At 43.8% G+C, this 57,671-nt stretch carries 54 protein-coding genes, 3 pseudogenes and 2 riboswitches (1 of these 59 running past the window's edge); of the genes and pseudogenes, 33 read left to right on the forward strand and 24 right to left on the reverse strand.

Annotated elements, in window-relative coordinates:
* Window positions 1-349 precede the first annotated feature (349 nt).
* From R7O12_RS13000 to R7O12_RS13035, 8 genes are all read left to right on the forward strand, one after another.
* On the forward strand, window positions 350-988 hold the full coding sequence (locus tag R7O12_RS13000; protein WP_017819864.1) for an HD domain-containing protein: 639 nt from the start codon (window positions 350-352) through the stop codon (window positions 986-988).
* Entirely contained in the window at window positions 989-1,747 is a 759-nt protein-coding gene (locus tag R7O12_RS13005) for a helix-turn-helix domain-containing protein (protein ID WP_171344210.1), read from the forward strand.
* Between the two features lie 146 nt (window positions 1,748-1,893).
* Window positions 1,894-3,747, forward strand: a complete 1,854-nt coding sequence (locus tag R7O12_RS13010) for an MFS transporter (RefSeq protein WP_171344211.1) — start codon at window positions 1,894-1,896, stop codon at window positions 3,745-3,747.
* Between the two features lie 117 nt (window positions 3,748-3,864).
* The gene (locus tag R7O12_RS13015) at window positions 3,865-4,482 is read left to right on the forward strand and encodes a hypothetical protein (protein WP_064354868.1); all 618 of its coding nucleotides are present in this window, start codon (window positions 3,865-3,867) and stop codon (window positions 4,480-4,482) included.
* Between the two features lie 104 nt (window positions 4,483-4,586).
* A riboswitch (FMN riboswitch) is annotated at window positions 4,587-4,727 on the forward strand.
* 113 nt (window positions 4,728-4,840) lie between these two features.
* Window positions 4,841-5,497, forward strand: coding sequence for a 3,4-dihydroxy-2-butanone-4-phosphate synthase (gene ribB, locus R7O12_RS13020; protein WP_318125917.1), 657 nt, complete (start codon window positions 4,841-4,843; stop codon window positions 5,495-5,497).
* A gap of 104 nt (window positions 5,498-5,601) precedes the next feature.
* Window positions 5,602-6,147, forward strand: coding sequence for a glutathione peroxidase (locus R7O12_RS13025; RefSeq protein ID WP_054577749.1), 546 nt, complete (start codon window positions 5,602-5,604; stop codon window positions 6,145-6,147).
* Window positions 6,148-6,157: 10 nt separating this feature from the next.
* Complete coding sequence (locus R7O12_RS13030) at window positions 6,158-6,601, forward strand: DUF3429 domain-containing protein (protein ID WP_318125918.1); 444 nt, start codon at window positions 6,158-6,160, stop codon at window positions 6,599-6,601.
* Window positions 6,602-6,753: 152 nt separating this feature from the next.
* Window positions 6,754-6,999, forward strand: coding sequence for a hypothetical protein (locus R7O12_RS13035; protein ID WP_005373664.1), 246 nt, complete (start codon window positions 6,754-6,756; stop codon window positions 6,997-6,999).
* A gap of 70 nt (window positions 7,000-7,069) precedes the next feature.
* Here the strand turns inward: R7O12_RS13035 and R7O12_RS13040 are convergent, their stop codons facing one another.
* Both R7O12_RS13040 and R7O12_RS13045 read right to left on the reverse strand, forming a co-directional pair.
* Window positions 7,070-7,669 carry a thiol:disulfide interchange protein DsbA/DsbL gene (locus tag R7O12_RS13040; protein WP_005373667.1) on the reverse strand — a complete coding sequence of 200 codons (600 nt, stop codon included), beginning with the start codon at window positions 7,667-7,669 and terminating at the stop codon, window positions 7,070-7,072.
* Between the two features lie 83 nt (window positions 7,670-7,752).
* Window positions 7,753-8,133, reverse strand: a complete 381-nt coding sequence (locus R7O12_RS13045; RefSeq protein WP_005373669.1) for a hypothetical protein — start codon at window positions 8,131-8,133, stop codon at window positions 7,753-7,755.
* A 278-nt stretch (window positions 8,134-8,411) separates the two neighbouring features.
* On the opposite strand from R7O12_RS13045, the gene R7O12_RS13050 reads away from it, so the two are divergent.
* From R7O12_RS13050 to R7O12_RS13095, 10 genes are all read left to right on the forward strand, one after another.
* A complete protein-coding gene (locus R7O12_RS13050; protein WP_005373671.1) occupies window positions 8,412-8,708 on the forward strand; it encodes an isoamylase early set domain-containing protein in 297 nt (98 codons plus the stop codon).
* Window positions 8,709-8,921: 213 nt separating this feature from the next.
* On the forward strand, window positions 8,922-9,635 hold the full coding sequence (locus R7O12_RS13055) for a response regulator (protein ID WP_005373673.1): 714 nt from the start codon (window positions 8,922-8,924) through the stop codon (window positions 9,633-9,635).
* Window positions 9,635-10,933 (forward strand): ATP-binding protein, encoded by a 1,299-nt coding sequence (locus R7O12_RS13060; RefSeq protein WP_042522686.1) that lies wholly within the window; start codon window positions 9,635-9,637, stop codon window positions 10,931-10,933. The genes R7O12_RS13055 and R7O12_RS13060 overlap by 1 nt, the downstream gene beginning before the upstream one ends.
* 119 nt (window positions 10,934-11,052) lie before the next feature.
* A complete protein-coding gene (locus tag R7O12_RS13065) occupies window positions 11,053-11,445 on the forward strand; it encodes a glycine zipper family protein (protein WP_318125920.1) in 393 nt (130 codons plus the stop codon).
* 127 nt (window positions 11,446-11,572) lie between these two features.
* Window positions 11,573-11,929: a diacylglycerol kinase gene (locus R7O12_RS13070; protein ID WP_017635149.1), complete on the forward strand. Its 357-nt coding sequence runs from the start codon at window positions 11,573-11,575 to the stop codon at window positions 11,927-11,929.
* 21 nt (window positions 11,930-11,950) lie between these two features.
* On the forward strand, window positions 11,951-13,606 hold the full coding sequence (locus R7O12_RS13075) for a phosphoethanolamine--lipid A transferase (RefSeq protein WP_318125922.1): 1,656 nt from the start codon (window positions 11,951-11,953) through the stop codon (window positions 13,604-13,606).
* A 122-nt stretch (window positions 13,607-13,728) separates the two neighbouring features.
* Window positions 13,729-14,661 carry a Gfo/Idh/MocA family protein gene (locus R7O12_RS13080; RefSeq protein WP_054729308.1) on the forward strand — a complete coding sequence of 311 codons (933 nt, stop codon included), beginning with the start codon at window positions 13,729-13,731 and terminating at the stop codon, window positions 14,659-14,661.
* A 218-nt stretch (window positions 14,662-14,879) separates the two neighbouring features.
* Complete coding sequence (locus tag R7O12_RS13085) at window positions 14,880-15,311, forward strand: YccF domain-containing protein (protein ID WP_005373685.1); 432 nt, start codon at window positions 14,880-14,882, stop codon at window positions 15,309-15,311.
* 692 nt (window positions 15,312-16,003) lie between these two features.
* Window positions 16,004-16,342: a hypothetical protein gene (locus tag R7O12_RS13090; protein WP_017635147.1), complete on the forward strand. Its 339-nt coding sequence runs from the start codon at window positions 16,004-16,006 to the stop codon at window positions 16,340-16,342.
* A gap of 257 nt (window positions 16,343-16,599) precedes the next feature.
* Complete coding sequence (locus R7O12_RS13095; RefSeq protein ID WP_054576131.1) at window positions 16,600-17,448, forward strand: patatin family protein; 849 nt, start codon at window positions 16,600-16,602, stop codon at window positions 17,446-17,448.
* A gap of 142 nt (window positions 17,449-17,590) precedes the next feature.
* Here the strand turns inward: R7O12_RS13095 and R7O12_RS13100 are convergent, their stop codons facing one another.
* Window positions 17,591-18,439, reverse strand: a complete 849-nt coding sequence (locus R7O12_RS13100) for a pirin family protein (RefSeq protein ID WP_132937022.1) — start codon at window positions 18,437-18,439, stop codon at window positions 17,591-17,593.
* 401 nt (window positions 18,440-18,840) lie between these two features.
* Between R7O12_RS13100 and R7O12_RS13105 the strand changes: the two genes are divergently transcribed.
* The 5 genes from R7O12_RS13105 (at window position 18,841) to R7O12_RS13125 (ending at window position 21,734) form a co-directional block, all read left to right on the forward strand.
* The gene (locus R7O12_RS13105) at window positions 18,841-19,050 is read left to right on the forward strand and encodes a cold-shock protein (protein WP_005373691.1); all 210 of its coding nucleotides are present in this window, start codon (window positions 18,841-18,843) and stop codon (window positions 19,048-19,050) included.
* A gap of 240 nt (window positions 19,051-19,290) precedes the next feature.
* A complete protein-coding gene (locus tag R7O12_RS13110) occupies window positions 19,291-19,500 on the forward strand; it encodes a hypothetical protein (RefSeq protein WP_005373692.1) in 210 nt (69 codons plus the stop codon).
* Window positions 19,501-19,550: 50 nt separating this feature from the next.
* A complete protein-coding gene (locus R7O12_RS13115; RefSeq protein ID WP_017633782.1) occupies window positions 19,551-19,691 on the forward strand; it encodes a PA3496 family putative envelope integrity protein in 141 nt (46 codons plus the stop codon).
* A 237-nt stretch (window positions 19,692-19,928) separates the two neighbouring features.
* Window positions 19,929-20,028: riboswitch (purine riboswitch) on the forward strand.
* An 89-nt stretch (window positions 20,029-20,117) separates the two neighbouring features.
* The gene (locus tag R7O12_RS13120) at window positions 20,118-21,134 is read left to right on the forward strand and encodes an adenosine deaminase (RefSeq protein ID WP_017819853.1); all 1,017 of its coding nucleotides are present in this window, start codon (window positions 20,118-20,120) and stop codon (window positions 21,132-21,134) included.
* A gap of 126 nt (window positions 21,135-21,260) precedes the next feature.
* Window positions 21,261-21,734 carry a peroxiredoxin gene (locus R7O12_RS13125; protein ID WP_005373699.1) on the forward strand — a complete coding sequence of 158 codons (474 nt, stop codon included), beginning with the start codon at window positions 21,261-21,263 and terminating at the stop codon, window positions 21,732-21,734.
* A 50-nt stretch (window positions 21,735-21,784) separates the two neighbouring features.
* On the opposite strand, the gene R7O12_RS13130 is transcribed toward R7O12_RS13125, so the two are convergent.
* The 3 genes from R7O12_RS13130 to yghU all read right to left on the reverse strand — a co-directional run bounded on the left by R7O12_RS13130 (window position 21,785) and on the right by yghU (window position 25,615).
* Window positions 21,785-22,192, reverse strand: a complete 408-nt coding sequence (locus R7O12_RS13130) for an SPOR domain-containing protein (protein ID WP_005373701.1) — start codon at window positions 22,190-22,192, stop codon at window positions 21,785-21,787.
* A gap of 212 nt (window positions 22,193-22,404) precedes the next feature.
* Window positions 22,405-23,574: a D-alanyl-D-alanine carboxypeptidase family protein gene (locus tag R7O12_RS13135; RefSeq protein WP_017819852.1), complete on the reverse strand. Its 1,170-nt coding sequence runs from the start codon at window positions 23,572-23,574 to the stop codon at window positions 22,405-22,407.
* 1,183 nt (window positions 23,575-24,757) lie between these two features.
* Window positions 24,758-25,615 (reverse strand): glutathione-dependent disulfide-bond oxidoreductase, encoded by an 858-nt coding sequence (gene yghU, locus R7O12_RS13140; RefSeq protein WP_005373705.1) that lies wholly within the window; start codon window positions 25,613-25,615, stop codon window positions 24,758-24,760.
* 253 nt (window positions 25,616-25,868) lie between these two features.
* Here yghU and R7O12_RS13145 point away from each other — a divergent pair.
* Window positions 25,869-25,988, forward strand: a pseudogene (locus R7O12_RS13145) (dihydrofolate reductase); the annotation flags it as partial.
* A gap of 64 nt (window positions 25,989-26,052) precedes the next feature.
* Here R7O12_RS13145 and R7O12_RS13150 read toward each other — a convergent pair.
* The 3 genes from R7O12_RS13150 to R7O12_RS13160 all read right to left on the reverse strand — a co-directional run bounded on the left by R7O12_RS13150 (window position 26,053) and on the right by R7O12_RS13160 (window position 30,067).
* Window positions 26,053-27,507, reverse strand: coding sequence for a sucrose-6-phosphate hydrolase (locus R7O12_RS13150; RefSeq protein ID WP_132937021.1), 1,455 nt, complete (start codon window positions 27,505-27,507; stop codon window positions 26,053-26,055).
* 31 nt (window positions 27,508-27,538) lie between these two features.
* On the reverse strand, window positions 27,539-28,462 hold the full coding sequence (locus R7O12_RS13155) for an aminoimidazole riboside kinase (protein WP_017819849.1): 924 nt from the start codon (window positions 28,460-28,462) through the stop codon (window positions 27,539-27,541).
* A gap of 165 nt (window positions 28,463-28,627) precedes the next feature.
* Window positions 28,628-30,067, reverse strand: coding sequence for a sucrose-specific PTS transporter subunit IIBC (locus R7O12_RS13160; protein WP_318125924.1), 1,440 nt, complete (start codon window positions 30,065-30,067; stop codon window positions 28,628-28,630).
* A 235-nt stretch (window positions 30,068-30,302) separates the two neighbouring features.
* Here R7O12_RS13160 and R7O12_RS13165 point away from each other — a divergent pair, with 235 nt between their 5' ends.
* Window positions 30,303-31,289, forward strand: coding sequence for a LacI family DNA-binding transcriptional regulator (locus R7O12_RS13165; protein WP_017633789.1), 987 nt, complete (start codon window positions 30,303-30,305; stop codon window positions 31,287-31,289).
* A gap of 63 nt (window positions 31,290-31,352) precedes the next feature.
* Here the strand turns inward: R7O12_RS13165 and R7O12_RS13170 are convergent, their stop codons facing one another.
* The 5 genes and pseudogenes from R7O12_RS13170 to R7O12_RS13190 form a co-directional block, all read right to left on the reverse strand.
* A complete protein-coding gene (locus R7O12_RS13170) occupies window positions 31,353-32,726 on the reverse strand; it encodes a carbohydrate porin (RefSeq protein WP_318125940.1) in 1,374 nt (457 codons plus the stop codon).
* A 740-nt stretch (window positions 32,727-33,466) separates the two neighbouring features.
* The gene (locus R7O12_RS13175; RefSeq protein WP_017819845.1) at window positions 33,467-34,345 is read right to left on the reverse strand and encodes an alpha/beta hydrolase; all 879 of its coding nucleotides are present in this window, start codon (window positions 34,343-34,345) and stop codon (window positions 33,467-33,469) included.
* 32 nt (window positions 34,346-34,377) lie between these two features.
* Window positions 34,378-36,321, reverse strand: a complete 1,944-nt coding sequence (locus R7O12_RS13180) for a TonB-dependent receptor domain-containing protein (RefSeq protein WP_318125926.1) — start codon at window positions 36,319-36,321, stop codon at window positions 34,378-34,380.
* Window positions 36,322-36,472: 151 nt separating this feature from the next.
* Window positions 36,473-37,426, reverse strand: a complete 954-nt coding sequence (locus R7O12_RS13185; protein WP_017819843.1) for a LysR family transcriptional regulator — start codon at window positions 37,424-37,426, stop codon at window positions 36,473-36,475.
* A gap of 196 nt (window positions 37,427-37,622) precedes the next feature.
* Window positions 37,623-37,946, reverse strand: a pseudogene (locus R7O12_RS13190) (IS1-like element transposase); the annotation flags it as partial.
* A 394-nt stretch (window positions 37,947-38,340) separates the two neighbouring features.
* On the opposite strand from R7O12_RS13190, the gene R7O12_RS13195 reads away from it, so the two are divergent.
* A complete protein-coding gene (locus tag R7O12_RS13195; protein WP_318104316.1) occupies window positions 38,341-39,945 on the forward strand; it encodes a S8 family peptidase in 1,605 nt (534 codons plus the stop codon).
* Between the two features lie 257 nt (window positions 39,946-40,202).
* Here R7O12_RS13195 and fabG read toward each other — a convergent pair whose 3' ends face one another.
* The 4 genes from fabG to R7O12_RS13215 all read right to left on the reverse strand — a co-directional run bounded on the left by fabG (window position 40,203) and on the right by R7O12_RS13215 (window position 44,079).
* A complete protein-coding gene (fabG, locus tag R7O12_RS13200) occupies window positions 40,203-40,922 on the reverse strand; it encodes a 3-oxoacyl-ACP reductase FabG (protein WP_206970363.1) in 720 nt (239 codons plus the stop codon).
* A gap of 300 nt (window positions 40,923-41,222) precedes the next feature.
* Window positions 41,223-42,017: a metal ABC transporter permease gene (locus tag R7O12_RS13205; protein WP_206970364.1), complete on the reverse strand. Its 795-nt coding sequence runs from the start codon at window positions 42,015-42,017 to the stop codon at window positions 41,223-41,225.
* Between the two features lie 3 nt (window positions 42,018-42,020).
* Window positions 42,021-42,947 (reverse strand): metal ABC transporter solute-binding protein, Zn/Mn family, encoded by a 927-nt coding sequence (locus R7O12_RS13210; protein WP_206970366.1) that lies wholly within the window; start codon window positions 42,945-42,947, stop codon window positions 42,021-42,023.
* Window positions 42,937-44,079, reverse strand: coding sequence for a hypothetical protein (locus tag R7O12_RS13215; RefSeq protein WP_017633595.1), 1,143 nt, complete (start codon window positions 44,077-44,079; stop codon window positions 42,937-42,939). Before R7O12_RS13215 ends, R7O12_RS13210 begins: the two co-directional genes overlap by 11 nt.
* 208 nt (window positions 44,080-44,287) lie before the next feature.
* Between R7O12_RS13215 and R7O12_RS13220 the strand changes: the two genes are divergently transcribed.
* On the forward strand, window positions 44,288-44,959 hold the full coding sequence (locus R7O12_RS13220; protein ID WP_318125927.1) for a cupin domain-containing protein: 672 nt from the start codon (window positions 44,288-44,290) through the stop codon (window positions 44,957-44,959).
* Between the two features lie 73 nt (window positions 44,960-45,032).
* Here the strand turns inward: R7O12_RS13220 and R7O12_RS13225 are convergent, their stop codons facing one another.
* A complete protein-coding gene (locus R7O12_RS13225) occupies window positions 45,033-45,272 on the reverse strand; it encodes a YdcH family protein (protein ID WP_005373737.1) in 240 nt (79 codons plus the stop codon).
* Window positions 45,273-45,500: 228 nt separating this feature from the next.
* Here R7O12_RS13225 and R7O12_RS13230 point away from each other — a divergent pair, with 228 nt between their 5' ends.
* Window positions 45,501-46,304 (forward strand): SDR family NAD(P)-dependent oxidoreductase, encoded by an 804-nt coding sequence (locus R7O12_RS13230; RefSeq protein WP_318125929.1) that lies wholly within the window; start codon window positions 45,501-45,503, stop codon window positions 46,302-46,304.
* A 77-nt stretch (window positions 46,305-46,381) separates the two neighbouring features.
* Here the strand turns inward: R7O12_RS13230 and R7O12_RS13235 are convergent, their stop codons facing one another.
* Window positions 46,382-47,284 carry a LysR family transcriptional regulator gene (locus R7O12_RS13235; protein WP_017633593.1) on the reverse strand — a complete coding sequence of 301 codons (903 nt, stop codon included), beginning with the start codon at window positions 47,282-47,284 and terminating at the stop codon, window positions 46,382-46,384.
* A gap of 80 nt (window positions 47,285-47,364) precedes the next feature.
* Complete coding sequence (locus R7O12_RS13240) at window positions 47,365-48,234, reverse strand: GyrI-like domain-containing protein (RefSeq protein WP_005387011.1); 870 nt, start codon at window positions 48,232-48,234, stop codon at window positions 47,365-47,367.
* Window positions 48,235-48,381: 147 nt separating this feature from the next.
* Between R7O12_RS13240 and R7O12_RS13245 the strand changes: the two genes are divergently transcribed.
* On the forward strand, window positions 48,382-49,530 hold the full coding sequence (locus tag R7O12_RS13245) for a PLP-dependent aminotransferase family protein (RefSeq protein ID WP_318125931.1): 1,149 nt from the start codon (window positions 48,382-48,384) through the stop codon (window positions 49,528-49,530).
* A 411-nt stretch (window positions 49,531-49,941) separates the two neighbouring features.
* Window positions 49,942-50,970: a hypothetical protein gene (locus R7O12_RS13250; RefSeq protein ID WP_017633592.1), complete on the forward strand. Its 1,029-nt coding sequence runs from the start codon at window positions 49,942-49,944 to the stop codon at window positions 50,968-50,970.
* A 79-nt stretch (window positions 50,971-51,049) separates the two neighbouring features.
* Here the strand turns inward: R7O12_RS13250 and R7O12_RS13255 are convergent, their stop codons facing one another.
* Window positions 51,050-51,376: a DUF4156 domain-containing protein gene (locus R7O12_RS13255; RefSeq protein ID WP_017633591.1), complete on the reverse strand. Its 327-nt coding sequence runs from the start codon at window positions 51,374-51,376 to the stop codon at window positions 51,050-51,052.
* A gap of 224 nt (window positions 51,377-51,600) precedes the next feature.
* Here R7O12_RS13255 and R7O12_RS13260 point away from each other — a divergent pair, with 224 nt between their 5' ends.
* Complete coding sequence (locus R7O12_RS13260; protein ID WP_005373753.1) at window positions 51,601-52,311, forward strand: biotin/lipoate A/B protein ligase family protein; 711 nt, start codon at window positions 51,601-51,603, stop codon at window positions 52,309-52,311.
* 59 nt (window positions 52,312-52,370) lie between these two features.
* Here R7O12_RS13260 and R7O12_RS27295 read toward each other — a convergent pair.
* Window positions 52,371-52,448, reverse strand: a pseudogene (locus R7O12_RS27295) (VOC family protein); the annotation flags it as partial.
* Between the two features lie 148 nt (window positions 52,449-52,596).
* Between R7O12_RS27295 and R7O12_RS13265 the strand changes: the two are divergent.
* Window positions 52,597-54,165 (forward strand): DEAD/DEAH box helicase, encoded by a 1,569-nt coding sequence (locus tag R7O12_RS13265; protein WP_171345902.1) that lies wholly within the window; start codon window positions 52,597-52,599, stop codon window positions 54,163-54,165.
* 91 nt (window positions 54,166-54,256) lie between these two features.
* Here R7O12_RS13265 and R7O12_RS13270 read toward each other — a convergent pair whose 3' ends face one another.
* A complete protein-coding gene (locus R7O12_RS13270) occupies window positions 54,257-57,136 on the reverse strand; it encodes an MGH1-like glycoside hydrolase domain-containing protein (RefSeq protein ID WP_318125933.1) in 2,880 nt (959 codons plus the stop codon).
* A 220-nt stretch (window positions 57,137-57,356) separates the two neighbouring features.
* On the opposite strand from R7O12_RS13270, the gene R7O12_RS13275 reads away from it, so the two are divergent.
* Window positions 57,357-57,671, forward strand: the start of a protein-coding gene (locus R7O12_RS13275; RefSeq protein WP_318125935.1) for a LysR family transcriptional regulator. Its footprint extends 597 nt past the window's final position; only the first 315 of its 912 coding nucleotides appear in the window; the start codon lies at window positions 57,357-57,359; the stop codon falls past the right edge of the window.

The following is a 57,671-nucleotide window of genomic DNA, read 5'->3' on the forward strand; positions in this document are numbered from 1 at the left end:
AGTGAGTTTAAAAGCGAGGGAGTAATCGCGCTGAGTTCTTTTAGTTGTTGATTTCATAACACTCTCCAATTTTGGGGTGGAAAGTGTCAACCTTATTTAGGACGGCACAGCGAAAAGAAAAAGGCCTGACGACATCGTCAGGCCTTTTTTCTACTGGTAAACATCACTGCTCGCTCTGTCTATTCTTGTCTCATAAACCGCTGAACACATTGAAAGGCCATATAAAACGGCTCAGTACCAAACGTTGCACAAGGTTCTGGTGGCTGAATCTCAATTACACCATCGCACTTGGAAATTATTCTAAGCGTTGGGCATACTTCTGACTTCATTTTAGTTGTAGATATGAACCATGACGTCATTAAGCCAGATAGAACCGCAATTTTTGGAATTTATGCAGCAAGAGATGCAAGTGGATGCAGCTCATGATCTTAAACACGTAAAACGCGTGGTCAAAACAGCGAAACAGCTCTGCAAAGAAGAAAATGCAGACATCGCGATTGTATTACCGGCTGCCTATTTGCATGATTGCTTTACTTATCCGAAAGATCACCCAAATCGCAAAGAGAGCTCAATCATCGCAGCCAAAAAAGCGGTCGCATTTTTAGAGAGTATCGATTATCCGCAGCAATATCATGATGCCATTGCTCATGCGATAGAGGCACACAGCTTTAGCGCAAACATCAGGCCAAATACGTTGGAAGCCAAAATCGTCCAAGATGCCGACCGTCTGGACGCTTTAGGCGCAATTGGCGTGACGCGATGCATTCAAGTCAGCACTCAATTTAACGCGCAACTTTACAACGACAGCGATATATTTGCCGAAGAACGTGAACTTAACGATAAACAATTCACTCTGGATCACTTTCAGACCAAGTTATTCAAAATCGCTGAAACCATGAACACAGAGTCAGCAAGACGCGAAGCGCAAAAACGCAAAACCTTTATGCAAACGTACCTAGAGCAGTTACACGACGAGGTAACAGCGTAAATGTCAGAAAGCTATACGTTAATTAAAGAGCTTAAACGCCAACTAAAGTTAGCTGGGCTGCATTATGCCGATGTTGCACAACACCTTGATTTAAGTGAAGGAAGCGTCAAACGTTTACTCGCTGAAGGTCAGCACATTAGCCTTGAGCGCTTAGAACGAATTTGCCAATTGATTGGTTTAGAAATGGCGGAACTATTTAAGCTCGCGGCTGCGCACAATAAAGGTCTAGAGTCGCTAACGTTAGAGCAAGAAAAGCAGCTGGTTGACGATAAAGCCCTGCTGCTCGTGGCGATCTGTGTTGTAAATGGCTATCAGTTTGAACAAATCGTTCAGCAATATACCTTCAATGAGTTGGAACTGGTGCAAAAGCTTGCTCATTTGGATCGGCTGAACATCATCGACTTGCAGCCAAATAACAAAATTCGTTTGCGTATATCTCCGACATTTAAGTGGCAGATGGGCGGCCCTATTCAACGGTTCTTCCAACAGCAAGTTCAAGACGCCTTTTTCCAAAGCTACTTTTCTGGTGAAGATGAAAAGTTCTCCATGGCAACAGGACTGATGAGTGTACCAAGCAACAAGAAGCTACAACAGAAACTGCAAAAGGTCATCGATGAGTTTTATCAGGCTTGCCAAAGTGATAGCTCTCTCGATATGGACGAAAAACACGGCACCTCTCTGATTATTGCGATGCGTCGCTGGACGTTTCCTTTGTTTGAACCATGGGAAAGAAAACTCACCAATAAGTCTCGCAATTAGTAACTCAATAAAAAAATGGAAATAAAAGTAACGAATTTCGTTACTTTTGGTGGCATGCAACGTCACTTGAAAGAGAAAGCTGGTTTAATCGTTCATTGAGCATAAAGTGCTCCCATCTCATTCGACTTTGTTTAATCGGGGCCCGTATGTTTTTCTCAAAACGCTTTTTTCCTTACTTTGTGACGCAATGCCTTGGCGCACTCAATGACAACATCTACAAAAACGTTCTGTTATTGATGGTCACATACAGCCAAATTGATAACCTACCAATATCCGTCAATCTATTCGTTAATTTGGCGGCAGGCTTATTCATCCTACCTTTCTTTCTATTCTCAGCGCATGCTGGTGCCGTCGCTGACAGCATGGACAAAGCCAAATTAATCCGACGTCTAAAGCTCATCGAGCTGGCTATCATGTCTTGCGCAGCAACCGCTATTGCCACCCAAAGTGCCATGCTGATGCTGGTTCTGCTGTTTATGACAGGCACTCAATCGGCCTATTTTGGCCCCGTGAAATACGCCTTACTACCACAAGCGCTCAAACCAAATGAGCTTGTTAAAGGAAATGCTTGGGTTGAAATGGGCACGTTCCTTTCGATTCTTATAGGTACGCTTAGTGCAGGCCTGCTGCTATCCATTCCTAATGGTACCTTGATTGCTTCTTGTGTAGTGATTGCCTTGTCTTTGCTTGGGTTCATGAGCAGCGTGAATATTCCAGCGATGCCTAGCCAATCGAATGACAAAGCGAAATTTGAGCCGATTTCTGGTTTAAAGAACACGTTAAAAGTGGCAAAAAAGCAGAGAGGCATCTGGATGTCTATTCTTGCCATCAGTTGGTTCTGGTTCATGGGTGCGACTTACCTAACTCAATTCCCTAACTTCGCACGCGAACATTTGTTTGCAGACAGTACTGTCGTTTCTTTACTGTTGGCATTGTTTTCCATTGGTATCGCGACAGGCTCTTGGTTGTGTGAAAAGCTCTCTTTCAACCACGTTGAGCTTGGTATTTTGCCATTCGGTATCCTTGGACTGACAGTGTTTGGCGTCGACTTGCTATGGGCAGTCCCGAGTTATCCATCGCTTCCGGTGCACTTTTATGATGTGCAAAGCTTCGTTGCTGAATCCAAACATCTGCGCGTCATGATTGACCTGTTCCTTGTTGGTGTAAGCGGCGGTGTCTTTATTGTTCCTCTTTATGCGTTCATCCAATCGCGTTCAAACAAAGGGGAATGTGCACGTGCCATTGCTGCTAACAACATCATGAATGCATTGTTTATGGTGGTGTCTGCTTTGGTTTCGATCGTTGTACTCAGCGTACTAGAGCTTTCTATTGTGGAACTGTTTGCCATGATGGCAATAGGTAACTTCTTCGTGGCAGTCTATGTCTATCGTCAAGTACCGGAATTCACACAACGCTTTATCAGTTATTTACTCAGCCATTGTATGTATCGTGTGTCTGTAAAGGGGCGTCAACATATTCCTGAACAAGGTGCCGTGTTAATCGTGGCTAACCATGTTAGCTATGTCGATGCGTTGATTTTGATGGGAACCTCTACTCGCCCGGTTCGTTTTGTGATGGACAAGTCCATCAGCGAGCTACCTGTTCTTAAATATGTATTCCGTCATGCCGGTGTTATCCCGATCTGTTCTCCACGTAAGTGTGCCGACACTTACCGACGAGCATTTGAGGAGATTGAACAAGCACTTTACGACGGTGAGGTTGTCTGTATCTTCCCTGAGGGTCGTTTAACGTCTAACGGTCAATTGGGTGAGTTTCGCCCTGGTGTAGAGAAAATCCTTGAACGTAACCCTGTTCCTGTCATCCCTATGGCGTTAAAAGGGCTTTGGGGTTCTTTTTTCAGCCACAAAGGCGGACATGCTCTCACAAAACGACCGACTCGTTTTTGGTCAAAAGTGGATGTTGTTATCGGTGAAGTGTTAAGTCCTGCGTCTTTAAATCGTCATCAATTGCAACAACAAGTACAGGATTTACTGGGCTGAGTCGCTTGCTACAGCAGTCAAACTTTGCAGCAAAACGTAAATATGCACCACAAAGCACAAGTAGTTTCTTGTCAATTAGAGTAGGATACCTACGACGTCATAAATCTAGGAGGTATTATGAAAATCATCATCTTACATGGTCTTTATATGCATGGGCTGGTCATGCAGCCTCTTAGCCAAAAGCTGAGAAAACTCGGATACGAAACGCAAGTACTCAGCTATAACACTGTTGCTATCGATGAGTCTTCACTGTTTGATTCTATTGATCATTCGCTTAATCCACTGACCACAAACGTGCTCGTGGGACACAGCTTGGGAGGCTTGATGATTAAGCGCTATCTCGCCAACAGAAAACCGAGCACTAACTTAATCTCTCATGTTGTCGCTATCGGTTCGCCTCTTAAAGGCGCGTCCATTGTAGGTCGAATTCAAGATCTCGGATTGGGTGCAATTTTAGGCAATTCGCCACACCACGGATTAAACAAACATGATGACGCTTGGGATTTCCCTCAAAAACTCGGCAGTATCGCAGGAACGATGCCGATTGGCGCTCGCCCATTGTTGATCCGTAATGACAACACCATGTCGGACGGTACGGTTACCGTAGAAGAGACAAGACTGGACGGTATGCAAGATCATATCGAAGTGAAGCAAACGCATACGAGCCTGATTTACAACACCTTCGTGCCGCAGCAGATTGATCACTTTATTCACACAGATTATTTCCGTCGATAGCACACTTTTCCATCATACAGATGGAATCGACTTTCCAAGCTATTCAGTTCGCAGTACTATCCTAGCTCCACTTCTTCACAACTTGGATGAAGTGGTACATTTTTAATTGTTCTCAGGGCGGGGCGAAATTCCCCACCGGCGGTATACTTTTTCAAGTGAGCCCGCGAGCGCTCGATTCGTCGAGGTCAGCAGATCTGGTGAGATGCCAGAGCCGACGGTTATAGTCCGGATGAAAGAGAATAAGAATACACCAGCATAGCGAGTCAGATCGCTAAGAATGCTGGTGCACTTCTTTTTGATCGTATTTTACGGCGATCTCTCATACCGCCCTGATTCTGGTGAAATTTAGGAGTTAACCATGAATCAGTCATCACTACTTGCCGAATTCGGCGACCCAATTACTCGCGTTGAAAACGCACTTATCGCTTTAAAAGAAGGCCGTGGCGTACTGCTTCTTGATGATGAAGATCGCGAAAACGAAGGCGATATCATTTATTCAGTCGAGCACCTCACTAACGAGCAAATGGCATTGATGATCCGCGAATGTAGCGGCATCGTTTGTTTGTGCTTAACAGATGTTCAAGCAGACAAACTGGAACTGCCTCCAATGGTGGTAAACAACAACAGCGCAAACCAAACCGCATTTACGGTTTCTATTGAAGCGAAAGTTGGTGTAACAACGGGTGTTTCAGCAGCAGACCGCGTAACGACCATTAAAACGGCGGCAAACCCGCACGCAAAACCGGAAGATCTTGCTCGCCCGGGTCACGTATTCCCTCTGCGCGCACGTCCAGGTGGTGTAATGACTCGCCGTGGTCACACAGAAGGTACGATTGATCTGATGCAAATGGCAGGGCTTCAACCCGCTGGCGTACTGTGTGAAGTGACCAATCCAGATGGCACGATGGCAAAGGCACCGGAGATCGTAGCATTCGGTCGCCTGCACAACATGCCGGTACTGACGATTGAAGATATGGTAATGTACCTGAACCAGTCCGAGTTGAAACTGGCATAGTCAGATCTCAGCTCTTGAAAAAGCCGCGCATTTGTGCGGCTTTTTTGATCGATCCTCTTTGCACTTAAGTAGTTATACTTATTGAAAACAAGGGGAACAACACCATGAAAGGATTACTGAAACTCGCCGCTCTCGTTAGCTTTCTCTCCATGAATTCGCTTGCTCTTGCATCTGAGTGCCCTGATATTCTTCAAGGTAAGCAAAGGTTGTTAAACTCAACGGAAGAAGTCGATCTATGCGAAAGCTTTAAGGGAAAGACACTACTAATCGTCAATACAGCAAGCCAGTGCGGCTTCACTCCTCAGTTCGAACAGTTAGAAACCCTATATCAAACTTACAAAGACCAAAACTTCACCGTTATCGGTTTCCCGAGCAATGACTTTCGACAAGATAGAGGAAGCGAAACAAACACAGCGAAAGTCTGTTATCTCGATTACGGGGTCACCTTTCCAATGATGGCTCGCTCTTCAGTATTAGGTGTAGATGCGAACCCAGTCTTCAACCAGATTACTAACCAAGCAGGCATAAAACCAAAATGGAACTTCTACAAGTTTCTAATTAGCTCTGAAGGTAAAGTTATTGCTACTTTTCCAAGCTCCACATCACCGACAAGTACTACGCTTACCAATATGATAGAGCAACAATTGTAAGGTGACGACCATGACAACACGCTCAACCATGCTACAACTCGGTTACTTAGGCCTGGTTCCATTTGTGTTTAGTTTAGGGCTGATTTTCACTGACATCTCACTCTTCAATTTAAGTGGTCAGCAATTTTTCATCGCATATAGCGCCGTTATATTAAGTTTTTTATCCGGCATCCTTTGGGGTAATGGCATTGAGCATTACTACCACCGCCTTAGCCGAAATATATTAATTCTCAGCAACCTTTTTGTCTTACTAGCTTGGGGCGCACTACTGCAGGGCCACAAACATTACGCAGTCGCAACCCTACTCTTAGCAATTGGGTACCTTGCTGTTTGGTATGCAGAAAAGCTCGTGAGGAAAGTCGAACAAGACGCCGAGCCCAAGGGATATCAAGGAATGAGGAGCAAACTGACCTTCGGCGTAATCGTAATGCACGGATTGGCTTTAATTTCATAACCTGGTCTGTCCAGTACTAAGATCACAAAAAAACGTCTTTTTATAAAACAATGTTCATTTCGTGAATGCACACATATTTTGAACACTGTTTTGTTTCATTTATGAATCAATCCACATATAAGTAATTCAAAGCATTCACAAAGGATATGAATATGTTTTTTCGCAAACTTTTGTTTAGCACTGCGATGATCAATGCAACGACAGGTTGCGTGTCTTACCAGGCACAACAAGCCGCCGCTCAAACAGTAAATAATACAGGCGCTGTGCTTACCAATGTGATTAAAACTACGATTGCTCAGCCATGTAATGTTGCAATCACTGCTGCTAGCTTGTTTTATCCGCATGCCATATTTATGACTAGTGTTCCGACTCAAGCATGTACAAGCGTTCTTAGATAATACGAAAGTGATAAGCATAAAAAATGGCGACTCTACCGTCGCCATTTTTAAGCTTCAATGCTATTTACAGTTACAGCGTCAATAAGTAGTTAACTAATTGATTGTACTCGTCGTAAGTACGAATTTCGTTGGCCAAAACAATGTATTTATTGTTCACAACCACACCCGGAACCCCTCTCAACGTGCTGGCAGAGAATTGCTTATCAAAACCTTTCTGCATTGAGTTTACGGCGAAACTATTGTACGCCGCATCAAACTTCTTACCTTCGACGCCATTATCAACGAACAGCTGTTTCAGCTCAGCTTCGTCTTTTGGCGCTTGTCGCTTTTGATGAATTTGGGCAAACATAGCAGGAATCATTGTATCTTCAACTCCTAGCGACACCATCGTCGCGTAGGACTTGGCCATCGGAATCGCCATATCTCCGCCCATGAACCCCACATGTACCTTTTCAAACTTTGCCTCTTTTGGCAGAGCAGGTTTTAAACGCTCAATAAGCGACTCAAACTTGTAGCAATGTGGGCAATAAAAAGAAAAGAATTCCGTCACAACAGGTTTCGATGCTTTCTTAACATCCAGAACTTTGTAGTGCTTCCCTTCTTCAAATTGCGCTGCATGAGCGGTAAAAGTCAGTAAAAGTGCACTACATAAGGCAAGTAGTTTTTTCATTGTTTATTTCCTTATGGCATTCAAATGCCAAATCATTTCATTTGGTAAAAAGGGGGAAACCCCAAGTAATTTGAGATGAGGAATTAAACAATCGGAGGACGATAAAGTTTGGTGATCACTGTCACTACTTTTTCGACTAGAGGCCTATCAATCAAGGCAAGGCTATAAGGAAGAAGCAGTAAGTCGTTTTGAGATAAGTTGGCGGGAATTTTGACCATGCAGGAAGAGCTACAACTCGTGTGAGATTGTTGTGCCTTATTGATGGCTGACTCATCGTGATGTGATTCTACGCAGTCGTCATTGACGCCAAGTTGTTTGTGCAGAGCAGCCTGTTGAACAATAAGATCGCGTACTTCAATTGTTTTCATCGGAGCGGAAGCCTGCGCCACAGGAGCGACACTACTCAAAAGCATAGCAACTAAGCAAACTATCGCAGTCAACAATGTACGGTTAAACTTCAACATAGCTACATCAAGGAAAATGGTGATTTAAGATAATACATGATAACGATTTGACTTCAAGATACGGACTCTCGGCTCGCTAACAAACTCTGTTCTTTGACCATTTTAGGCTAGTGAATTTTCTCTCTAACGCTCCCTCAGTACACGAAACCAGCACAACGAGCTATTCACCGTTCGGATACTCCCCTCATCAGATACCAGCAACAATTCGATAAAACTTGAAATCATTATGAAACACGAGTAATAGTTAGAACGGTTTTTGTACGAACAAGGAAAGATCAATGCTTAAAAAAAGATTCTTTAAGACAAAAGATGAAGTCGAAGTCACGTTCGAGCTAGATAAAGATCAGTGGGACTCTGTCCAAATTGCTGGAGACTTCAACAACTGGCAGCCAGAACCGATGAAATTAGTGAAGAAAAGTCGTCAGTTTAAATTTAAAACCCGCTTACCTAAAGCGCAGAATGTTCAGTTCCGTTACTTGCTCGATGACGCGAAGTGGGAAAATGACCCACAAGCTGATGCTTACGTTCCAAATGCATTTGGCAGCGACAACAGCGTCGTGTGTACCACCGAATAAGCGGTAATTTCGCTTTAAGATTCCATACCTAGGCGCAAACGTTGCGCCTTTTTGCATCTCTCTAAATGTGATAGGTGATTAGATTTAAATTATTAATTGGCAATTTTATCCAATTAACTCATCCGATAACCTTATTCTGAGAAAGCTTTATTTGAAATAATTCGTAAATTTGTTTAAGTTCCATTGATATTAAATATTGTATACATCACTTAAATGAACGCACAACAAATCAAACCATCTCTAATCATTGTGGAAGACGATCCCAAATTACAAACTATGTTGGGAGAGTATTTTGTTGAACAAGGTTTTCAGGTCAAATGTATCGACAATGGGACGGACGCACCTAATGCGATTATTGACACACAACCAGACGTGGTGCTGTTAGATTTGATGCTACCCGGACAAGATGGTCTGAGTGTATGTCGTCAAATCCGAGAATGCTACAAAGGCAAAGTGTTGATGCTAACAGCAAGTGATGATGACTTCGATCATGTCGCCGCATTAGAAATAGGCGCAGATGACTTTGTTACTAAACCCATCAAACCTCGCGTATTGCTGGCTCGTATTCGCATGCTATTAAGAAGAAAAGAGGCGGCGCCTACCGAGTCCGAAAACGGCCTACAAATTGGTGTTCTGTGTTTAAACCGATTGCGTAAATCGTGCGTAATGAACCAAGAAGAAATTGCGCTGACAGACGGCGAGTTCGATTTGTTGTGGGTTCTTGCAACGCATGCTGAAAAAACACTATCACGCGAGTGGCTGACCAAAACACTGCGTGGTATTGAATACGATGGAACAGACCGCACCATTGATAATCGCATAGTGACACTGAGAAAGAAGCTAGGCGATGCTTCTTGCTCACCACAAAAAATCATTACCGTTCGCGGCAAAGGCTACCTATTTATGCCTGATGCATGGAATGAATAATGAGACGGATTTATCTGGAAAGCTTTGTTGGCCTTATCATTCTGTTTATGGCTAGCTTGTGGGGATACGAGTTCTTAGTTTATGAGATCAACACAGATTATGACTACCTGTTACAAGAGCATGAGGGTCAAGCTTTTCACGATCTGATCTACCCTATCTATAAAGAACACGGATTAGAATATACTCAACAACAGTTGGAACAATTTGCCACATCAAGCCATCGTTTGTTGGTGCCTCATACGCTTGAAGAGCTTCCAACAGACATCAAAAAGGCGTTTGAAAATGATACCTCCGTTAACGTCGCTTACGATGAAGAAAGGGATATCTGGTTCCGCCTAGATGCGAGCACGCCTATCTTTAAAATGAGCGATAATCCGAATAGCCCTGTGGTTAAAGCTGCCAACTTTGATGACAATATCGTTTGGTTGTTCTTTTTAGCTGGATTTGCTCTGTATTGCATATTGTTGATCTGGTTCTTAAGCCGTCGGATTCGAGAGCTAGAGAGAGTGACCGTTGAGTTTGCCTCAGGTAACTTCAAGGCTCGAGCTAGTACCTCAAGCGCTAAGTCTGTTGGGACGTTAAACAAAAGCTTTAACACGATGGCCGATAAAGTATCTCGCTTGATCACTAGCAATAAAATGCTAACTAACGCCGTTGCACATGAATTGCGTACCCCAATCTTCCGCTTACAATGGCAAGCAGATTTGTTATCGGATTCAACCTTAACTGAACAACAGAAAAAGTATGTTTACAGTATCGTCGAAGACATTGACGAGATGGAAGAAATGGTTGAAGAATTGCTTTACTACGCAAAGATGGAGCGTCCTGACACAGCATTACAAACTCAAGAAGAAGTCGTCCTATTCAACTTAGTCAAAGAATTACGACAGAGGTGGCAAAAAGAGACTACGCTCGCTATCTCGCTTCAAGAAGTAAACTCAGAAAACGTTCTCGCGTTTGCTGACCCAAAATTGTTAAAGCGAGCCTTAGATAACTTGCTGCGCAATGCAATGCGGTACGCAGATAAGCAGATTTTAGTGGAGATAAAACACGATCAGCACCGCTGCTTCATCAATGTTCATGATGATGGCATAGGTATTGAAGAAAAGCATTGGCCTCATCTATTCGAACCATTTTACAGCGCGGATGAATCTCGCAACAAAAAGACGAGCGGGTTTGGGCTCGGTTTGGCGATTGTCAGACAGATAATGGAGCTTCAACGTGGAGAAGTTTCGATTTGCCATAGCCCACTTGGAGGAGCTTGCTTCACACTTAGCCTCAAAAAATCAGACAGTTAACTTAACCTTCCTACCCCGTTTACAGAAGACGACACTTCAATACACTCAAGCGACAGAGCCCAACAATAAAACAGTGTACATTTAATCCATAAGATTCACACACTAAATGGATAGTACTCATGTATAAATCTTTTATCCTGATTATGGCGCTTACTTCTACGCTTACAGCTTGCGCCTACAACCAAAAACCTGTCGTCGACATGACCAATGTTGACCCTAGTACATATGAACAAGACTTTCTTTACTGCCAAGGCTATGCAGAAAATGTCGACAAATCAGAGGCAGCGAAATCTGAATCCACTAATGGGGCAGTTACAGGCGCATTGATCGGCGCAGCTGCTGGTGCGCTAGAAGACGGATTAGGTGGAGCGGCTGTCGGTGCTGCTGCCGGCGGTGCTGTAGGAGCTGGAGCTGGTGCTTTGAGTGGAACAAATGATTCAACCAAAACCCAATCTCTCGTATTGCGTAAATGTCTCCAGAACAAAGGCTATACCGTCTACGATCTTGATTAAATAAGCACTTTTCTTAAATTATCGCGCGATGGATTCTATTCACAAATGTTTCACGCTGTAACGATTAATCTCGTTACCTCTCTGGGATATGTGTTCCATCCCAATGCTTAAATAGTAAGGTCATATTTTGAAGCCAGGTAAAACAGGTATACGCCGTGTCATGGATGCGACCGGCTATTCATTTCAAGGATTGAAAGCCGCATGGACACACGAAGCCGCTTTTAGACAAGAATTGATTCTCGCCTTGGTGCTTTCCGTCTGTGCTTTTTTCCTTCCTGTCACCACATACGAAAGAGTGCTGATGATCAGTAGCCTGTTCTTGGTATTGATCGTCGAACTCATTAATTCCGCCGTAGAAGCGGTTGTCGACCGTGTTAGCGATGACTGGCACGAGCTCAGTGGTAGAGCCAAAGATATTGGTTCAGCAGCAGTATTTGTTGCGTTAACTCTTGCCCTTTTTATTTGGGCTTCGTTCTTGCTCTAATTTTTATTCAAGACACTCATTATGAAGACACATGATTTACAACAGAGAGGTATCTCTTACGTTACCTTTACTTTCCTGTTGGCGCTGTATTTCGCTCTCGTCGTAAACATCCCTATTTATAAAGAACTGATCGGCATCTTTACACACTTAGATAATGTCAAGATTGGATTTATTATCACAATACCAATTTTCTTTCTTGCCGCGCTCAATTTCCTTTTTAATTTATTTAGTTGGCCTTGGATCGGCAAGCCGTTCTTTATAATTTTAATCATTGTTTCAAGTATGGTGAGCTACGCAAGCTATAACTATGGCACACTTTTCGATTCTGGAATGATTGCCAATATTGTTGAAACCGATTCGAGCGAGGCGAGTTCTTACCTGAGTGCTCACTCTGTAATTTGGACGCTGATTATGGGAGTTATCCCAGCGATAATTATCTTTAAGGTCAAGCTGCAATCTCAACGTCACCAATTACTGTACTTCTCTGTTACCAAATTAGTATCGATGCTGTCGTCGCTAGCTGTCATCGCCGTCATTGCCAGCGTGTACTATCAAGACTACGCATCTGTAGGGCGCAACAATAGCCACCTAAAAAAAATCATCATACCCACCCAGTTCGTTTACAGCGCGACCGGGTATGTGAAGGAGAAATATTTCACCACGCCAGAGCCATATCGAGAAATCGGCACAGATGCAAAGCAGTCAGATAGCGCCGTACAGCAAGCACAGCGCAAACCAACACTACTGGTTTTTGTCGTAGGAGAAACCGCTCGAACGCAGAACTACCAACTCAATGGCTATACACGAGAGACAAACCCTTATACTAGTAAACTGGATGTTATCTCATTTCAAGACGTCGCGTCTTGTGGCACCGCGACTGCTGTATCTGTGCCTTGTATGTTTTCACAGCTCACGCGAAACGAGTTTGAACGCACCAAAGCGGATAACCAGGACAATGCTCTCGATATAATGCTGCGCGCTGGGGTTGACCTCATTTGGAAAGAAAATGACGGTGGGGATAAAGAAGTAGCCCACAAGATCAAGAAAATTGAAGTGGATCGAAAGCAAGTAAGCCCTATGTGTAATGGCCAAACTTGTTACGACATGGCGCTATTAGATCATTTTGATCAGGAAGTCGCGGATATGCACGGTAACCGAGTGGTCGCCATGCACCTTATAGGAAGCCACGGTCCGACCTATTTTCAGCGTTACCCAAGAGACAACGCCTTCTTTAAACCAGACTGTCCACGTGCAGATATCGAAAACTGTAGCATCGAACAAATAGTGAACACATATGACAATACAATACGCTACACCGATCTTGTATTGGCAGAAACCATCAAAAAACTTAAAGCGTTAGAGTCTGAGTATAATACCGCGCTAATTTATATATCGGATCACGGTGAGTCACTAGGCGAAAATGGATTGTTCTTACATGGTATGCCTTATGGCCTTGCACCAGATTTCCAAAAACGCGTTCCTTTGATCATGTGGCTGTCTTCGGGCTTTAAACAAGCGAAGCAGATCAATACCGACTGTTTGTATAAACAAGCACAGAATGCAGGCCAATACTCACATGATAACGTGTTCCACTCTTTATTAGGCATTATGGATGTACAAACTCAAGCCTACGATAGCAAGTTAGATATATTCAAAGCCTGCCGAGCCGTTTCCTAAATCATTCAATAAAGCCTGGCTCAAAGTGTGAACCAGGCTTTTTCTAACAAGGTATTTAAACTCATCGCCGCGCCAAGCGTTATACTGACAGTCCGCGATCCATACATCGAGAAAGGACTAGGATGAAAATTGGTATTATTGGTCTAGGGGATATCGCTCAGAAAGCATACCTTCCTGTTATCACTCAGCTTCCAAATATCGAACTTGTATTTTGTACCCGCAACCCAAACACACTTGAGAGCCTGGCTAAGCAGTATCGAATCTCAGAGATCTGCCAAGACTACCAGCAACTTCTACACTTTGGCGTCGATGCCGTCATGATTCATGCGGCAACAAGCGTACACCCTCAAATAGCGGCATTTTTTCTGCAGCATGGAATTCCAACCTTTGTCGACAAACCATTAGCGAATAGTGCTGATGACGTGGAAAAGCTGTACGACATTGCCGAAAAAGAGAGACAGCCACTCTATGTGGGCTTTAACCGTCGTCACATTCCACTTTACAACCAACATATGCCACAAGTGCAGCAAGGCAACATATATGACTTAAAGTCGCTACGCTGGGAAAAGAACCGTCACCAACTACCGGGGGATGTTCGTACCTTTATATTTGATGATTTTATTCACCCATTAGACAGCGTTAACGTCACAGCCAAAGCCGATCTAAAAGATGCTTATGTAACTCATCAACTTGAAGGTGATCAGTTGGCGCGTTTAGATATTCAGTGGCAACATGGAGATACTTTGCTCCACGCCTCGATGAATCGCCACTTCGGTATCACTACAGAGCGCGTTCAAGCTTGTTATGCAAACAAGGCAGTTGAGTTCGACTCCTTCGTTGAAGGCAAACTATGGCAAGCTAACCAAGAGCAAAAAATCAATTTGAAAGACTGGACGCCAATGCTGACGAGTAAAGGTTTCCATTCGATGTTGCTCGACTGGTTTGGCGTCGTTGAGTCTGGAAATATTGCTGATGAAGTAGTAACACGCAACATTGCCAGCCATCGATTGGCAGAGCAAATTTGTCAATATCTCGAGAAAGTTGTCTCTAGATAATGCGATTCTTGGCTATATGCTTGATTGAGTATTACGCTCTATACTAAAAAGACTTGCCTTAAGGAAGGCATTCATTCTCTGTTAAGACTGCGGCGATTATTCTATCAATCAGGTCAATGAGGGCACGGAAGCACACATCGACAAAACAGACGGTTTAGATTTGTTTTACGCTGCTCTCAGGTATCTGAATCATCACATTCAAGAATAAAGGAAATAGAATGAGAACACTTGGTAACATCATTTGGTTTGTATTTGGTGGCGTATTTATGGGGTTGCTATGGTGGTTTTTTGGTATTTTGGCCTTTATTAGCATCATCGGAATACCTTGGGGGCGTGCGTGTATCGTTATGGGTAATTTTTCCTTTTTCCCATTCGGTAAAGAGGCCATCTCACGCGATGAATTGACCAATGAAATGGACATTGGCACGAGTCCGCTCGGCGTTATTGGTAACGTCCTTTGGTTTGTGTTTGCAGGCCTTTGGTTAGCTATCGGTCACGTACTTTCTGCCGCAGCATGCTTTGTCACCATAATCGGCATTCCGTTTGCGCTCCAACACCTCAAACTAGCGGTTATTTCACTCGCACCAATTGGTAAAACGGTTGTATCGTCTGAAGAAGCTGCAATGGCTCGATATAACATCAATCGTTAGCGATCGGCTAATGCACTTTCTATCCTCTGAGCAGTCATGCTCAGAGGGTAACGCCCGTCAAAAGTAAGCCTATAATCGCTATCGCATATTCAATAATGGCTGATTGTATATTCATACCGTCACCTTTACGTTGAAGTTTATCCTAGCTCAGCACTCCTTTACTTTTATAATTAATCAATACACCCAAGTGAGTTCAAGATGCTAGACTCATAGCGTCGTCACTGATTCAAACTCCAAGAACGACGTAACGAAAAAGCGAGCTATCCTATGCTCGAAATATGGGTTCTTTCCCCCTCGAAGTAGAGTTCAACAACAAAAAAGACGAACTATAAGCATAGCCAAAATTAATGCTTTTCGACCTAAAATATCTCACATCAATCAAAGAAAGCTTCTAAGATTTTCTCTTTTTGAGTAAATATAGACAGTTACAGTAGCGAAATTCTTCTCGGTAAAAATCCCCACTCAATCTCATGATCAGTTTTTAAAAAAAACAACAAAAATTCGTTGTTATCTAGAGTAATTATTTTATTTGTCGCAGAGCAATTCCATCAATATCATTTGCGACATCGGAGTGCTAGAGCATTGAAATTTTTAGCATTTATCACAGGTATAGAACGTAAAAAACCTTTTATTACTTATTTTTCTTTTTTACATATGTTCTAACTCAACGTCTATTCAGACAGGAATATACCGTGGATAAATATCAAGCAGCTTATGCTAAACGTCTAGAGAAACTAAATGGGGATCCATCTCCTAAAACGATAGCCCGCCTTTCGGCTTGGGATGCGTTTTTTAACAAGGAGTACGAGCTCCAAGACTTGGAATACCAGCTATCGGACGCTGCGCACCAGCACTATGAACAGTCGCATGCGAAGAGCGACATTAGCTTCAAAGAATTCAAACGAGCGTTTTATAATGAATCCATCAAAATTTACAATTTAACTGATGGCGCTTCTATCCAGAAAGTATTCACCCCATTACTTTTGCTTACAACGCTCTGGATAGTGTTTGTATGCCTATTTAACAAGTGATCATCAAACTATTCCAACAACGATCAGTATGGGACTACAGGTATGGCTCTATGTAAGGGGGCTAATTGGCTCGGTCTCCTTCACTAAATTAGCGACTCAATTACCCGCAATTCCATAGGCTAAAAGTGACAAGGGCATCCGTTGATGCCCTTTTTATTCAAAGGAACGCAACCTAGACCTTTGGCCCACTTGGGTATAAAACCATTATGCGTTAAGCTGCACGCTATTATCCGATTGATAAAGAGTGGAGCGAAGTGATGGAAAAAGTAGGCTCTCGAGCATTGATTGTCGAAGGTGGAGCCATGCGAGGCGTATTTTCATGCGGCATACTCGATCATTTTCTTGCTAGCGAGTTCTCTCCATTTGATAGCTTTTGGGGAGTGTCTGCGGGTGCTAGCAACTTGGCTGCCTACTTAGCTAAAATGCCCGGACGTAACTTAAAAATCTACCTCGATTACAGCTTAAGAAAAGAATTTATCTCTCCATCTCAACTTCTACGTGGTGGTGATATGATGAACTTAGACTGGATGTGGAATGTCACCCTCGAAGAACTTGGCATCGATAAATCTGCGCTCAAAGCTGATTCACGACCTTTCTTTTTAGGCGTGACGCGTCAAGACAATGGGCAAGCGGAGTACCACCTTCCTGATGTCGACGACTTGGCAGAAACAATGAAAGCCAGCAGCGCACTGCCTGTACTTTACCGAAATGGCGTATCACTGAACGGAATTCAATACGTTGATGGTGGCGTCTCAGACGCACTTCCTGTTGCAGAAGCAATAAAGCGAGGAGCCAAAAAGATTATGGTTTTACGCAGCCAGCCCGCAAGCTATCAAAAGCCAAGAGGAAGATTCAGCGCCCTAACTAGGAAGATGTTGAAAGAAACGCCCGGATTAATTGAACCGATGTTGACACGTGAAGTTCGCTACAATCAGACCTTAGCGCTGATCAACAACCCACCACCTGGTATCGAAATCATTCAAGTGTGTCCTCCTGAAACATTCAAGTTGAAACGGCTGAGTCGATCGCCAGCACCACTGCGTCATGCTTATGAGTTAGGAATTGAAGCAGGAAAGGAAGCCATCATACGCTGGAGTCAGAAGTAGAAAAAAGCCACGTGGATTAAACGTGGCTAACGCAAATTCGATGGCAGTGGATTATCGTATTTGCTTCTGGTCGAGCCCAATATTCAGGCTCAAAACTGTTTTAATTTGCTCGCTAACTGAAAAAGCGAGTAGGCTGTCAAAACTAGTAAGTTTCAAACAACCCAGAGTTGTAGTCTTGGATAGCTTGTTCTATCTCTTCCATGCTGTTCATGACAAAAGGGCCATAATGCACCACGGGTTCATTAATTGGCTCACCAATAAAGATCAGTGCACCACTCTCTTTTTTGGCCTGCAATTCAACCCATTCACCTTTCGATAAAATGGCCATTTCGCCTTGATTGATCTCACGACCTTTTAATTGAATACGACCTTTATAGACATAGAGCATCATGTTGTTGTCTTGATCCGTGTTCAAATTCAAAGCTTGACCACCCATCGCTCTCCAATCGGCTACCGTGGCAGCAACACCTGTCTCTGTTAGCGGCCCCTGAATTCGTTCGTTGTTTATAGTCATATGACCCGCAATCAAACGTACAACCCCCGTATTCGGAGTATCAAACTCAGTGATCGTTTCAGGTTGAAAGTCATGATATTGAGCTGGCTGCATCTTATTTTTCGCAGGCTGGTTAATCCAAATTTGGAAACCATGCAATTCGCCTTCCTTCATAATAGGCATTTCGCTATGGATGACGCCTCTTCCTGCCGCCATCCACTGTGCACCACCGGAACGAAGCTCACCAACATTATCCATATGATCACGATGCTGGAAATGACCTTTCAACATATAAGTAAGCGTCTCAATACCGCGGTGCGGATGCGGAGGGAAACCGCCGATATAGTCAGCGCGGTCTTCTGATTTGAGTTCATCCATCATCAAAAATGGAGAAAAGCTAGCATGATTGAAACCCGCTACACGGCGAATTTTCACTCCATCACCATCAGCAGTAGGTTGCGCAGGAATAAGCTGACGAATTTCTCTGAATGTACTCATACTAGTTCTCCTAGTTTATCTTTGTGACCGCTTGCAAGTCGCATGTTCAATCTATGGCTATCGATAAGGTTCTATTTTAGGTTGATGAGCTAAAATTATGAGCCATACTATTCGTTCTACTTATTCAACTTTTTCGAACAATACAATTTATCGAGTTAATAATGAGCACATTTAATTTATCTAAAATAAATGTAGCTATTTTCTAAACAAGGTGTATAGTGTGCCTTGGCTCTTAGAAGAGAGCTGTTAATGCAACATTTAGTTTAAGTTTCCTCTCAGTAAAATCGTGAATCCCCAATTCAGACACCTGCGTACAACTTCCTCTTGATTGAACATTCAATAGCTTAGAAAAGATCCACAAAACAAATCATAATTTTAATGTTTAATTCAAAGGTATTTTTATGTCTAAAGTAACTGGTTCAGTAAAATGGTTTAACGAAACTAAAGGCTTCGGTTTTCTATCTCAAGACAACGGCGGCCAAGATGTATTCGTACACTTTAACGCTATCGTTTCTGACGGTTTCAAAACACTGACTGAAGGTCAGAAAGTAAGCTTCAATGTAGAGCAAGGTAAAAAAGGTCCTCAAGCGACTGAAGTAACTCCTCTATAAGACTGCTTTTCTTGGTGTAGCATGCCCATGCTGCACCAAACCTCTCTCCTTCAAAAATATTCTTTCATCAATCACTCAGCCTAATTTTAGGCATTGCTTTGTGCTATCTAAAATAAACTGAATAGTACTGCTTAATTTATTATTTATAGGAAAAATCATGTCCTCAAAAAGAACTGGCCGTCAAAGGCATTGGTATCAATTACTTAACAAAGAGAAAATCACTAAAAAACAGGAGAATAAATGTTAGAAATTGAATTTAATTTAGAACAACCTCAAACCTCTTGGAACGCTAAAATACATCAATTAAATGGTGATATTTTACGAAGGCACGTATTACCGAAACTTCTTTCTCATAGCTTCATGATCGATTTTGAATATTGTGAGAAAACGCAATCTGGAACTATTCTCTGTGATTCAGGTTCAAAGTTAGGAAGTTTTACTGTTAACTGATTCAGTTTTCATGCATTAATGGATAATGCAACTAATTTGGAAGGTATCCAATGGCTAGAAAAAGTAAGAAGCAGTCAGAAAAAGACAAAAAAGAGTCTGAACAAAACGCGGCGGCGGTAAAGCAGAAAACTCGACGCCGCATAGAAGACATTATGGAACAAAGAGAATTTGATAAGTTATTCGATCTATAAATGCTCTCTAGTGCTTTCTCTGCCTTTATCGTTGTGCAAGGTACCGCCACCTACCTTTGCTCAAACGAATCTCCACTCTTTTAGACTACTCTTCTAATTACACGTGCCTCTCACACGCGCAAAAACAACTGGCTCCTCTATACTCAAGTGACTTGCAAATAGTCGTTTCGCTCACAGGAAAACCCGTGACTAATGACAGTTAGGTTATTTGCGTATAGCCAAAGCGATATTTTTGCGTATAATCCCTCTCGTTTGCTTCGTATAACCCCAATGATATGGTTTGGGGGTCTCTACCAGTTCCCGCAAAGTGCTGATTACGAAGAGTTGAGATCATCGTGGGTCTTACTCTTTGTGATAGCGTTCGATTTATTTCTATCTATACCTATTCTTAGAGTAACTGCATCCACAATACACATAAGGTGGAATATGAACGCATTTATTCAAGGTCTTCCAAAAGTAGAGCTGCACTTACATATCGAAGGTTCACTTGAGCCGGAACTCTTATTCAAATTAGCAAAACGAAACGGCATCGAGATCCCTTACTCTTCTCCGAGTGAACTACGCAGCGCATATCAGTTTACAGACTTACAATCATTTCTCGACCTCTATTACCAAGGAGCGGGAGTTCTGCGTACGGAGCAAGATTTTTACGATCTCACTTGGGAATACTTACTGCACTGTAAAGAAGACAACGTTATTCATACCGAAATCTTTTTTGACCCTCAAACACACACAGAACGCGGCATAGACTTTGACACTGTTATCAATGGAATCGCTCGTGCGCTAAAAGATGGTCACGAAAAACTTGGCATTACCTCGCAAATTATTGCGTGTTTTCTCCGTCACCTTTCAGAAGAGAGCGCCATAGAGACCCTACAGGCTATTCTGAAACACCGTGATAAGATCATTGGTGTTGGACTAGATTCTTCAGAACAAGGTCATCCGCCAGCTAAATTCAAGCGCGTATTTAAACAAGCAGTAGAAGAAGGCTTACTTACCGTTGCTCACGCAGGTGAAGAAGGCCCCGCACAAAATATTAGCGATGCAATTGAAATGCTTTACGTGAGCCGCGTGGATCACGGTGTTCGCTGTGTTGATGATGAAGCATTAGTTGAATCCTTAATCGAAAGCCAAATGCCACTGACAGTGTGTCCGTTATCGAATCTTAAGCTATGTGTATTCGACGATATGAAAGATCACAATATTGTGGATTTGCTACGAAAAGGTGTCGCTGTAACGATTAACTCAGACGATCCTGTGTACTTTGGTGGCTACATGACGGATAACTTTCTGGCCGTCAACAACGCACATCCAATGAGTAAGAGTGAACTTGCCCAATTTACAATGAACGCGATTGATGCCAGCTTTATCGATAACGAGTTAAAGGCGAAATATCGTCACCTTGTTAGCCAATACGTAAACCAGCACGAAGCTTTGCAATAAAGGCATCAGTGCCACGCCTTAGGCCAAACGCGTAGGTATTAAAACCCTACAAAAACTCTGTGGTTAACCGCATTTATAAACGCTAGACTGAGAAAGCTAAACTAGCACACAAAAAGGAATATAATCATGATTCAACAAGGCCAAGCTCTACCAGTTGCAACTCTAAGTGAGTTGACTGCCGATGGTATGGTGAACCACGACGTTACAGAACTGTTTGCGAACAAGAAAGTCGTACTCTTTGCTGTACCTGGCGCATTCACCCCTACCTGTTCAGAAGCCCATCTACCAGGCTATGTGGTATTAGCTGATGAGCTAAAGGCAAAAGGTGTTGATTTAATTGCGTGCGTTTCTGTAAACGATGCATTTGTGATGCAAGCGTGGGGTGAAGCTCAAAACGCTTCTGAGATTTTGATGTTGGGTGATGGCGACGCTAGCTTTACTAAAGCATTAGGTCTTGAAATGGATACAGGCGGCTTTGGTGGTATTCGCTCACAACGTTACGCAATGATCATTGAAAACGGCACAGTGACTAAGCTAAACGTTGAAGAGCCAAAAGAGTTTGAAGCAAGCAAAGCAGAAACGATTTTAGCGGCGCTTTAAGCTTACTCCTAAATACAAAAACGGAAGCCATCGCTTCCGTTTTTTGTTGGTTAACGCATTCTCACAACACTCGTTTGTTGCTTACGCTGCATTTCCGCAAAAGTCAGCACAAACGGGGATGACTGCTTTACACGGCTTGGTAATGAAGAAAGCGCATTGTAGGCATCCTGCTTCGTTTTAAAATCACCAACAGTTACCGTATACCAACGCGTGCCTCGGCTGTTTTTCCAGTTAACCCAAACCGGATGCTTAGGATCGATATAGCGAATATAATCTTTCACATCTTTTTCTTGCTTTAGCGCGAGTACCTGCATCGTGTAATGGTTTGGGTTTAAATAACCATATGCATCCTGAGAGGTCATGACTCCAACACATTGGCCGCTATCGACCTCCTGCTGGTAAGGCATAGCGCAGCCCATGAGCGATAAAATCAATGTCAAAGATAAAATCTTGTGCACGTGTCACTCCATTCTTGTTCTAGTTTCTTTTCTCTCGCACCCAAAAACACAAAACGCTCTTGGTCAGGTAAAAACACACTCTTACAAGAGGGCCTGTGTTTTAACGCAACGAGTATTCCAAAAACGTAAGGCGACCACGTTGGTCGTCTTAGTAAATTGATTTAATAGAACATTAACAAGATAGAGTGATATAGACAGAAGTTCGCTACTGTTTAGAACCAGCTAGCGACCAATTGCTTAAACCAGTCTAAAATTCGCTTGAATAAACTGCCTTCCTCCACGGACTCCAATGCAACGAGCTCGGCTTCATTTACGACCTTACCGTCGACTTTGTAAAGCACTTTACCAACCACTTGTTGCTCAGAAATTGGCGCAACTAAATCACCGTTGTATTCAACTTCCGCTTGCAGATTTTTTACATCTCCTTTTGGCAAAGTGAGATAAACATCGTTAGCTACGCCGACAGTAAGCTCGTCTTTTTCGCCCATCCAAACTCGAGCTTTCGCAAGTTCCGCACCCGCCTCAGTCGGCATTACCGTATCGTAAAAGCGGAAGCCATAACTCAACAGCTGCTTGCTTTCTGATTCACGAACATTCTCACTCTTCGCTCCCATCACTACGGCAATCAAACGCATATCACCTTGTGTTGCAGAAGTCGCTAGACTATAACCCGCGCCGCTTGTATAACCAGTTTTCATGCCATCGACATTCATACTACGATCACGAAGCAAGCCATTACGGTTGTATTGAGTGATGCCATTGTAAGTAAACGAGGTTTCGCTATACAGCGGATAGATATCAGGTAAGTCACGAATAATCGCTTGGCCCAACTTGGCAATATCATAAGGTGTCGAATATAAACCGTCACTGTCTAGGCCGTGAGGGTTGGTGAATGCCGTGTTAGACAATTCAAGCTTGGCGGCCCAACTATTCATCAAACTCACAAACCCTGATTCACTTCCCGCAACATGCTCAGCAATAGCGACACTGGCATCGTTACCAGATTGAACAATCAGACCACGGTATAAGTCAGACAAAGAAACGGAAGTATTGACTTCAATAAACATTTTTGAAGAATCTGGGAAATTTTTTGCCCAAGCATTTCGGCTGATGACAACCTCATCATTCAACGTAATATTGCCTGTATTAATTTCTTGACCAGCTACATAAGCAGTCATCAACTTCGTTAAACTCGCGGGGTTTAAACGTTTGTGGGCATCACGTTCAACCAGTACTTTCCCCGTATGGAAGTCCATCAAAACATAACCACGAGAACTGAGTTCCGGCGCATTTGGCACAACTGAAGGCGCAGCATAAGCCAACGAGGATACAGCAGCGAACCCTGTAATTAACACTGTGTGTAATATAGTACTTTTTCTCATCATGACATCTTATCTTAGTAGCATTTAAGGCTTACAAACGGTACCCGAATGAATTCAAAGCGCGGGATTACCTAGTTAAAAAACGAGTATATTGAAACGGCGCTCAGTTACAGCCACCTTGTTACGATTGGTTACTTTTACTCAATGTTTGTCGAAAATAATGAGAGGTAGGTAGAGCTTTCGTCTTGAAGAATGAAACAGGAGCAAAAATAATTCCGTAACGCTATGTTTTTTTAGAGGGGAGAAAAAGCGCGCAAGCCAATTCAGGGAGTAAGTTGGTATAGGAAAAGTAGTTGAGCTTTTATCCATATCTAAATAGGAAACAACAAAAACAAGCAACAATAAGCCCAGCTAATTATTTACCAAGAAAACATATTTAAAACGCATCATAAAATCGTAATTAATTATCGATAAATTTAAAAACCTAATATTATAATTTATGCAAATTTCATTTATTATTAAACTGGAGAAAAATACAGCTTTCCTTTTTTAAAACTAAGAGACGATTTTTTCGATGTTTTTAGGTTTATCTCATCAGAGAACTTGGTATAACAGTGAGGGATAAGGCATCCGGACTTAGCGCGAAAGGATAACCCACTGTTATTTAAGTTCACACGCTGCTTTTTAATGACTAGAGACTTTAAACTGCGGTTACCTTCGGTTTGTGCGGCTATTCTTTGACGTATCCCAACCCAGTACGACTCAAACGACGACATCATACATATCCTCTTTCATGATATAAGCATTAATAATTAAACATCGCTAAAAGCTAAGCTTGTCATAAATAAAAGTATTAGAAATTAATTTTATTTCATCAAAAAAAATCAACCCGCATATTCCACACAAATTTAGTGGTTATGTCAAATATTAATTATCATTAATTTTATTTATAATGGATATAAAATCAGTTTATAATTTTTAAATAATTTAATTATTAGAAAGCAGTATGACCAGTTCATATTTAACATGGAAATATGAGCTTTGTTTTGCATCATAACATATAAATACATTAAAGATTAATCTACGAACTAAATGCTCTTCAAGAGGTGATATAAATTAGCATTTCGAGACTAAATGAGAATAAAAATAGCGCACCGTATATGGTGCGCTATAGATTTGATTAAGGTCACTGTATAAGCATAGATAAAACTAAACTCATTTGACGTAGCTAGGCCAAGATTGCTTATGGTTTAAGTTTCAATACTTTATCAATATCTTCTGCGCTGTGGCGCTCAGGTAACTGCTCCCATTCTTCACCCCATGAACGGTTCACAATTCGACCACGTTTTACCGCTTCACGCTCATCAATTACTTTTGCCCAACGCACAACGTTTTTGTAGCTTTCTACGTCTAAGAATTCAGCCGCATCGTAAGCACGACCCAACACAAGGTTGCCGTACCATGGCCATGTTGCGATATCAGCGATGCTGTACTCATCGCCACCTAGGAATTCATTGTTCGCAAGACGCTTGTCTAATACATCTAACTGACGTTTTGCTTCCATTGTAAAGCGGTTGATTGGGTACTCGAACTTCTCTGGTGCGTACGCGTAGAAGTGACCAAAACCACCGCCTAGATATGGCGCAGAACCTTGCAGCCAGAATAACCAGTTCATTACCTCAGCACGCTTAGCGCCTTCTTTTGGTAAGAAATGATCAAACTTCTCTGCTAGATAAAACAAGATGTTGCCAGATTCAAACACGTTCACTGGCTCAGAACCCGAACGGTCAACCAATGCCGGAATTTTAGAGTTTGGGTTAACAGCCACAAAGCCAGAGCCAAACTGGTCGCCATCGCCAATCTTAATCAGGTATGCATCGTATTCTGCTGCCGTTACGCCAGCCGCCAAAAGCTCTTCAAACATGATCGTCACTTTCTGACCATTTGGGGTACCCATTGAGTAAAGTTGGAATGGGTGCTCACCAACTGGAAGCTCTTGCTCATGACGTGCGCCAGAATCCGGACGGTTGATGCTCGCCCACTGACCGCCGTTTTCATTATCGTTTGTCCAAACTTTTGGTGGAATGTATTCGTTAGCCATTGTTTTCCCTTATTGTGTTTGAATGCATCTTCAAACTGACGGGTCTTACGCGCCAGCAAGCATTATTAACATCACCTCTTCGCCAACTGCGATTAGGCATACTCAAGATATTAGGTCGAATTCGCTAAATAAAAGTCCTGTAATCTCTTTTAGTTAGAACCTTTGGTTATGGGATTTTCTTTCACGCTATAAGTAAAAACGTCACGATAATGTGAACTAGGTTCGAGATGCCAACGATGAGTAAGCGACACTCGGCTGCGCACCTCTGTTTGGGGATTTGGAGCAACCGTTGAACTTCAAAGTCACCAAGAGTGACGTTGTTTTGGATACCCTAGTTCAAACCACTTACGTACGTGATAGGCAGTTAAGTTAGATAGTTAGAAAGAAAAACGCCCTTCACTAAATCAATGAAGGGCGTTTTAATGTATTCGAAACCGTTACTTAGCTGATTCAAACAAACCAGAAATACCTTTCAAAGGGAAAAGCCTTGCTTGCTCCAACCCTCTCAACGTTACCGTATTCAGGTCATCAATAAAGAAACGACTGGTCATCGTGTGTTTGCCACCATTAATGAAAATCTCGATGACAGAATTGTCGATATATATATCAATCGTCTGCTTAGCGTCCAATCTTGGTGCTTTTCGAATGCTACCAAATTCTTCTGCGTACAAATGAGACATGTGACGACGGTCCAGCATAAACTCGTGCTTTGTCGCACTAAAGACGATGTTGTCACCTTTGAGGTTACTCAGCTCAAGTTCAAAGCCATCGCCCTCAAGGTCTAATTGGATCAAACAACTTGTGCTTTCCAGTGTATGGGACTGTGCAAAGACCACCTCTTCTTTTCTTAAACTCTCCAATTCAGGGAGTGGAGTTTGAACAAGAAAACCATCTTTCAACGTTAGTTCTCTAGGAAGAGACAACATTCCTGCCCACTGGTGTGTGACCGATGGCGTGTCGATTTCTGGCAACCCTATCCATGCAATAAGAATGCGACACCCATTCTCATCTAAATAGGTTTGTGGGGCGTAGAAATCAAACCCATAATCTGGCTGCAAAATATCTTGGTGGTTTTCTAAAATCATCGACTCTAGGTTCAACTGATCACCCACGATATACGCAACAGAATATATGTTTTTGAAATCATAAGGATTATTACTGCTCACGCCCTGTGGAGAAAACAGCATCACCGATTGACCATTAATCTCAAAGAAATCAGGACACTCCCACATGTACCCAAGGTCAGAAAACTTGGTCTTGATAGGACCTTTATGCTGCCACGTTTTCAAATCTTTGCTTTGATAGAGCGCCATTGAACCATGCTCGGTTTTGGTTTGAGCACCCACCACCATCAAATAGTCGTCGCCTTTCTTCCAAACTTTTGGATCACGAAAGTGCTCCGTGTAATGTTCGTTCTCAATGACCACACCATACTTTTCAATGTTGCCGTCTGAATCCATGGTGGCAAAACACTGTGTTGGGATTCGATTCCAGTTTTGGTCACGCTTGTTGCCAGTAAAAAACAGCAAAGCCTTGTTGTTTTCCACCAAAGCGCCGCCCGAATATACACCATGTGAATCGTAGTCTTGGTCAGGATGAAGACCCACGCCATGATCAGTAAAATGGATGAAGTCTTTAGTAGAAAGGTGATACCAATACTTCATTCCATGGACTGGTCCCACAGGCGTCCACTGGTAAAAGATGTGGTGCTCACCATTGAAATAACACAACCCATTTGGGTCATTTAACAGCCCAAATCTAGGGGCGATATGAAAACTAGGAAAGCCTTTATCTTGCTGACGTAAAAGTGTCATTTCTTCGATATCACACTGAGGGATTTGCTCAAGTCGGCGATATCTTTGCTTTACAGTCCAACGGTTGTTTAAGCTCATAATTTTTCTCAACTGAAATTGGATCTGAAGATCATTGCCCAATAAATTGCAGCAACTCTGTCTGGGTCGGAAGCGCGGTCATTGCGCCTTTTTGCGTCGTCGCTAATGCACCACAGCCATTTGCCCATTGAATCGCAGAGCTAACAACAGGATGATTTTTCCAATCGTCATGCCGAGACAGGCATGCCAGTAGCCCTCCGACAAAAGCATCACCCGCACCTGTGGTGTCAATCGGACTAACGACTTGACCTGTGATCAGTTCACTCTGACTTTCAAAGACGCGCCAAACACCTTTCGCACCTTGTGTCACCAAGACCAAAGCAATATTCAAAGAGGCTATTTGTTGTAAACCTTGCGCCATCGACGTTGAGTCAGTTAAGAACAAAAGCTCTTCTTCAGAGAACTTAACCACATCGGCCATCGCTACAGCCTTCATCACGACAGCTTGGATTTCTGATTGATCTTGCCACACTTCATCACGCAAGTTAGGGTCAAAGCTAATGAAACCACCAGCGGCTTTTGCTCTTTTGATCGCCTCAAATGTGCTGCTTCTACTTGGCTCATTTGCCAGTGAAATTGAGCAAACGTGTAGCCAGTCACCTTGCTTAAAGTTTGGGATGTCTTCAACAGACATAAACTGATCAGCGCTCGGTTTTACCATAAACGTAAAGCTGCGCTCACCTTGCTCGTCTAAATCCACCACCACTGTTGATGTTCTTTGCTCAGGATCTTTAACGAGAAACTCCGTGCTCACGCCCTCTTGATCGAGCGTTGATTGCATGAAGCGACCAAATGGGTCATCACCTACACGTCCAAAAAACGCACTCTTACCAGATAGACGAGCAATTGCTACGGCGACATTCGCTGGTGCACCACCGGGACATTTGAGTAAAGAAGTCTCAGATTCCGGTATTAGATCGACAACAGCATCACCAGTTACCCACACTTGATTCATCTTGCTTACCTTGAAATTAAAGCCCTGATAGTCCAACGTGTTGAACACCTTCACTACCAAGTAAAAATTGAAAAAGGCTAGCCAAGCCATTAGTGCTTGGCTAGCACCCCAAACATTTAGGAAAAGAAGTGGATTTTGGGGGACTCCACCCTTAAGGAGTTCAGATTAAGCCGCTGCTTTTCTACCAACTTTAGCGCGGTCACGCATACCAAGAACAATGGTGAGAACAAATGCGGTCAAGAACGCGATCACCATACCCGCGATGTAGTATCCAATCTTCTCTGGCGTAATAGAAATGATGCCTGGAAGACCTGCTGCACCCAATGCCTGAGCTTTCACATTAAACATTGTAATGAACGCGCTCGATAACGCCGCAGCGCAAACTGCCGCAATAAATGGGTAACGTAGTTTTAGATTAACACCAAACATGGCTGGCTCTGTAATACCCAGCAAACCCGTAACACCCGATGGAATCGCAATACCTTTCATCTTCTTATCTTTGCTCATCACGCCCACCGCCAACGCTGCCGCTCCTTGAGAAACGTTAGACATCGCCGCAATAGGAAAGATAAAGGTGCCGCCCGTCGTCGCAATATCCCCAAGAAGTTGAGTTTCAATCGCAATGAAGCTGTGATGCATACCAGTAATAACAAACGGAGCGTAAATAAGACCAAATACCGCACCACCAACAAAGCCAGCAGTGTTGTATAGCCAGTTCAGACCATCACCCAATAGGAAACCGATATCACGCGTGAACGGACCGACGACAGTAAACGTCAGCAAACCCGCTATGAAAATCGCCAGTAATGGCGTTAAAAGGTTGTCTAAAACAGAAGGTATGACTTTACGTAAGCCTAGCTCAACCTTCGCAAGAATGAATGCCGATACCAAAACCGGTAACACCGAACCTTGGTAACCCACTTTTTGGATTTCAAAGCCAAGAATATTCCAAACCGGAATGTTGCCAGACACAGATGCGCCGCCGAATCCCCAACCATTCAGCAAGTCAGGGTGAACCATCAACATACCTAGCGCCGCCCCTAAATATGGGTTACCGCCAAACTTCTTACTGGCTGAAAATGCCAGCAGAATAGGCAGGTAAACAAACGGCGCGTTCGCAAACGTGTTGATCATGTTCGCCAAGTCTGTCAGTCCTGGGTTGGCATCAATCAAAGATTTGCCATCAATGAACAAGCCTTGAGCAGTCAATAGGTTATAGATACCCATCAACAAACCACCAGCGACGATTGCGGGAATGATTGGGACGAAAATATCAGACAGCCCTTTCACCGCGCGCTGAACAATGTTTTGTTTCTCTGCGCCAGCAGACGCAACGTCGTTGGTGGACATTTCACTCATCCCCGTCAACTTCGCCATTTCTGCATAAACTTGGTTTACGATGCCTGATCCAAAAATGATTTGGTACTGACCCGCAACTTTGAACTGCCCTTTTACTCCTTCAAGGCTATCAATCGCTTGTTCATCTATTTTTTGCTCATCTGCAACGGCAAGGCGTAAGCGTGTCGCACAATGCGCAAGTGCGGTGATGTTGCTTTTACCACCTAATAGAGTTAACAACTCTTTTGCTACTGCCGGATAATTCATTTCATACCCCATTGGATTATTATCTGAGCTTGCGAAATTTTCGGGAACGTTTGCAAAATGGATTTTTGCTCAATAAAACCAAATGATCAAAGATAAAGCAGAGAGAATGTGAGAATGATCGTCAAATTCTCTCCCTAAGAGCAGTATAGGAGGTTAGAATCGATACTTATCAAAGAGCTTTTCATCTTCTCTTTGCAAACAATCCCAAAAACGAAAAACAGAATGGATAGGAACAATGGCGAGTCTGCATGATGTCGCCCGTCTGGCTGGCGTATCAAAATCAACAGTGTCACGGGTTATAAACGATGAATATGGCGTAAAAGAAGCGACAAAACTGAAGGTCCGCCAAGCAGTAGCGGAGTGTGGCTATGTGCCGAACCAAGTCGCTAAAGATCTAAAATCTCAAAAGACCAATCTGGTTGGTGTCATTGTTCCTCGGGTTTCCTCTCATGCCACATCCCAAGGTGTCGATGGATTAACAGATGTCCTTGAAAAAGCTGGGAAACATGTCTTACTTGCTAGCACTCACCAAGCCCACGAAAAAGAACTGGAATACATTCAGATCTTTAACCAAAAACGGGTTGAAGGGATCATTCTTTACGCCACCCACCTCGATTCCAAGCTGGTAAAAGCAATTCAAAACTCAGCCGTTCCAGTTGTGCTCGTCGGTCAAGATGGTTCCATGTTTAACATTCCAAGCATCATTCATGATGACGCACGAGTAGGGTTTGAAGCGGGAAATAGACTGGTTGCAAAAGGTTGCCAAACTATGGGTTTTATTGGTGTGCAAGGTGACGATATCGCGGTAGATAAGCAACGCTCAGAGGGATTTGTTCAAGCGCTACAGCATCATGGTTTTGAGCTCGCCTTCCATGCTCGTGGTGACTTTACCATCGATTCTGGCTATTCATTGGCAAAACAACACTTAACAAAGAACCCTAAGCTAGATGGCTTGTTCTGTGCGACAGACCGTATTGCTATCGGTGCGATGAGAGCGATTCAAGAGCTCGGGTTAACACCGGGTAAAGACGTTTTAGTGCTAGGCGTTGGTGATGATGAGCTCGCATCAGTGTGCACCCCAACCTTATCAACATTTAACTATGCATTTGATAAAGCAGGGGAAAATGGTGCGAAACTGTTACTAGATAGAATTGCCAACAGAAGTTTTGAAATGAGTAAGATGGTACTAACCTTCAAAACTATTGAGCGTCAGTCCTGTTAATGAAAAAGCGCCAACTGAAATCAGTTGGCGCTTTTCTTATTACTCTTTGTAGGTTAGGTCCCTTTAGAACCAAGTTTCCATTTGCAGTGCAAACAGAACTTCACCACCATCACCCATCGTTGCAGCACCCGCATCCTGGCTAATCGAGTAGCCATTCAAGTCTTCGCTCCAATCAACGTAGCTAACTGCAAAACGTAGCTCCGGACGGTCAAAGAAACCTGCAGCGGTAGACATCTTAAGCGTTGGTGCAATTGTCGCTTTGTAAAAACTGCCACTTGCTTTATCAATCGCATTGTCTAGGTCCATGTATTGGTATGAGCCTTCATAAACCATCTCAAAGTTCTGCGTAAACTCTTGCGCTAAGCGGATGTTGAACGATGCCCACGTAAATTCATCATTTTTAGCAAAGCGATCTTGGCTGTGTTCTGCTAGCAACGCAGGTGCTACACGCCAGTTGTCGCCGATGCGTGTTACACCATAGCTAAACAAGCGTACGGCTTTTGCGTCTTCTAACAAATCTCCGTTTGAACCGATGCCTTTAAGTTCCGCACCCAATCCATCACCCATCAAAATACCGGTTTTAGAGAAGCCTTCACTCATGCCAAAGAAGTTATCGCCATGGTAGGCAAACATCGCATGTAAACCTTTGTCCGCTGCTCCTTCTACGCGATCATTATTATCAGCTGACGTCATGCCGCTCAGCATCAATTGCCAATTACCGAAGCGGTTGTTCATTGTCGCGATATAGTTTTCAACATCCGTTGACGAGCTATCAATCTCACCAAAATCACGACCATAGATCGAGAAGTTTGCTTTCCATGATTCGCTCATTTGGACGTCATACACACCAGCACCAGTGCCAGATAAGAAAACAATATCCGAGTCAAAGAAGTGAATGTCAAAGTTATCACGGTCAAATCGTTTACCAGCCCAAAACGTCGCGTCAGCAAACGCACTTGATTCAGAGAACATGCTCAACTTGTTTAGCTCAGCATATATCTGACGAACGTTTAATTGACTCTCGCTCGCCGTCCATTCGTTATTGGTTTCCGTACTATCTGCCAACATGATTCGGAACAATGCGCTGGAACCATCATCTGCAAAACGTTTGTGAATAAGGTTTGCTTCCACATAATGATCATCCTCTACCCCTAATCGCCCAACTGGAGCGCCAATAGCACCAGCTGCCGTCATGTAAGGACCAGTACCCACTGCACCATTCAGATCGTCATTAATCAGTAGCCCGGAACGAGCGTAGCCATGAAACTCAAAGCTTGAGGCTTTCTCATTTGCTTCTGTGGATGCTTTTTCTGTCTGCTCAAGTCTCTGTTCTAATTCATTAATTCGCTTTTCAAGAGCGTCAACATCTGTTGCTGCGAATGCAGGTGCAGTAACCATTCCAAGCGCTACTGCCATCGTCAAAGTGTGTAGTTTCATTTCCATAGTCTCACGTAAATTTATACTTAGGCATATTGCAAACGTTCCCAAGGAAAAATCGCAAACTTATGGTGACTTTAAATGTCCATCTAAAGCCTGAATTTCAGAGCGCTCGTACTCAGAGCGTCTCTACTACTTATATCAATGAGGGCGATAATATATAAACTTTTCGGGAACGTTACCTTTAAGAGGCCATTTTGTTACTTCTATCACGTTCAATTGTGTTACTTACAGAAAAATCATTAACCAGCGCACATTTGAATTAATTGTTAGCGCTAGAGGAAGTAGTTTGAAGGTGACAGGCTACAAAGAAGGAGTTTAATGTTCATTTGAGAGAATACTTCCTCGCTTCCCTATGCTACTTGATAGTAACTCATCTCTATTTATTGATGAAAAGTAGCAGCTAAGGTTGAACGTAACTAAGAGCGAAGCGGATCTCGATACCTCATTTCAAACAACTTGAAAGGCTGTTAAGACGAGATAAACGACCTTCATTTTCTGTGAAGAGCGCTTTGTTGTTCTAATTCAAGCTAACGAAACACTTTTTTGGACAGAAGTACGTTAGAATACATACCCTAAAGTAGTCATAGATTTATTCAACCACTGCCTGAAAATGAGCCAGCCGCTCCCATTAATCAGAATGATAAAATGCCCAATAGAGATACATGAAAAAGCCAACTGTAATCACAGTTGGCTCAGTATTTCCCCTTGAACTTTTAAGCCTTATATTGACTAGAGCGTTAGTTCGGAAAGTGTTTATTTAAGAAGTCCAAAACATGAGTAACGTACTTCTCGGTATCAAAGACAGGTGCACTGTGTCCTACACCTTCTTCAATGAAAAGTTGGTTGGTAACTCCATGCTCATCAAGCTTAGCCTTAAGTATCTCACTTTGAGATAGAGGCACTCGCTTATCCAAGGTGCCGTGTAACTGTATATATGGTGGAGTATTTTCATTCACATAACTCGTCGTTGATGCTTTCTTGGCAAGCTTTGGAATATTGTTTGGAATATCTCCTAAGAAACGAGATACAGACGATTTTTTGCTGGTTTTCTTGCCACCTTTATTACTTAACTCAAGTAAATCGGTAGGGCCAAAAAAGCTTACTACGGCTGAGACCTTGTACTTTGGTGGCTCATAGAAATCTACTTGGTTGTATGCCGAGTTAGTCGCACCAATAAAGCCAGCGAGGTGCCCGCCAGCAGAGCGTCCCATTATCACAACATTGTCCGCTTTAATACCGAGCTTTTCAGCATTGTCGTACAAATAGTTCAGTGCATCATTAATGTCTTGTACTGGTTGAGGAAAGATCGCTTCTCCACTTAAACGATAATCAACTGAAGCTAGCGCATAACCTTCATTCAACACAGACTGAAGTAATAATGGGTTCTTTTCTGGGATGGCGTCTTTGCTCCCACGTTTCCATGCACCACCATGTACCCAGACTAATAACGGGTACTGAGTATTTGATTCAACCGAAGGAGTATAAAGATCGAGTTTAATCTCTCTTTCACCTACAGTTTTGAACAAGATATCCTTCTCTACATTGAACTCCCCAGCCAAACAGACAAAGGGCATAAGTAGCAGAGAGGTCATCGCAGACTTAATTTTCGTATTCATTGTTTTGTTATTCGCTTAAAAAAGTAAGTAGATTAGAAAGTCGCTTCAGCAGCTAACCAGTAGCGTCGGCCATCTTCAATGTAGCCAAACTCTTCCTCTGTGATTTGCTCATCGAACAAGTTATAAACCGCTGCCATTAACTTCACATTCTTAGTTACACGCCAGTTCACACCGAGATCCACGTAAGTAATAGAAGGTGCCAACGTTCTTGTGCTATCACTAGTGATGTTGTTTTTCTCTTTGCCTTGATAGTTCATGCGGGCCCATGAAGCAACATCATCACGCACTGCCCAATCACCATTAAGTGAGAAGATATGTTCAGGTGCTTGTACAAGAGGCAAGCCATCATAATCGTCATTAGTGTTCTTTTCACTACGAGTATACGAGTAGGTTGCACTTAGTGTAATTGACTCTGTAATACCCTTAGATACGGAACTTTCTGCACCATAGCTGTTCGCATCATCAATGTTGACGTAAGTGCGGTCGCAACTTCTGCTATCAGTACACGTCGGATCGACAAACTCACTTTCGATCTTGTCTTTGAAGTCGCTGTAAAACAAAGTAATGTTTGCAGAAAGGTCTCGCTCATTAACGTAATACAGTCCCATCTCTGTATTGATGGAGGTTTCTGCTGTTAAGTCTGGATTACCGTAAATAGAACAACGCCCTCTACAGCTCTCTTGAACCCACTCTTCGTCCATTTGTGTCAAACTAGGTGCTCGATAACCCGTAGACACACCACCTTTTAGCGTCCAACTAGGGTCAATAGACCAGACCCCGTAAGCTCTTGGGCTAAATTGCCCGTCAAAGATCTCATTGTCGTCGTAACGTAAACCAAGGGTGAGAGCGAATGTATCCGTGAGATACCACTCGTCCTCAGCAAATACTGCCCATTGCTTGTTTTTAGAGGTCAATGACAGTTTATTATCAGTCAGATCCTTTTGCTCGAAAGATGCGCCCAGTGTTAAGTAGTGAGCATTAAGAGGCAGACCCCATTGCGTATTAATTTGACTATTCTCGACTTCTTTATCTGCACCGATATTTTTTACTGTTTCATTACTGATAAATGAAGAACTTGTACCCCAAGAGTAGTTTCCGTCGTGGCTAAAACCAATAGATTGGCGTTCATATTCTCGTACTGCAACTTGAGACTCTCGCTCCACTGATTTACCTAGAGTGGTCTCTCGCTCTTGGTTATGATTGGTGAACTCCAGAGTAAAAGTGTCATCCGAGGTAGGTGTGAGGTACAAAGAAGCTCGATAGTTGTCGAGTGTCTTACCTGCATAACCACCTTCAATTTCATCTTCTTTTCTTTCCTGATACAGTCCAGTCAAAGAAGTACTCAACAGACCATCAATGACAGGGCCAGCAAGGTAAAGCTGCCCTTGATAGCTATTTCCAGATTTTGAATTTTCTTGAAGCGTCGTTTCTGCACGCAAGCTTCCGTGCCACTCTTGATAATTTTTACGCGTAATAATATTAATCACACCCCCCAAAGCATCAGACCCATAAAGGGTTGACATAGGGCCACGTACAACTTCAATACGTTCAATTGCACTCAACGGGGGAAGCCAGTCTTGTTCAGTAAACGTACTACCATTAGTTTGAGTTTCTCGACCAGACTGCTTCCTGCCATCAACAAGAATGGCCGTATATTGAGCAGGCATACCTCGAATTGAGATATCTTGGCCATCACCACCTCCTGTAACGGTTACCCCAGGTATATCACTTAAAGCATAAGTCAAATCTTTATATGAGCGATTTTCAAGTTGCTCTCGGGTGAGAACACTTATTGTTGCTGGCGCTTCTGTGACATTCTGTTCGTAACCAGAGGCTGTAACCACTACGGTTTCCATTGCTGTTGTATTGATACCAGTCTCAGGTAACTGGTCATTTGCAACAACGACCATAGGTACAGTAATACAAGCAGAAACAACTGATGTAGAAAATAGAGAGTATGTGAAAAGAGGCTTCATATTGAATAGGCTTAAAATGTAATTGCATTTAATAATTATTATCAATTAAACCTGATTATCATAATCACTGACAAGTTAATCACTATCGAGAAAAGAGAATATCACTATCCAATATACGAATAGTTAACCACGAATTACCCGATATAAGCATTTAAGCTAAAGTATCGGTTCCAACATAGAGCTGTTTAAAGATCTCTCGTACCCATTCACACATAGGATCATCGTTAAAGCGTTTGTGCCAATATAGGAAGACTTCTTGAAAGTCCAACTGTAGCTCGGCAGGTACTTCTCGAACGATCAAGCGAGGGTCTTGACAAGCTGCCTCTGCAAAAGGTGTCGGTAGATGAAATATAATCTCAGTCTCCGCAGCGATACTTGGAGCAGAACTAAAGTTATTCAGTTGCACTGGCGCTGATAAACGCTTTTTTTTGTTCGCTAACCCTAGCTCTTGGTATTTATGCTCAAACGACAATCGCTTCTCACCCTGCAAAGAGACTTGTCCAAAGTCAAATTCGGCCAAACGCTCTGGAGTTAGCTCTAAATCGGCCAGTGGATGATAGCGGCTCATAAGCAAACGGAAAGTACGCTTAGCAACAACCATTCGATAGATATTTTGCTCAGAGCTTGGCGGTTGATGAGAGGAAAGTGCGAAATGAACATCTCCAGCCACCAACGCATCAAAATGACGTTTTGGTGCTGAGTCCAAACTGACCTTAAGGTTTGGAGCCTCTTGCCGAATCTTAGCGATAACCTTAGGCATTAAGGTATTAATCTGAGGAAGAAGGCCGTAAACCTTAACGGTGCTTGATACAGTGCTCGGATCAAACGAGTCTCTATGGGCAAGTTTTTCTAAACTGGTAATCACATTATTGATGTCTTGCCTTACTGACTCTGCTTTTGGAGTCAGTTCATAGCCGTATTTCTTGCGCACCAGTAATTCGTCATTAAAGAAAACTCTCATTTTTTGCAGTGCTCGACTTACCGCAGACTGGCTCATATTTAAAGCCATAGCGGTGTTAGATACATGCTTCTCTTCGAGCAAGTGCTTTAAAACAAAGAGCAAATTCAGATCAATTTGAGATAAGTTCACGTCAATACCACCCATCAAGCTTCCAGTAGGTGGTATAGTACATAAATCTCTAGAGTTTGTGGTAAGTGTTTTCGATACTACAAGGCACTATTGAAACACAAGTCTGGTAGCAGGACAGTTTCCGTGCTAACACGAAAAGGGGCAAAAGTGTGTTTCAGTTCTTAAATGGGGAAGTGTTTTCCTCATATACCTCAACCAATACAGCTAGCCTTTCAAGTTTACAAATTAGTCTTATATTTGCTTTATCGAAAGGCATTGAGGTTACTTACCTTGGCGAGATTTTTTAAAGTACTCAATACTGTGTTGTATACGACATTCAACACTTGTACTGTTTCCCTAACGCCAGAGCTATTCATTGACATATCAACAGTTTTTTCTTTTACATCTGGCTTGCGGGCTTCGTAAACGTAATCGAGTTAAAGCTCTTTCGACACTCGATACATCTGGAGCGAGGAGAGCCAGAATGCCCTTTTCCATGTTCACGAACGGGCTCTGTTTTATTACAGAAACGATATTGAACTTGGATAGTAACCATGAGTTAAAAACATCAGAAATCAGGTGGCTATATTAACATCTATCAACCGATTTGAGTTATGACCAATAAAAGGATAGTTAGGTTTTTATTGCGTAAATTATCGGTAAGATGAAGTCATATAACAGGCAATATTTCAGGTGTGTAGAATTATTCTATTTTAGGGATTTTGCTCTAAGTCTAAATGAATCTTTGCATTTCAATTTCAATAAAGCTTGGTTATTGATCATGTTTCTGAGTATGCGAATTATTATCAGTTATGCATATGATTGCTCATTGTCTAGTTTGACTTGTGTAACGTCACTTCAGCACGCACTACGCTGATTGTCTGTGTTTTCGTGTTGACAGTTTGGTACTAGGTAAAAATCAACAAGACTATGATTTCGAGGAACATTTTATGTTAAAGAAACTACTAAGTTGTTGTATCACCTCCGCGCTCTGTTTTCATTCTTCTCTCGCTTTTTCGCAACCCAATGAGCTTGCGGACAGTGCAGAGTTACAACAAGCTCCCAACACATTGCCTGCCACTTTGATGCTTGCACCGGACGACATCGCCATTGCAGATCGCTATATTGTGGTATTTCAACAGCCGCAAATGATGGTGAGCAATTCAACGGAATTCGAGCAATTCACGCAACAATCCGTAGACCGCATGTCTGGTTTGTATTCGATACAAGTGGAGTCGGTTTTTGACCACTCGATAAGTGGATTTGTCGCTAACTTGAGTCCTGAGCAACTAAAAGATCTGCGTTCTGATCCTCGTGTGGACTACATTGAGCAAGACAGAATCCTATCGCTTGACCCAATAGTCTCGGCAGACGCAAATCAAACCAATGCCATTTGGGGACTAGACCGAATCGACCAACGAAACTTGCCACTCGATAACAACTACAGTGCCAACTTTGATGGGACTGGGGTAACGGCTTATGTTATCGATACTGGTGTGAATAACGCGCATGTTGAGTTCGGTGGTCGCTCAGTTTCAGGGTATGACTTTGTCGATAACGATGCAGATGCAAGTGACTGTAATGGACACGGCACACACGTAGCGGGCACCATTGGCGGCAGCTTGTATGGTGTTGCGAAAAACGTCAACCTTGTCGGCGTGAGAGTATTGAGCTGTACCGGATCGGGTTCTACTTCTGGTGTTATTGCCGGTGTGGACTGGGTGGCTGCGAACGCTTCCGGACCTTCAGTCGCCAACATGAGTTTAGGCGGCGGTCAATCCGTCGCTCTGGATAGTGCGGTGCAAAGTGCGGTTCAGTCAGGTGTCAGCTTTATGCTAGCAGCAGGTAACTCCAACGCCGATGCGTGTAACTATTCTCCAGCACGCGTTGCTTCCGGAGTAACTGTCGGATCGACCACTAGCACGGATGCACGTTCGAGTTTTTCAAACTGGGGCAGTTGTGTGGATGTATTTGCGCCAGGTTCACAAATCAAATCTGCATGGTATGACGGTGGCTACAAAACCATTAGTGGCACTTCGATGGCGACGCCACATGTGGCGGGTGTAGCAGCATTGTATCTTCAAGAAAACAGTTCACTGTCTCCAAGCCAAGTAGAGGCCTTGATCGTTAGCCGCGCAACTAGCGGAAAAGTGACGGACACAAGAGGCAGCGTGAACAAGCTACTTTATAGCTTAACGGATGCAGATTGTGGCCAAGACTGCGGTGGCCCAGATCCAACACCGGACCCAGAAGGCAAATTAACCTCGGGCGTGCCAGTAAGTGGTTTAAGTGGTTCAACTGGTCAAGTAGCGTATTACTATGTTGATGTAGAAACTGGGCAGCGCTTAACCGTACAAATGTATGGTGGCAGTGGCGATGCGGATTTGTATCTCCGTTTTGGAGCAAAACCAGCACTGAATGCATGGGACTGCCGACCTTTCAAATACGGTAACAATGAAACATGTACGGTCAGTGCGACGCAAAGTGGACGTTATCACGTCATGATTCAAGGTTACTCAAACTATAGCGGTGTCAGCATTCAAGCGAGCTACTAGTTATTCTTCTCTTTACTAAAAGAGAACAAAGCCCGCTTTTCGGTGGGCTTTTCTTTTGGGAATACGGTGCTTTAGGGAATGCAGTGTTTAAGAGGAGACGCTATTCAAACGTATTGGCCTTTTGCTTCAAAAACTCAACTCGAAGCGGCATCGAAGCTTTCTATTAGTTAGTAGTACTCGCATAAGTCGGGTTCCTCAAACAAAAAAGCCCTTTACATAAGTAAAAGGCATTTTTATTTTAGATTTTGATTAACGAGCTATAATACCAACCCACCGTCAATCTTGAGCACTTGGCCTGTGATGTAGGCGCTCTTGTCTGAGGTTAGGAAAGAGACGCCACTGGCAATATCTTGAACTGAGCCCATGCGCCCTAATGGGGTTTTGCCTTCCATCATTTGAATGACTTTCTCTGGCAGGTTCTTGGTCATGTCGGTGGCGATAAAGCCTGGCGCGACACAGTTGACGCGTATCTGTGCACCCTTTCTTGAAAGTTCTTTCGCCCAGCCTTTGCTCATTGAGATGACGCCGCCTTTACTTGCGCCGTAGTTGCTCTGGCCGATATTACCATCCGTTCCCACTATAGAAGAAATGCTAACAATACTGCCTGTGCCCTGCTCTAGCATGACAGGAGCAACACGTTGGGTGAGTAAGAACACCGCTTTTAGGTTCACGTCGATCACGCTGTCCCAGTCTTGCTCTAACATATCTGGCAACAATGCATCTCGAGTGATGCCCGCGTTGTTAACCAGAGCATCGATTCTTCCGTGCTGCTCTACAACACTTTCTACTACTTCACTGACGGCTTCGGCATCACACAAGTTGACTTGATAACTGCTTAGCTGCGCCGACTGACTCCATTCCACGGGCGCTATATCTAGCCCGACAACATGGAATCCATCCTCCAGTAATTGTTCACAAATCGCTTGGCCAATACCACGAGCCGCACCAGTGACTACTGCTACTTTTTCCGGTTTCATCTTGGTCTTCCTTAAATGTTGAGATTACAAATTCGCTTGTATCCCTAGCGTTTTTTGTTTTTATGCCTAGTCGCGTTACAACTGCGCTTCTCATACGCAGGGTCTTTTATATCTTATAAAAACTATAGAAACAGTCTGGGAGTCGGATGTGAACTAATCAAGGCAACTTGATGACTATGGCAAGATCAACGTAAGAAAGTGTGTTGGAGGGCGCAAAGTTAAACGATTGGAGGACTTGGATAGAAAAGTATTGGTCTGATTACTCAAATACTACTTCATCAAACCAATATTACTTGTCTCTTAATCTCTTACAAAAGCTGGTTTTGTTATTTTCACCAGAAAAGGCTGAAGCAAGAGATTAAACAACATGCCAGCAATAAACAGGGTGATCACAATACTCGCACCACTCGGTAAGTCATAGCGAGCCGATGCGGCAATACCCGATAAGATCCCAACAATACCAATGCTGATACTAGCGACAAAGAATCGAGTTCCCTTCAATGCTGCCGCACATAAAGCTGGAATCACCAACAAAGCAAATTCTAAATAAATGCCGGTTAACTTGACCGTAATGGGCATCAGAATAGCAAAGATCAGATAAAAACCACTACCGCGCATAAACGCAGGTTTTAACCAAACCAATAGCAACATCGCAGTGGTAATGAGTGCCAAAGGCCAAACGTCTGCCCAAGTCGCCCATAACAGTTGCCCATTAAGAATGCCTTGAATAAAGTCTCCGCCGTGTGGGTCTTTGCTCACCAGCAGGATTGCCAGCGATGCAGACACGACAAACAAGCTGCCAATCATGGGCTCTAAATGCTGCTGGTATCGTTTCTCCATTAAGGCGATCAAACCGCAAAGCATCAAAGACATCACCCAAGGGCCAATCATTTCGCCAAAGAATGAGCCTGAGAACAGCGCGTATTGGCTCAACCAGTAGTGGCTTAGTGCTGCCCCCAATGCCGCGACTTGCGCCACCGCCAAATCTATAAAGATGATCTGACGATTAAGAACTTGTTGCCCCAGAACGATGTTGCCAACTAACGCAATTAAACCACACAAAACCGCAGGTAAAAGCCATGCATAATCAGCCATGGCTTAGATCTTCTCAGGAACGGGCGGCACTAACACATCCAGTAAATCATCAATGACCTGATCGTACATCTCATCCAAGCTTTCACTCTCAGAAACGGTCAATGGCAGTTGAATCACAGGTTTGTCAGTATGATCTTGCAACCAGTTCGCTGGACGCTGATCCTGATGAGAGGAGTAAACAATCGCATCAAAACTGTCAGCATCTAACTTGGTGAGTGATTGCAGGTGAGATGTGGTCGGTGAAATGCCCGGTTTAGGTTCGAGATCGGCAATCTGCTTCATTCCGAGCCAATCGTACAAATAACGATACGTCGCGTGATAACCGACAACTTGCTTACCCTTTAAAGCAGCCCCTTTCTCATTCCATTCTTTAAGCTTTTTACGCCAATGAGCACGAAACTTCATACCATTCACTTGGTAACTTTGTGCGTTGTCGGGATCAATCGCTTTTAGGCGCTCCGTGACTTTACGAGATAATGGAATCATGTCATTTGCCGCAAATTGAACATGTGGGTTACCGTGAGCGTGTATATCTCCCATGCTACGGTCAACGTGAGCATGAGTATCTAACATGCGCACGAAGTCCGTCGCGTAGATCATGCTCGGCGCACCATTTTGCACCGCCGCATTGCTGCTACGAACTTGCAGCATAGGTAACCACCCCACCTCTAGCTCTGCGCCCGAACACATTGCCATGTCCGCTTGGCGCATCTTCGCAATCAAAGAAGGACGAGCTTGTACGTAATGTGGGTCTTGCTTAGCCGTTGTCGCTGAATAAATACTGGCATCTGGCGCGTGGCTTTCAAGAAAGGCTTTCCATTCTGGCTCACAAACGAAAATGTTTAGAGCCGAAGCAGGCGAAGCAATGATGGCAGCTCCTGCCGCCATCATCACCAAACTGCATTTATTTAATGTCAGCTTAGAACGCATGAGCACCGTGCGCTCCAAATGTCATCACGTATTGCAGAGTGAACACGTTGTCTGTCTCACTGTCTTGGTTATCAATGCGAGTGTATTGCGCACGGATAGTACCGAAGTGAGAAGAATCCCATGCGATCATCGCATCCATTTCTTTATCATTCAGCTCAGTAAAATGCATGTGGTCGCCATGTGCATGACCATCGTAGCTTTCTGCTTCGCCGTAACGTAGACCTGCTGACCAGCTTGGGTTGAAGCGATAAACACCCGAAACATAGTAAGCGCTTAAGTTGTCTGGTGACTCTGCATCGTTTTTATATTTGCTATCTACCACACCGTCTAACAGCATGTATTCAGCCGATAGCGTGAAGTTGCTGTATTTGTAATTACCGTCTGGTGCCCATTTCCAAACAAAATCAGCACCGTAAAGGTTCGCACCTGTCACTGCTGCGCCATGATGGTGATCGTGCTCATGCTCTTCTTCATGACCGTGGTCGTGATCTTCGAATTCTTTAACCTTGCCGTTTTCGTTACGCAGGTAACTTAAACCAAACTGCCAACTTGAAGATTCGGAGAAGTCACTACCAAGCTTCAGCGTCGTGGTGTACACGCCAACTTCAGAACCATCTTCGACAGAAGACATTTTGCTACCACTGAGCGCTTCTACACCAAGTTTTACATAAAGGTCGGTTGGCAACACGATGTTTGCACGTACACCATCATCGTAGTAGTGCGAGCCAAGGAAAGTACGATAAGCAATTGGACGCTCAACAAAGCTATCGGTGTGCATGTGTTGGTTGTTCAGGTAACCAAAGTCAGATAGGAATCGGCCAGCGCGCACGTTTACACCATATGGCAATGCCAAAGTTTCGATGAATGCCTCTTCAAGCTCTAATTCTGTCTCATCACCATGACTTTCAAGAACCGCGGTCAATGCGCCGTAAAACTTGTCGTCGATATTTGATGAGAAGTTTAATTCCGTATGGCCTAGACCAAAGCCTTCTTCGCGCTCAGAATTATGACGTTGGCCATCTTGGTAGTAGCCATCAACAACAACACCAATCTGTGGGTTCGATAGTGTGTCGGCAAAAACAGGGGATGCAAAAATGCTACCGATCACGAGAGACACCAATTTCTTATTCACTACTATTTCCTTTTTGTTATGTTATAACATTTAATTTTGCGATGTTATAATATAACAATTCTCATTACACAAGCAGAAATTTAAATTAGGCTCCGATTTCATGTTCGTACTCAATCCATGAATTGGGCTATCAACAAATGAATCAATTGATGTTTTTTATACGTATACTAATGAGAATTAGTAATTAAATAAGTAACGGAATTTCAATATGTTGAATATGGACTTTTCAAAAAGAATCGTGATAGATACTGCTCAACAGGAGTGGATCGCCAGCCCTTCCAAAGGTGTGTGGCGCAAACCTTTGGAACGAGAAGCCAAAGAATCAGGGCATACCACCAGCATCGTTAAGTACGAGCCAAATTCGCAGTTTTCGACTCATCCTCACCCTCAAGGAGAAGAAATATTGGTGCTCGAGGGGGTATTCTCTGACGAATACGGTGACTATCCTGCCGGCACTTACCTTCGTAACCCTCCAGGAAGTCAACACGCACCATTTAGCAAAGAAGGCTGTGTGATTTTAGTTAAACTAAATCAGTTCGAATCTGAGGATCTTGAAACAGTTCGCATTAATACAAACCAAGCGAGCTGGCAGAGTGGTGTCGGTGGGTTGCAAGTCATGCCGCTGCATAATTTTGAGCACGAACATGTCGCATTGGTTAAATGGCCAAAAGGTAAGAAGTTTCAACCACACCGTCACTTTGGTGGTGAAGAAGTTTTCGTATTGTCAGGAGAGTTTAGAGACGAGCTAGGTACCTATCCCGCTCTCTCTTGGATTCGAAGCCCACATATGAGTGAGCATTTTCCTTTTGTAGGGCAAGAAACGATCATTTGGGTAAAAACTGGTCACCTGCCGCTCCAAGCTCCTGCTCAGCACTCCTAGTGTTTGCACACTTGGCATCGTCCATTGGAACTAAAATCGGCCCGCAATTTACGAGCCGATGATCATTTCGTCACTAAGAACCCATTATTCGCGAGTGGAGCCAGTCTTTGAGCTCAGCCCGGTTATGTTTTAACACGTTCATTTCGTGATCATCAATCGGGCTTCCTTGAAGTTCTAGTACGCGGATTTCCTTATCTAAAGCATTGTAGTTTTTAACGGTTTCAGCAAATGATGCATCGTTTTCGGTAAGCTGAGTAATGGTATCCAAATGTTCTGGGAATTCATGAGTTAATGAGTGATTTTCACCTAACATAGAGACCTCTTGGCTATTATTTGAGTACAAAATAGTGCCTAATTTTTGAGCACCACATGTATAACCGTAGCATCTAATGAGACGTTAATTCGTCGCACCGTCCACAAAAAGAACAACAAAGTTATTTTCAATTTTTCCTAGAAAGTGTTTTCTTTTTAGTCTCAATAGTCGAATGCAAAAGATGCCACTATGATCGTTCTATATTAACCTTCAACAATGAGAGCGATCATGCGAAAGACAATTCTAGTTACTGGATCTACTGACGGTATTGGTTTAGAAACCGCGAAAATGTTAATTAACCGTGAACAACACGTAATAATCCATGGCCGGAATATAGAGAAAGTTCAACAAGTTGAGCAAAGTTTGAGGGAGATGAAAAGTGGTAAAGTTGAAAGCCTTGTTGCTGATTTATCCTCTCCCAATGCGGTAAAACAGATAGTGATGGAGATAACAGAACGGTTCAATCATTTAGACGTCATCATTAACAATGCTGGTGTGTACGCAACACCAAATCCAAGAACTAAAGAGGGTCTTGATGTACGCTTCGCAGTCAACACCATTGCTCCCTACTTACTCACTAGAGAGCTATTGCCGTTGCTCGGAGATACGGGTCGTGTGGTTAATTTGTCTTCAGCTGCACAAACAACAGTAAACACTAGCGCTTTACTCGGTAACAAACCATTGTCAGATGGCGAAGCATATGCCCAAAGCAAATTGGCATTAACGATGTGGTCACGAGCAATCGGACTAAAGCTTAAGAACACTGGCCCTATGTTGGTATCAGTAAACCCAAAATCATTCCTAGGTAGTAAGATGGTTAAAGATGCTTATGGGGTTGCTGGTGGTGATATCCGCTTAGGAGCAGATATTCTAACTCGCGCTGCGCTATCAGAAGAGTTTGCTCAAGCGCATGGTATGTACTTCGATAATGACATTGAAGCATTCGCGCCCCCACACCCTGATGCATTAGATCAAAGCAAAACACAGCAGATAATTGATACTATTGAATTAATCTTAAGCAAACTCCATTAATAACAATTAAGAATTATCTTGAGGTTCGTTTTTATTCGGACCTTAAAAACAATGTATTCGATAAGTGAAACTTGTTATCACTTTTCCGCAAACTCCCAATAAGGTGGCGTACCATAGTATTCAGCAAAGTAATCAATAAAGGCACGCACCTTAGGCGCAATTAAACGAGAGCTTGGGTACACAGCCCAAATCCCAGCATCCATCGCTAAAGGGTGATCTTCGAGTACTTCCACTAGCTGACCACTTTGTAATTCTTGATAAACACTCCAAACCGAGTTGATAGAAATACCTAACCCGTTTACCGTCGCGTCTCTCATCGCATCACCATTATCAGTTTTAAAACGACCAGAAGTTCTTACATTGACCATTCCATCTTTTGTATTGAATGACCAATTATTCATTCCAACTAAGTTAATACATTGATGATTCGTCAAGTCTTGGGGCTTGTTAGGTCTCCCAAATTGTTCAATATAATCTGGTGATGCAACGATAATACGACGATCTGGCGCAAGCTTTCTTGCGACCAATGAAGAATCTTTCAACTCAGCGACACGAATGGCGACATCGAAACCTCCCTCAACCAGATCAATAATGGAATCAGAAAATCGGCAGTCCACGGTTAACCCTGGGTAACGCGCCATAAAACCTTTTAATGCGGGCACAATATGCAAGCGACCAAAAGTTGCAGAGGCGGTTATACGTAATACTCCCGTTGGCGCACTCTGCCCTGAGCCAACAGCTCCCCTTGCTGCCTCCACTGTTGCAAGGACCTCCTCCGCGTGAGGTAAAAAAGCCTGCCCTTCTTCAGTTAAGGAAACTTTGCGTGTGGTGCGATGAACTAAACGAACTCCTAAGCTGTCCTCAAGTTTGTTGATGTGCGCACTAGCGACAGCAGGAGAAAGTCCAAGCTCCTGACCAGCCATGCTGATGTTGTGTGTCGAAGCCAAACGGACAAATAGCTTTACATGATCGATGTTCATTTAATTTTCAATTATTTGTAAAAAATCACCATATAGAGCTTAGCATTTTCTTCCTTACGGATAGTAAATAAATACTCCAGTTAGAAAAAACTGATGGGCAGATAGAAGTCCAGCTCAAACGCCTCATCATGGCTAAGGAAATGGTTTTTATGATAGTGAACATAAGCGGGAGTAGAACGCTGCTTAAAGCCTGAATTCGGCAACCACTTTTCTAACACCATACTCAATTGAGGAAGAAGCTCTCCATATACCCCTGTTAAGCGAAAAACAGCATGCAAACCACCCGGAATCGTCATTTGATTCACGACACCGCGTACTTTAAGCGGCTTATCAATCGCCATACAAGCCACATAGCGACACTTATCGAGCTCAACCCAAGCGGGGTTGGAGTGATGCAAACCGTATTGAACCGAAAAGTCCCGATTCTCAGAGCTTGCCCACGCCTTCAAAATCAGCCACGCATTACGAATGGAACGGCTATAACCCTCATGCCGCACATAAGCCGCAAAGCGTTGTGGAACCTCCATAATTTTAGGTTCTGGCAACTCGCGTTTCGCAACCCGATGATAACCCGCAGCCACTTCTGGATCTTTTAGATACGGCTTTTCTGCGACTTGTAAATCATGCTTTCGCCACGCGCCAGGAGACATAGCGAACGTTGCTTTAAACGCTCGGCTAAAAGAAGATACCGAGCTAAAGCCGCACTTGTTAGCAATGTCTAACACCGATGAGCTGGTATCAAACATCAGTTGATTGGCGGCGTATTCCATTCTTGTTCGACGGATATATTGATGGACAGACTCCCCTACCACATCTTTAAAAATACGATGGAAGTGCTGTTCAGAATAGGCTGCTACATCTGCTAGCTCTTTAGCCGATAAATCTCTGCTAATGTCCTGGTGAATGTAAAACAGCACGTCATTGATTCTGGAAACTTGTTGATGGCTCACGGAGTAAACTTTCGCTTAAATAGCATAAATGGACATGTTTAACAGCATAAATGGACATGTTTAACAGCATAAATGGACACACCAAGCTTGGCAATTTACCTATACTATTTCTGACATAAAAAAAGACAATTACGAGAAGCACAGCACATGGAAATCGCACAGTCATTACAACAAACTAAGTCATCCTACATCCGAGAGATCCTCGCAGCAGCGAGCGATAAGAACGTCATTTCTCTTGCAGGTGGCTTGCCGGACGAAAAAACCTTCCCGATCGACTTAATGAAACCGACGCTCGAAAACCTCGCTAATATGCCAGAGGTGTTTCAATATGGCGCAACAGCAGGCTACGCCCCGCTACTTAACTTTTTGGCCGATTATTACCAGCTGCCGGAATCTCATTTGGCGATGATCACAACGGGCTCTCAGCAAGGGCTAGATTTGATTGCGCGTGCGTACGTAAATCCGGGCGATAAAGTGGTGATGGAAGCACCGAGCTACCTTGGTGCTATGCAAGTATTCGGTCTAGTGCAAGCCAACATCGTGACCGTTTCACAAACCGAGTGTGGCCCAAACCTAGAAGAACTCGAACAATGCTTTGCCACGCAGCAACCAAAAATGTTCTACGCCGTACCCGATTTTCACAACCCAACGGGCGTATGCTGGGCGCTAGAGACTCGCCAAAAAGTTGCCGAGCTTTGTATACAATACGACGTGGCATTCATCGAAGACGCGCCATACCGCGAGCTGCGTTTTTCTGGTGAAGCGCTTCCACTGGTTTCGGACTTCTGCCCACAGCACTCCATCGTATTGCGCTCTTTCTCCAAAATAGCTTCACCAGGCTTGCGTATTGGTGTAGTTACGGGCAAAAGCAGCTACCTTGAGCCACTCATCAAAATTAAACAAGGTGCCGATCTGCACTCTAGTATTCCTATGCAAGCTTTGCTGCATGGTCTACTGCAACATGACAACTTCGAAACGCACATTTCAACCATCTGTGCTCTTTACAAATCACGTTACGATGTCATGTTTGCTGAACTGCAAAAACAGCTGCCAGAAAGTTGCGTACTCAAACCCGTCGATGGTGGTATGTTCGTTTGGGTCGAGATTCCAGAATGCGACACCTTCGAACTGGCGAAAAACCTTCTCGCAAACTGGGTTGCTGTAGTGCCGAGCCCGGTCTTTTATCCAGAAGGTTCAAAGGTAAAAGCCGCTCTGCGTCTTAACTTTACCAATGCTACACCAGAAGAACTGACGACAGCTGTCTCTCGACTCGCGGATGTCCTCAACACGTTGTAATTGAACGCGAGTGTAAGAACCTGCCTTTGAGATTCAAAAAAAGTCTCAAAGGCAGCATCAAAAAAGTTCCCCAAAAAAATTTATATTTTTCCTTCAAATCAACTCTCTACAGTAAGTGCCTGTTTTCTCTTGAACCTCTCACTCATATAAAAATGAGAACTCAATCACGTATTTGATGGTTAGAAAAGTTACGTCTATCTTTCAGTCAAAGACATCAACTTCGCAGCGTTAATGCTCTCAATTTCAGACACTTTATCAATCGTGGCTTAGCGGTTGATAAACGACTAAAAAAGCATCTGTGGGCATACCCACTACGAAGGGTTGACCAGAACCATTCTGAATGTCGCGAGCCAATCTTTTGATTGGCAATTACGTCAGTGAATCGCACCAAATGACAGAGGGGTTATCAGGATGAATACTCGAACCACGACAGGACTCGTCACCATCGGCTGGTCCGTTACACTTTCACTTTTTACCGCATTCGCCGGGTATGCCAATACGTCGCCAAACTGTAGTGACGTATTAGTGGGCAACACAACCGCCGCATCGCAAAAAATGATAGTTTTATTAGGCGAAGACATCACCAAATCTAACCGTATCACTACGGTGATTCCTGCCGAAAACAATCCATTTGTGACCGAAGAACTGGTTTCGGTTTCTAACGACGTATCGCCAAACGGTCGTCTTTCACAAAAGAGTTTGGAAGAGATTCGGAAAGTCCGCTCAAATCTAGAGAAAGCAGCACAGGAAGTAAGCCGATTACAGGGCACTTTTGAAGTGGCTTTAATCAGTTTGATTGATGGTTACTGCCAATTTTCTAATCATAAACGTACTCAACATGCCAAAATCGACTTTGACCATTTGGAAGGCCTCACTTTGTATTCAATCCCCGCTTTAATAGCAATGGTCGATCAGTCGTACTACATGGCAAAGAATCGAATCGCTAATGAGCAGAAACAGTTAAGCGACATTGAAAAAGAGAAACAGAGGCAGAAACAGCAAGCAACTGCGGCGGCAGCCGCTCGTTACCAAGACAGTAACGTACTTGTAAGAGTCGAGAACTTTGATGGCGCTAATGTGACATTTTCCGTTACTAACATTGGTTCACAAGGATCATTGCAACCAAATTTCAACTCGTTTAATGCATATCGCACAGAAAGTGGAGAATTAATCTACAAGTCAGAGTCTTTATTACACCTGGCGGATACTGCAGGTAACACACTTGAAACAATGGGTATCGCTGAGCTCTCATCACAAGGTGGAAGTGACATATCGATCTCTCCTGGAGAAACCCGAAAATTCGTTACTAGCATTGCTTCAGAAGTCGCGCCACATACGCAGTTGAGCTTAGAGTTTCCAGCCAAAGTGCTTAATACCGAGCGAGACTTTACATTGTCGTTTTCTGATACATCAGCGGTGGCGACAGCAAACGTTAATTAACGCAAAGTCTCCAGTATTTGTAGAACGCATCAAAGACAGGCGAGCAGCGCCTGTCTTTCAATTATGAGCAAGAAAATCGCTACTGTTTGCACTTGTAAGCATTTGCAAACATCGTCACTGACGTAGAAAAGCTCAACGGTTGATACAAGTACAAGGTATCTGCGCCTAAATCCACCGCCTTGATGCGCATTTGGTTTAGCGTCCCCCAAACCATGTCTTTATCTGCGTGAAACCAGTAATCGTAAAAGTGTCCTTCTGAGCCGATCACGGTACCCATTAGTTCACAGTTTTCAATCGCATTCACATTGTCCCAAAGCACCTGTACTTGCTCAGATTCTTGAGTTGGGAACGTCACACATCCCGTTAATGATGCCGCTAACGCGAGAGTCATCACTCGCTTTTTCATACTTATATCGCCAAAATTTTTCATAGATGGCAGATTTTATGAATGGCTGATGTGATGACTAGCAAAAACTTTTTATCGCGTGTTCAAGCAGAATTAATGGACAACGGAAAAGATCCAAAAGGTGATCATGCAGCTAGCGAGCAAAAGCCTAATCACTCAGACCTAGCAATAAAGCTGTATCTGAGATACAACAGTAACGATTAAATAGCCGCGAGGGATAGAGTTTGGTTGCTAAAAATAAGCTAATTCGCTACACAGCTACGGAAGTCGCTGATGCATTTGACAAAGAAGATGAGCTCATTAAACAAGTTCAGTCCAACCAACTCTCGCAAGTGCTATTGCTTTGGCAAGTAAAAAGTCCAACGCTCGTGCTTCCCGCGGGTAAGAAATGGCCAGTGTCTAATGAGTTAGAACATGCGTTAAATACGTCTGGCTGGAAGCTCTTTTCTCGTAAAACCGGTGGTGCCCCAGTCCCTCAGGTGCCAGGTATTATCAATCTATCCCACATTTACCACTGGCCAGAAGGCGAGCCTTACAACATCAAAAAAGCGTATCTCGATTTATGTGCAATATTAACGGTTTTCTTTAAACAGCTCGGCGTGAAAGTGGATGTTCATGCTACGCCTTATTCCTACTGCGATGGCGAGTACAACCTCAACATTGGCGGGCAAAAAGTCGTGGGAACCGCGCAGCGTGTTTTACTTAAAAAAGGCGGCGGACAAGTGGTATTGTCACAAGCATGCATTCTGATTGATGCCGACGTCGAGAAGATTGTCGAACCAGTACGAATGTGTAATCAGCTTTGCGGTCACAGCGATGATATTCGTGGTGATGTCCACACACCGCTCTTCCATCATGTATCCGACCGCCCATCGGTAGATTCGCTCTTTCAGCAATTGACGAGTGCGTTTTTAACGCATGCAAAAGCGGAGTAATGAAAGGAGCAAGCCTCCCCCACACTCCGAACAGCATTTGATAAACTAAAACTGCATACCGTGATAGCGATGTAAGAATGGGCATCGCCAACGTAAAACCATTCAATCGATCGACCAAACCAGTTATCAGTTTTGCCTGCCAAAAAGAAATGAGATCCAGTTCAAATATTTATCCATGACGGAATTAGTTGAAGCCTGCGCGTAAAAGCCTCAGAATGTCGCACTTTTCGCACCGATTTGTTTTCGGCGCGTTGTTATCTAACTCTACAATTGAGAATCATACATATGGGTTTTACCTCGTTAGGTCTATCTGCTCCAATCCTTAAAGCTATTCAAGAGAAAGGCTACGACACCCCTTCGCCAATTCAGGCAAAAGCAATTCCTGCTATTTTGGAAGGGAAAGACGTAATGGCAGCAGCGCAGACTGGTACAGGTAAAACTGCAGGCTTTACGCTACCGATTCTTGAGCGTTTATCGAACGGCCCTCGCGTTCGTGCTAACCAAGTTCGAGCACTGATCCTAACGCCAACACGTGAGCTTGCAGCTCAGGTGCAAGAAAACGTATTTATGTACGGCCGTCATCTTCCACTAAGCAGTGCGGTTGTTTTTGGTGGTGTGAAGATCAACCCGCAAATGCAGCGTCTTCGCAAAGGTGCGGATGTGTTGGTCGCGACACCAGGGCGCCTGATGGATTTGTACAACCAAAATGCGGTGAAGTTCGACCAACTGGAAGTGCTAGTGCTCGATGAAGCAGACCGTATGTTGGATATGGGCTTTATCCGTGACATTCGTAAGATCCTAGCTCTGCTACCAAAACAGCGTCAGAACCTACTTTTCTCGGCGACTTTCTCGGATGAAATCCGTGACCTTGCGAAAGGCTTGGTGAACAACCCGGTTGAGATTTCAGTGAACCCGGCAAACTCGACGGCGAGAACGGTTGAGCAAAGCATCTACCCAGCAGACGTGAAAAAGAAAGCACCGATGTTGGTTAAATTGATCAAAGACGGCGATTGGAAGCAAGTGCTGGTGTTTACGAAAACGAAACACGGCGCAAACCGTCTGACGAAGTTCCTTATCGAACAAAACCTACCGGCTGCTGCCATCCACGGCAACAAGAGCCAAGGCGCGCGTACCAAAGCACTGGCGGATTTTAAATCGGGTGAAATTCGTGTGTTGGTCGCGACGGACATTGCTGCGCGCGGTATCGATATTCCTCAATTGCCGCAAGTGGTGAACTTTGAGCTACCTAAAGTGGCAGAAGACTACGTTCACCGTATTGGTCGTACTGGCCGCGCGGGCGAAGTAGGTAAAGCGATTTCACTGGTGTGTGCGCTAGAAGCATCTGAGTTGTTTGCGATTGAACGTTTGATTCAAGAAGTACTACCACGTAAAGAGTTGGAAGGTTTTGCGCCAACCAATGTGGTGCCAGAATCTAAACTGGATACGCGCCCAATCAAACCGAAAAAACCTAAGAAGCCGAAAAAACCAAAAGCGCCAAATGCTGCAAGTGAAAACGCCCCAGCAGCCGAAAAGAAAGCAGGCAATGGTGCAAACAAACCTAAACGTCGCTTCAACGGTGGTAACAACGGCAACAAAAACAGCACCAACCAAGGCGGTGCGGGCAAGCCTAAAGGCAACCGTGAAGGCCAAGGTCGTGCAAACAGTAAACCAGATGACCGCAAACCTAACGGCAACAAGCCAAATGGCAATAAGCCGAATGGAAATAAACCAAACGGTAATAAGAGTGGCAACGCTGGTAAACCGTCAGGTAACCGCAAGCCAAACAATGCTAAACCTGCAGGAAACAAACCGTCAGGTCAGCGCCGTAAACCTCGTCCGCAGGCGGCAAACTAACCTGTAAACGGCCCCCGATAGCAAATACAACAAAGCCGCTGATAATCTCAGCGGCTTTGTTTTTCTTAGAACGCAGCTTTGTTAAAACAGCCTACATTAAAGGTGTGATTCGAATATCTGCGATTTGCGCTTCGTTCTTTTCACCCTCAATACCACCTGCGTAGATGTAGGTTTCATTCGATTTGAGGTAACTCATATTGAAGTGGTCCTTCAGCGCGACCTGATAGGTTTTTCCCTGCTCCAACGTCACCTCAATTGGCGTTGAGTAACGCATACCTTGGTTTTCACCAATATGGCCCATCTGCAAGTAACCTTGACCAACCACTTTACCTGCATCATCCAATACCTTTAACAATTTCACGGTGTTCGTGATGCCAGTATTAAGTTGCCCTAGGTTATTGTTGTACCAAGCATCGAACTGGTAAGTGCCCGTTAAAGGAGCTGTAAACGACTCTGCACCTTTTACGATACCACTGTCTTTGCGCACCGTAACCACTGAGACATTGTCTTTGAGTGGCTGATATTCGCCATCAAGTTTGATGCGGATCTCTTCACCGACACAAACCGGCTGGCTTGGGTTAGAACGGAAGCCTTTATCGTTAATGCTTTCAGCCAAATAACAAGCAAAACCTGTTGGCGTATCGGAATAAGATTGAGCAATCACGTTCTTTTGAATCAGCTCGCCATTGCGATACAAGTTCACGTTGTACTTGCTCGTCACGTCAATCGAAACCGAATTATCAACGCTTTTTACCACCAATGTCGGCTCTTGCGGAGAATAAACACGGCTGTCTTTACTCACATACGGTTTCACATCAGAAACTAAAGTAATGCTGCTATCTACATTCACAAGCGCGCCTAATGTCACGTGGAAATGCCCCTCTTCGTCCATCGTGACATTCTCAACTGGGTAGTAACCTGTTTCATCTTTGCTTACTTCAGGCAAGTCAATCGTTACCGAGTAGTTCTTTCCTTTGAAGGCAAAGTTTTCCAAAGTGATTTGTTCAGACTGAGCCAACAAGTTATTGCGCACCCAACTTGTGATAAATGGCTGCACTTCCAACTTACCCGTTTCGGTATGAACGCCGAATAGGGTCTCTACCACCATGTTCAAGTAGCCACCCACAGACCAAAGCTGACGCTGAGAGTTAATCACTGGGCCATCCATGCTTGGATCTTCACCATGATCACTATGGATGATGAATGACTTACCAGAAAGCCACTCTAAGTTTTCCATGTTGGATAAATTAGTTGCCGTGCCACGAACCAACGATTGAATCGCATTGTTCGCCGCAGCCACGTTCTGTGTTTGATGCGCGGCGCGCAAGCTGTACGCGGTAACAAATGGCCAAATTGCGCGGTTATGGTACACAGGCACATCCGGTTGTTGAGGGAAGTAAACCGGCACGCCAAACTCACTGTGTGGGTAATTGGCCATGATTTGTTTCGCCTGCGCATCACTTGCCACGCCACTGATGATCGCAAGTGCTTCGCCCAACATGTCGTATTTGTCGACCGCGATGTCTTTGCCATTGTCAAACAAATAGCTTACGTACATACCGCGTTCGGCATTCCAAAACTGCTCGTTGATAGCGGTTTTTAACTGCTCAGCCCAATCGGTGTATTTGACCGCGCTGGTTGAGTCGTACTTCTCTGCCAACTTAGCCGCGAGATGAATCGCGCGGTAGTGAACCACGTTTGTCGATAACGCTTTGCTGCTACCAATCGCATTTACATCGTTTGGCGTCCACGTTGAGTAAGTTTGCTCACGCCAATCAAGGAATGATTGCTCACCAGTGTATAAACCAGATTTCGCATCAAAAGCCGCCAAGCGATCGGCTTCAAGTGTATTACTGATCGCTTTATATGCGCGCTCTGCAAACTGGTTGTACTCTTCCCCATCCAATGCCGAAAGTAAGCGTTCTGCACCAAGCGCCCAAGTCGTGCGGTCGGTACTGATTGGCCAGCTGCCGCCCGTGCCCGTGTCTTGCACAATCTGCTCGCCATCGTATTGCTGATCGGTCGTGTCGCGGAAAGCAGACAATTTGAAATTCAAACCATTTTGCACCCGAGTTGGATTCATCAATGCAAGCGAAAGGTCTGCTGCGTACGCCAAATCACGCGTCCATACGTAATGCCACTTCGCGCCCGTCTCAAAAACTTCCGCTTTGATTGGGTTGTTGTAGTTGTAATTGCCGTCTTTGATTTCAGAAACGGCAAGCTGGTCTAGCTCTTTCATCGTCAATGCAAACAACGCGTCAAACGCGACATCACCCGACACCACTCGCGGCCCTGTTTGCTCATTAATCACTAAGCCTTGGTCGAGCGCATCACGCAATTCTGTCGTCGTTGAAATACCAAATTCACGCAGTTCAGCTTTAGGATCTTTCACCGAGAAAATCACGGTATCACTCGAGTCATCGTAATTGGCGAACAGTTTCACTTCTTTATTCTGATGCCCTTCATGCACCATTGCAGGGTCGAGAATCGCATCAGAGTAGTATTTTTCCGCTTCTTCTTGCGTTGCTTTCGTCACAGTCATTGTCGCACGACTTTCATCGGCAAAGCTCACAGAAAACTTGTAATACCCTTTGTCTTCAAACGTGATCTCAGAGTTGCAATCATCGTTCATACACGCTTCATTCGTGTCAGGTTTTGGCAGGTACTCTTGAGCTTTATCGAACGCCGCGGGCTCCTCAAAATAGGTGTATTGGATCTGCCAACCCGGATCAGCAATCTTGAACTGATTGCTACCTCGAGCGACGCGCAGTACGGTTTCGTACTCGTTATTACCCAAATAGTTTAGCTTGGCATGCTCTGCCGTGCCCCAATCCCCATTTAAACCACGTAAATATAAGTCGGCTGAAATAATTGGTTTGTCGACTGACACTGGCGTATCAGAGGAATCTGACCCACATCCAGCAAGACCAATACAAGACGCGACAGCAAGCGCAATAAAACTCGGTTTCATGTTCATCCCTTAGATTGTTGTATTGGCGACAGTCTAAAGAACACCTTTTTGAGGGGAAAATAGGAAGTCAGGAGCGAGCTATAGATAACATCTATACGTCAAACCCCAACAGTGATGTAGATCTATGAAATGCGCATAATTTCAATCAAATGAGATTACAGATTTGTGATTTATAAATGAAATTGTGCAAAATACCCCTCGTTCTTAGAGGGGAAAGAAAATGGACAAATCTCTGCAGCAATTTTTACTGGTTGCACGCTGCCAAAGCATCAGCGCTGCGGCAAGAATGGCAGGGTTAAGCCAGCCAACGGTAACAAGCAATTTAAAGAAGCTGGAAGAGAATCTCGGCGTGACGCTTTTTGAACGTCATCCTAATGGCATGGTGTTGACCGAATACGGACGCATCCTCTATCGCCATAGCAACGCGATGCAGCATGAATACAACCAAATGATGCAAAGCATTGATGAACGGAAACAGTACCAAGTCGGAAAAATTAAAATGGGCACTGGCGATGCGTGGTGGCCGCTGTTCGTC

The organism is Vibrio sp. Vb1574 (assembly GCF_033338675.1).

Excerpts from the sequence above, each read along its gene's own strand:
- R7O12_RS13170 (WP_318125940.1), bottom strand. The coding sequence starts at position 32,726 with ATGAAACTACACACTTTGACGATGGCAGTAGCGCTTGGAATGGTTACT.
- R7O12_RS13075 (WP_318125922.1), top strand. The coding sequence starts at position 11,951 with ATGAAGACACATGATTTACAACAGAGAGGTATCTCTTACGTTACCTTT.
- R7O12_RS13050 (WP_005373671.1), top strand. The coding sequence starts at position 8,412 with ATGCTTAAAAAAAGATTCTTTAAGACAAAAGATGAAGTCGAAGTCACG.
- R7O12_RS13085 (WP_005373685.1), top strand. The coding sequence starts at position 14,880 with ATGAGAACACTTGGTAACATCATTTGGTTTGTATTTGGTGGCGTATTT.
- R7O12_RS13095 (WP_054576131.1), top strand. The coding sequence starts at position 16,600 with ATGGAAAAAGTAGGCTCTCGAGCATTGATTGTCGAAGGTGGAGCCATG.
- R7O12_RS13180 (WP_318125926.1), bottom strand. The coding sequence starts at position 36,321 with ATGAAGCCTCTTTTCACATACTCTCTATTTTCTACATCAGTTGTTTCT.
- R7O12_RS13155 (WP_017819849.1), bottom strand. The coding sequence starts at position 28,462 with ATGAATCAAGTGTGGGTAACTGGTGATGCTGTTGTCGATCTAATACCG.
- R7O12_RS13005 (WP_171344210.1), top strand. The coding sequence starts at position 989 with ATGTCAGAAAGCTATACGTTAATTAAAGAGCTTAAACGCCAACTAAAG.
- R7O12_RS13220 (WP_318125927.1), top strand. The coding sequence starts at position 44,288 with ATGTTGAATATGGACTTTTCAAAAAGAATCGTGATAGATACTGCTCAA.
- R7O12_RS13030 (WP_318125918.1), top strand. The coding sequence starts at position 6,158 with ATGACAACACGCTCAACCATGCTACAACTCGGTTACTTAGGCCTGGTT.
- R7O12_RS13000 (WP_017819864.1), top strand. The coding sequence starts at position 350 with ATGACGTCATTAAGCCAGATAGAACCGCAATTTTTGGAATTTATGCAG.
- R7O12_RS13230 (WP_318125929.1), top strand. The coding sequence starts at position 45,501 with ATGCGAAAGACAATTCTAGTTACTGGATCTACTGACGGTATTGGTTTA.
- R7O12_RS13255 (WP_017633591.1), bottom strand. The coding sequence starts at position 51,376 with ATGAAAAAGCGAGTGATGACTCTCGCGTTAGCGGCATCATTAACGGGA.
- R7O12_RS13055 (WP_005373673.1), top strand. The coding sequence starts at position 8,922 with ATGAACGCACAACAAATCAAACCATCTCTAATCATTGTGGAAGACGAT.
- R7O12_RS13120 (WP_017819853.1), top strand. The coding sequence starts at position 20,118 with ATGAACGCATTTATTCAAGGTCTTCCAAAAGTAGAGCTGCACTTACAT.
- ribB (WP_318125917.1), top strand. The coding sequence starts at position 4,841 with ATGAATCAGTCATCACTACTTGCCGAATTCGGCGACCCAATTACTCGC.
- R7O12_RS13235 (WP_017633593.1), bottom strand. The coding sequence starts at position 47,284 with ATGAACATCGATCATGTAAAGCTATTTGTCCGTTTGGCTTCGACACAC.
- R7O12_RS13035 (WP_005373664.1), top strand. The coding sequence starts at position 6,754 with ATGTTTTTTCGCAAACTTTTGTTTAGCACTGCGATGATCAATGCAACG.
- R7O12_RS13065 (WP_318125920.1), top strand. The coding sequence starts at position 11,053 with ATGTATAAATCTTTTATCCTGATTATGGCGCTTACTTCTACGCTTACA.
- R7O12_RS13125 (WP_005373699.1), top strand. The coding sequence starts at position 21,261 with ATGATTCAACAAGGCCAAGCTCTACCAGTTGCAACTCTAAGTGAGTTG.
- R7O12_RS13265 (WP_171345902.1), top strand. The coding sequence starts at position 52,597 with ATGGGTTTTACCTCGTTAGGTCTATCTGCTCCAATCCTTAAAGCTATT.
- R7O12_RS13060 (WP_042522686.1), top strand. The coding sequence starts at position 9,635 with ATGAGACGGATTTATCTGGAAAGCTTTGTTGGCCTTATCATTCTGTTT.
- R7O12_RS13195 (WP_318104316.1), top strand. The coding sequence starts at position 38,341 with ATGTTAAAGAAACTACTAAGTTGTTGTATCACCTCCGCGCTCTGTTTT.
- R7O12_RS13175 (WP_017819845.1), bottom strand. The coding sequence starts at position 34,345 with ATGAATACGAAAATTAAGTCTGCGATGACCTCTCTGCTACTTATGCCC.
- R7O12_RS13225 (WP_005373737.1), bottom strand. The coding sequence starts at position 45,272 with ATGTTAGGTGAAAATCACTCATTAACTCATGAATTCCCAGAACATTTG.
- R7O12_RS13015 (WP_064354868.1), top strand. The coding sequence starts at position 3,865 with ATGAAAATCATCATCTTACATGGTCTTTATATGCATGGGCTGGTCATG.
- R7O12_RS13115 (WP_017633782.1), top strand. The coding sequence starts at position 19,551 with ATGGCTAGAAAAAGTAAGAAGCAGTCAGAAAAAGACAAAAAAGAGTCT.
- R7O12_RS13250 (WP_017633592.1), top strand. The coding sequence starts at position 49,942 with ATGAATACTCGAACCACGACAGGACTCGTCACCATCGGCTGGTCCGTT.
- fabG (WP_206970363.1), bottom strand. The coding sequence starts at position 40,922 with ATGAAACCGGAAAAAGTAGCAGTAGTCACTGGTGCGGCTCGTGGTATT.
- R7O12_RS13135 (WP_017819852.1), bottom strand. The coding sequence starts at position 23,574 with ATGAGAAAAAGTACTATATTACACACAGTGTTAATTACAGGGTTCGCT.
- R7O12_RS13010 (WP_171344211.1), top strand. The coding sequence starts at position 1,894 with ATGTTTTTCTCAAAACGCTTTTTTCCTTACTTTGTGACGCAATGCCTT.
- R7O12_RS13025 (WP_054577749.1), top strand. The coding sequence starts at position 5,602 with ATGAAAGGATTACTGAAACTCGCCGCTCTCGTTAGCTTTCTCTCCATG.
- R7O12_RS13245 (WP_318125931.1), top strand. The coding sequence starts at position 48,382 with ATGGAAATCGCACAGTCATTACAACAAACTAAGTCATCCTACATCCGA.
- R7O12_RS13105 (WP_005373691.1), top strand. The coding sequence starts at position 18,841 with ATGTCTAAAGTAACTGGTTCAGTAAAATGGTTTAACGAAACTAAAGGC.
- R7O12_RS13205 (WP_206970364.1), bottom strand. The coding sequence starts at position 42,017 with ATGGCTGATTATGCATGGCTTTTACCTGCGGTTTTGTGTGGTTTAATT.
- R7O12_RS13165 (WP_017633789.1), top strand. The coding sequence starts at position 30,303 with ATGGCGAGTCTGCATGATGTCGCCCGTCTGGCTGGCGTATCAAAATCA.
- R7O12_RS13185 (WP_017819843.1), bottom strand. The coding sequence starts at position 37,426 with ATGGGTGGTATTGACGTGAACTTATCTCAAATTGATCTGAATTTGCTC.
- R7O12_RS13160 (WP_318125924.1), bottom strand. The coding sequence starts at position 30,067 with ATGAATTATCCGGCAGTAGCAAAAGAGTTGTTAACTCTATTAGGTGGT.
- R7O12_RS13150 (WP_132937021.1), bottom strand. The coding sequence starts at position 27,507 with ATGAGCTTAAACAACCGTTGGACTGTAAAGCAAAGATATCGCCGACTT.
- R7O12_RS13040 (WP_005373667.1), bottom strand. The coding sequence starts at position 7,669 with ATGAAAAAACTACTTGCCTTATGTAGTGCACTTTTACTGACTTTTACC.
- R7O12_RS13100 (WP_132937022.1), bottom strand. The coding sequence starts at position 18,439 with ATGAGTACATTCAGAGAAATTCGTCAGCTTATTCCTGCGCAACCTACT.
- R7O12_RS13110 (WP_005373692.1), top strand. The coding sequence starts at position 19,291 with ATGTTAGAAATTGAATTTAATTTAGAACAACCTCAAACCTCTTGGAAC.
- R7O12_RS13270 (WP_318125933.1), bottom strand. The coding sequence starts at position 57,136 with ATGAAACCGAGTTTTATTGCGCTTGCTGTCGCGTCTTGTATTGGTCTT.
- R7O12_RS13210 (WP_206970366.1), bottom strand. The coding sequence starts at position 42,947 with ATGCGTTCTAAGCTGACATTAAATAAATGCAGTTTGGTGATGATGGCG.
- R7O12_RS13045 (WP_005373669.1), bottom strand. The coding sequence starts at position 8,133 with ATGTTGAAGTTTAACCGTACATTGTTGACTGCGATAGTTTGCTTAGTT.
- yghU (WP_005373705.1), bottom strand. The coding sequence starts at position 25,615 with ATGGCTAACGAATACATTCCACCAAAAGTTTGGACAAACGATAATGAA.
- R7O12_RS13080 (WP_054729308.1), top strand. The coding sequence starts at position 13,729 with ATGAAAATTGGTATTATTGGTCTAGGGGATATCGCTCAGAAAGCATAC.